The organism is Paracoccus limosus, from assembly GCF_009711185.1.
GTDB lineage: Bacteria > Pseudomonadota > Alphaproteobacteria > Rhodobacterales > Rhodobacteraceae > Paracoccus > Paracoccus limosus.
The window spans coordinates 1-55,949 of record NZ_WMIF01000013.1 but is presented as its reverse complement, the minus strand read 5'-3'; the positions used below and the strand labels follow the sequence as shown (position 1 = coordinate 55,949).

53 protein-coding genes (1 of these 53 running past the window's edge) are annotated in these 55,949 nt (G+C 67.1%); 33 read left to right on the top strand and 20 right to left on the bottom strand.

All coding sequences use genetic code 11. The annotated features are described in order from the left end of the window. Together GL279_RS10755 and GL279_RS10750 are read right to left on the bottom strand one after the other, a co-directional pair. Positions 1-1,325 carry the 5' portion of an ATP-dependent DNA helicase gene (locus GL279_RS10755; protein WP_155064636.1) on the bottom strand. Its footprint begins 211 nt before the window's first position, so 1,325 of the gene's 1,536 nt are visible here — the first part of the coding sequence; it begins with the start codon at positions 1,323-1,325; its stop codon lies beyond the left edge, outside the window. Between the two features lie 76 nt (positions 1,326-1,401). Continuing rightward, positions 1,402-1,878, bottom strand: a complete 477-nt coding sequence (locus GL279_RS10750; RefSeq protein WP_155064635.1) for an Lrp/AsnC family transcriptional regulator — start codon at positions 1,876-1,878, stop codon at positions 1,402-1,404. Positions 1,879-1,945: 67 nt separating this feature from the next. Between GL279_RS10750 and GL279_RS10745 the strand changes: the two genes are divergently transcribed. Further along, positions 1,946-2,539, top strand: a complete 594-nt coding sequence (locus GL279_RS10745) for a LysE family translocator (RefSeq protein ID WP_155064634.1) — start codon at positions 1,946-1,948, stop codon at positions 2,537-2,539. On the opposite strand, the gene GL279_RS10740 is transcribed toward GL279_RS10745, so the two are convergent. Together GL279_RS10740 and hemE are read right to left on the bottom strand one after the other, a co-directional pair. Further along, positions 2,526-3,401: a DMT family transporter gene (locus GL279_RS10740; RefSeq protein ID WP_155064633.1), complete on the bottom strand. Its 876-nt coding sequence runs from the start codon at positions 3,399-3,401 to the stop codon at positions 2,526-2,528. The genes GL279_RS10745 and GL279_RS10740 overlap by 14 nt on opposite strands. Positions 3,402-3,405: 4 nt before the next feature. Further along, complete coding sequence (gene hemE, locus GL279_RS10735) at positions 3,406-4,434, bottom strand: uroporphyrinogen decarboxylase (protein ID WP_155064632.1); 1,029 nt, start codon at positions 4,432-4,434, stop codon at positions 3,406-3,408. Between the two features lie 76 nt (positions 4,435-4,510). Here hemE and hemC point away from each other — a divergent pair, with 76 nt between their 5' ends. Continuing rightward, positions 4,511-5,446, top strand: coding sequence for a hydroxymethylbilane synthase (gene hemC / locus GL279_RS10730; protein ID WP_155064631.1), 936 nt, complete (start codon positions 4,511-4,513; stop codon positions 5,444-5,446). On the opposite strand, the gene cbiB is transcribed toward hemC, so the two are convergent. Together cbiB and GL279_RS10720 are read right to left on the bottom strand one after the other, a co-directional pair. Then, a complete protein-coding gene (gene cbiB / locus GL279_RS10725) occupies positions 5,443-6,396 on the bottom strand; it encodes an adenosylcobinamide-phosphate synthase CbiB (RefSeq protein ID WP_155064630.1) in 954 nt (317 codons plus the stop codon). The two genes, hemC and cbiB, sit on opposite strands and share 4 nt — an antisense overlap. After that, positions 6,393-6,956, bottom strand: a complete 564-nt coding sequence (locus GL279_RS10720; protein ID WP_155064629.1) for a histidine phosphatase family protein — start codon at positions 6,954-6,956, stop codon at positions 6,393-6,395. The genes cbiB and GL279_RS10720 overlap by 4 nt, the downstream gene beginning before the upstream one ends. 133 nt (positions 6,957-7,089) lie before the next feature. Here GL279_RS10720 and GL279_RS10715 point away from each other — a divergent pair, with 133 nt between their 5' ends. The 3 genes from GL279_RS10715 to GL279_RS10705 are packed head-to-tail and all read left to right on the top strand — an operon-like array spanning position 7,090 to position 9,244. Then, positions 7,090-8,250 carry an acyl-CoA dehydrogenase family protein gene (locus GL279_RS10715; protein WP_155064628.1) on the top strand — a complete coding sequence of 387 codons (1,161 nt, stop codon included), beginning with the start codon at positions 7,090-7,092 and terminating at the stop codon, positions 8,248-8,250. Continuing rightward, on the top strand, positions 8,250-8,765 hold the full coding sequence (locus tag GL279_RS10710) for a lysozyme inhibitor LprI family protein (RefSeq protein WP_155064627.1): 516 nt from the start codon (positions 8,250-8,252) through the stop codon (positions 8,763-8,765). The genes GL279_RS10715 and GL279_RS10710 overlap by 1 nt, the downstream gene beginning before the upstream one ends. Further along, a complete protein-coding gene (locus GL279_RS10705; RefSeq protein WP_155064626.1) occupies positions 8,762-9,244 on the top strand; it encodes a lysozyme inhibitor LprI family protein in 483 nt (160 codons plus the stop codon). The genes GL279_RS10710 and GL279_RS10705 overlap by 4 nt, the downstream gene beginning before the upstream one ends. 113 nt (positions 9,245-9,357) lie before the next feature. Here GL279_RS10705 and GL279_RS10700 read toward each other — a convergent pair whose 3' ends face one another. Beyond that, positions 9,358-9,969, bottom strand: coding sequence for an OmpW/AlkL family protein (locus GL279_RS10700; protein ID WP_155064682.1), 612 nt, complete (start codon positions 9,967-9,969; stop codon positions 9,358-9,360). A gap of 137 nt (positions 9,970-10,106) precedes the next feature. On the opposite strand from GL279_RS10700, the gene GL279_RS10695 reads away from it, so the two are divergent. The 5 genes from GL279_RS10695 to GL279_RS10675 all read left to right on the top strand — a co-directional run bounded on the left by GL279_RS10695 (position 10,107) and on the right by GL279_RS10675 (position 16,013). Then, entirely contained in the window at positions 10,107-11,711 is a 1,605-nt protein-coding gene (locus GL279_RS10695) for a carboxyl transferase domain-containing protein (protein WP_155064625.1), read from the top strand. A gap of 103 nt (positions 11,712-11,814) precedes the next feature. Next, positions 11,815-13,740 (top strand): ATP-binding protein, encoded by a 1,926-nt coding sequence (locus GL279_RS10690; protein WP_155064624.1) that lies wholly within the window; start codon positions 11,815-11,817, stop codon positions 13,738-13,740. Then, positions 13,737-14,384 carry a glutathione S-transferase family protein gene (locus GL279_RS10685; RefSeq protein ID WP_155064623.1) on the top strand — a complete coding sequence of 216 codons (648 nt, stop codon included), beginning with the start codon at positions 13,737-13,739 and terminating at the stop codon, positions 14,382-14,384. Before GL279_RS10690 ends, GL279_RS10685 begins: the two co-directional genes overlap by 4 nt. After that, positions 14,377-15,231 carry a hydroxymethylglutaryl-CoA lyase gene (locus tag GL279_RS10680; RefSeq protein ID WP_155064622.1) on the top strand — a complete coding sequence of 285 codons (855 nt, stop codon included), beginning with the start codon at positions 14,377-14,379 and terminating at the stop codon, positions 15,229-15,231. Before GL279_RS10685 ends, GL279_RS10680 begins: the two co-directional genes overlap by 8 nt. Then, positions 15,228-16,013 (top strand): crotonase/enoyl-CoA hydratase family protein, encoded by a 786-nt coding sequence (locus GL279_RS10675; protein WP_155064621.1) that lies wholly within the window; start codon positions 15,228-15,230, stop codon positions 16,011-16,013. The genes GL279_RS10680 and GL279_RS10675 overlap by 4 nt, the downstream gene beginning before the upstream one ends. A gap of 155 nt (positions 16,014-16,168) precedes the next feature. On the opposite strand, the gene GL279_RS10670 is transcribed toward GL279_RS10675, so the two are convergent. Beyond that, entirely contained in the window at positions 16,169-16,942 is a 774-nt protein-coding gene (locus GL279_RS10670; protein WP_155064620.1) for an SDR family oxidoreductase, read from the bottom strand. A gap of 93 nt (positions 16,943-17,035) precedes the next feature. Between GL279_RS10670 and GL279_RS10665 the strand changes: the two genes are divergently transcribed. Together GL279_RS10665 and GL279_RS10660 are read left to right on the top strand one after the other, a co-directional pair. Continuing rightward, positions 17,036-17,938: a LysR family transcriptional regulator gene (locus GL279_RS10665; protein WP_155064619.1), complete on the top strand. Its 903-nt coding sequence runs from the start codon at positions 17,036-17,038 to the stop codon at positions 17,936-17,938. A gap of 385 nt (positions 17,939-18,323) precedes the next feature. Then, positions 18,324-19,535, top strand: coding sequence for an MFS transporter (locus GL279_RS10660; RefSeq protein ID WP_155064618.1), 1,212 nt, complete (start codon positions 18,324-18,326; stop codon positions 19,533-19,535). Here the strand turns inward: GL279_RS10660 and GL279_RS10655 are convergent. Next, positions 19,497-20,198, bottom strand: a complete 702-nt coding sequence (locus GL279_RS10655; protein WP_155064617.1) for a DUF599 domain-containing protein — start codon at positions 20,196-20,198, stop codon at positions 19,497-19,499. The genes GL279_RS10660 and GL279_RS10655 overlap by 39 nt on opposite strands. 95 nt (positions 20,199-20,293) lie before the next feature. Between GL279_RS10655 and GL279_RS10650 the strand changes: the two genes are divergently transcribed. From GL279_RS10650 to GL279_RS10630, 5 genes are all read left to right on the top strand, one after another. Next, the gene (locus GL279_RS10650) at positions 20,294-20,533 is read left to right on the top strand and encodes an HP1242/YdcH family protein (RefSeq protein WP_155064616.1); all 240 of its coding nucleotides are present in this window, start codon (positions 20,294-20,296) and stop codon (positions 20,531-20,533) included. Then, positions 20,533-21,978 (top strand): FAD-linked oxidase C-terminal domain-containing protein, encoded by a 1,446-nt coding sequence (locus tag GL279_RS10645; protein WP_155064615.1) that lies wholly within the window; start codon positions 20,533-20,535, stop codon positions 21,976-21,978. The genes GL279_RS10650 and GL279_RS10645 overlap by 1 nt, the downstream gene beginning before the upstream one ends. Then, a complete protein-coding gene (locus tag GL279_RS10640; protein WP_155064614.1) occupies positions 21,968-23,041 on the top strand; it encodes an FAD-binding protein in 1,074 nt (357 codons plus the stop codon). The genes GL279_RS10645 and GL279_RS10640 overlap by 11 nt, the downstream gene beginning before the upstream one ends. After that, positions 23,011-24,393, top strand: a complete 1,383-nt coding sequence (locus GL279_RS10635; protein ID WP_155064613.1) for a heterodisulfide reductase-related iron-sulfur binding cluster — start codon at positions 23,011-23,013, stop codon at positions 24,391-24,393. The genes GL279_RS10640 and GL279_RS10635 overlap by 31 nt, the downstream gene beginning before the upstream one ends. Positions 24,394-24,572: 179 nt before the next feature. Next, positions 24,573-25,019 (top strand): Hsp20 family protein, encoded by a 447-nt coding sequence (locus tag GL279_RS10630; protein WP_155064612.1) that lies wholly within the window; start codon positions 24,573-24,575, stop codon positions 25,017-25,019. A 105-nt stretch (positions 25,020-25,124) separates the two neighbouring features. On the opposite strand, the gene recR is transcribed toward GL279_RS10630, so the two are convergent. The 4 genes from recR to GL279_RS10610 are packed head-to-tail and all read right to left on the bottom strand — an operon-like array spanning position 25,125 to position 28,195. Continuing rightward, a complete protein-coding gene (gene recR, locus GL279_RS10625; RefSeq protein ID WP_155064611.1) occupies positions 25,125-25,724 on the bottom strand; it encodes a recombination mediator RecR in 600 nt (199 codons plus the stop codon). Between the two features lies 1 nt (position 25,725). After that, entirely contained in the window at positions 25,726-26,067 is a 342-nt protein-coding gene (locus GL279_RS10620) for a YbaB/EbfC family nucleoid-associated protein (RefSeq protein WP_155064610.1), read from the bottom strand. 3 nt (positions 26,068-26,070) lie between these two features. Then, positions 26,071-27,843 (bottom strand): DNA polymerase III subunit gamma/tau, encoded by a 1,773-nt coding sequence (locus tag GL279_RS10615; protein WP_155064609.1) that lies wholly within the window; start codon positions 27,841-27,843, stop codon positions 26,071-26,073. Positions 27,844-27,901: 58 nt separating this feature from the next. Beyond that, the gene (locus GL279_RS10610) at positions 27,902-28,195 is read right to left on the bottom strand and encodes a DUF2218 domain-containing protein (RefSeq protein WP_155064608.1); all 294 of its coding nucleotides are present in this window, start codon (positions 28,193-28,195) and stop codon (positions 27,902-27,904) included. A gap of 118 nt (positions 28,196-28,313) precedes the next feature. Between GL279_RS10610 and GL279_RS10605 the strand changes: the two genes are divergently transcribed. Then, positions 28,314-30,131, top strand: coding sequence for an ABC-F family ATP-binding cassette domain-containing protein (locus GL279_RS10605; protein ID WP_155064607.1), 1,818 nt, complete (start codon positions 28,314-28,316; stop codon positions 30,129-30,131). A gap of 165 nt (positions 30,132-30,296) precedes the next feature. Further along, on the top strand, positions 30,297-31,841 hold the full coding sequence (locus GL279_RS10600) for a DegQ family serine endoprotease (protein WP_155064606.1): 1,545 nt from the start codon (positions 30,297-30,299) through the stop codon (positions 31,839-31,841). A 148-nt stretch (positions 31,842-31,989) separates the two neighbouring features. Here GL279_RS10600 and GL279_RS10595 read toward each other — a convergent pair whose 3' ends face one another. Next, on the bottom strand, positions 31,990-32,733 hold the full coding sequence (locus tag GL279_RS10595; RefSeq protein ID WP_155064605.1) for an invasion associated locus B family protein: 744 nt from the start codon (positions 32,731-32,733) through the stop codon (positions 31,990-31,992). Positions 32,734-33,286: 553 nt separating this feature from the next. Here GL279_RS10595 and GL279_RS10590 point away from each other — a divergent pair. After that, positions 33,287-34,873, top strand: a complete 1,587-nt coding sequence (locus GL279_RS10590; protein WP_155064604.1) for a helicase HerA-like domain-containing protein — start codon at positions 33,287-33,289, stop codon at positions 34,871-34,873. Here GL279_RS10590 and GL279_RS10585 read toward each other — a convergent pair. Beyond that, positions 34,836-35,237, bottom strand: a complete 402-nt coding sequence (locus GL279_RS10585; protein ID WP_211371293.1) for a DUF6477 family protein — start codon at positions 35,235-35,237, stop codon at positions 34,836-34,838. The genes GL279_RS10590 and GL279_RS10585 overlap by 38 nt on opposite strands. A gap of 215 nt (positions 35,238-35,452) precedes the next feature. Here GL279_RS10585 and GL279_RS10580 point away from each other — a divergent pair, with 215 nt between their 5' ends. After that, entirely contained in the window at positions 35,453-36,736 is a 1,284-nt protein-coding gene (locus tag GL279_RS10580; protein WP_155064603.1) for a DUF6456 domain-containing protein, read from the top strand. Between the two features lie 107 nt (positions 36,737-36,843). On the opposite strand, the gene GL279_RS10575 is transcribed toward GL279_RS10580, so the two are convergent. Then, positions 36,844-38,229, bottom strand: coding sequence for a M20/M25/M40 family metallo-hydrolase (locus GL279_RS10575; RefSeq protein ID WP_155064602.1), 1,386 nt, complete (start codon positions 38,227-38,229; stop codon positions 36,844-36,846). A 167-nt stretch (positions 38,230-38,396) separates the two neighbouring features. On the opposite strand from GL279_RS10575, the gene hemA reads away from it, so the two are divergent. The 3 genes from hemA (at position 38,397) to ispG (ending at position 42,211) form a co-directional block, all read left to right on the top strand. Further along, positions 38,397-39,626 carry a 5-aminolevulinate synthase gene (hemA, locus tag GL279_RS10570; RefSeq protein ID WP_155064601.1) on the top strand — a complete coding sequence of 410 codons (1,230 nt, stop codon included), beginning with the start codon at positions 38,397-38,399 and terminating at the stop codon, positions 39,624-39,626. A 107-nt stretch (positions 39,627-39,733) separates the two neighbouring features. Further along, entirely contained in the window at positions 39,734-40,978 is a 1,245-nt protein-coding gene (locus GL279_RS10565) for a helix-turn-helix domain-containing protein (protein WP_155064600.1), read from the top strand. A gap of 108 nt (positions 40,979-41,086) precedes the next feature. Next, a complete protein-coding gene (gene ispG / locus GL279_RS10560) occupies positions 41,087-42,211 on the top strand; it encodes a flavodoxin-dependent (E)-4-hydroxy-3-methylbut-2-enyl-diphosphate synthase (RefSeq protein ID WP_155064599.1) in 1,125 nt (374 codons plus the stop codon). A 106-nt stretch (positions 42,212-42,317) separates the two neighbouring features. Here the strand turns inward: ispG and GL279_RS10555 are convergent, their stop codons facing one another. Then, on the bottom strand, positions 42,318-43,061 hold the full coding sequence (locus tag GL279_RS10555; protein WP_155064598.1) for a DsbA family protein: 744 nt from the start codon (positions 43,059-43,061) through the stop codon (positions 42,318-42,320). 159 nt (positions 43,062-43,220) lie between these two features. Here GL279_RS10555 and GL279_RS10550 point away from each other — a divergent pair, with 159 nt between their 5' ends. The 5 genes from GL279_RS10550 (at position 43,221) to GL279_RS10530 (ending at position 50,686) form a co-directional block, all read left to right on the top strand. Then, on the top strand, positions 43,221-44,378 hold the full coding sequence (locus GL279_RS10550; RefSeq protein WP_155064597.1) for a pyridoxal phosphate-dependent aminotransferase: 1,158 nt from the start codon (positions 43,221-43,223) through the stop codon (positions 44,376-44,378). Continuing rightward, positions 44,375-45,604, top strand: a complete 1,230-nt coding sequence (locus tag GL279_RS10545) for an N-acetylmuramoyl-L-alanine amidase (RefSeq protein ID WP_155064596.1) — start codon at positions 44,375-44,377, stop codon at positions 45,602-45,604. Before GL279_RS10550 ends, GL279_RS10545 begins: the two co-directional genes overlap by 4 nt. 95 nt (positions 45,605-45,699) lie before the next feature. Continuing rightward, a complete protein-coding gene (locus GL279_RS10540; RefSeq protein ID WP_155064595.1) occupies positions 45,700-48,234 on the top strand; it encodes a penicillin-binding protein 1A in 2,535 nt (844 codons plus the stop codon). A gap of 159 nt (positions 48,235-48,393) precedes the next feature. Next, positions 48,394-49,521 (top strand): peptide chain release factor 2, encoded by a 1,128-nt coding sequence (gene prfB, locus GL279_RS10535; protein ID WP_155064594.1) that lies wholly within the window; start codon positions 48,394-48,396, stop codon positions 49,519-49,521. A gap of 115 nt (positions 49,522-49,636) precedes the next feature. After that, a complete protein-coding gene (locus tag GL279_RS10530; protein ID WP_155064593.1) occupies positions 49,637-50,686 on the top strand; it encodes a patatin-like phospholipase family protein in 1,050 nt (349 codons plus the stop codon). Between the two features lie 21 nt (positions 50,687-50,707). Here the strand turns inward: GL279_RS10530 and GL279_RS10525 are convergent, their stop codons facing one another. Next, positions 50,708-51,625, bottom strand: coding sequence for a pseudouridine-5'-phosphate glycosidase (locus GL279_RS10525; protein ID WP_155064592.1), 918 nt, complete (start codon positions 51,623-51,625; stop codon positions 50,708-50,710). Positions 51,626-51,637: 12 nt separating this feature from the next. After that, positions 51,638-52,549 (bottom strand): PfkB family carbohydrate kinase, encoded by a 912-nt coding sequence (locus GL279_RS10520; protein WP_155064591.1) that lies wholly within the window; start codon positions 52,547-52,549, stop codon positions 51,638-51,640. 141 nt (positions 52,550-52,690) lie between these two features. Here GL279_RS10520 and GL279_RS10515 point away from each other — a divergent pair, with 141 nt between their 5' ends. Continuing rightward, positions 52,691-53,077, top strand: a complete 387-nt coding sequence (locus tag GL279_RS10515) for a translation initiation factor 2 (RefSeq protein WP_155064590.1) — start codon at positions 52,691-52,693, stop codon at positions 53,075-53,077. A gap of 75 nt (positions 53,078-53,152) precedes the next feature. Here GL279_RS10515 and ilvC read toward each other — a convergent pair whose 3' ends face one another. After that, complete coding sequence (gene ilvC, locus GL279_RS10510) at positions 53,153-54,175, bottom strand: ketol-acid reductoisomerase (RefSeq protein WP_155064589.1); 1,023 nt, start codon at positions 54,173-54,175, stop codon at positions 53,153-53,155. A gap of 127 nt (positions 54,176-54,302) precedes the next feature. Between ilvC and GL279_RS10505 the strand changes: the two genes are divergently transcribed. From GL279_RS10505 to GL279_RS10495, 3 genes are all read left to right on the top strand, one after another. After that, positions 54,303-54,758, top strand: a complete 456-nt coding sequence (locus GL279_RS10505) for an Lrp/AsnC family transcriptional regulator (RefSeq protein WP_155064588.1) — start codon at positions 54,303-54,305, stop codon at positions 54,756-54,758. Next, positions 54,755-55,207: an Lrp/AsnC family transcriptional regulator gene (locus GL279_RS10500; protein ID WP_343039778.1), complete on the top strand. Its 453-nt coding sequence runs from the start codon at positions 54,755-54,757 to the stop codon at positions 55,205-55,207. Before GL279_RS10505 ends, GL279_RS10500 begins: the two co-directional genes overlap by 4 nt. Before the next feature lie 76 nt (positions 55,208-55,283). Beyond that, positions 55,284-55,853 (top strand): hypothetical protein, encoded by a 570-nt coding sequence (locus GL279_RS10495; RefSeq protein ID WP_155064587.1) that lies wholly within the window; start codon positions 55,284-55,286, stop codon positions 55,851-55,853. Positions 55,854-55,949 lie beyond the last annotated feature (96 nt).

The following is a 55,949-nucleotide window of genomic DNA, read 5'->3' as shown; positions in this document are numbered from 1 at the left end:
CCAAAGACCTGCACATCGGGCCATTGGCTGCCCTGCGCCTTGTGGATCGTCACCGCCGCGCCATGCAAAAAGGTCGCGCCCATGCGCGCGGCATAGGGGATGAAGGGTTCCTCGACATCGGGCATCTCGATCTTGACGATGCTGGCGGCGGACAGGCGCGGCTCTTCGGCGCCCACCACATGCAGCCGCGAAAAGCCGGGCTTACGCCCCGGACCCAGATAGATCACCTGCGCCCCCTTGATCAGCCCGCGCGCCTCAAGGTCGATGCGCTTCTTGCGATGCTTCAGCGGCAGTTCCAGCCCGTCGCAGATCAAGGGCTCGCCCGGCAGCAGCGCGTCGCCCGGCGCGCCATATGCGGTGCGAAAGGCCTGGATCAGCTTGATGCGGGTGATGTTGCGCCAGACCAGCACCGGGCTTTGCGCCATCAGATCGGACTCAACGCGCTCGGCCCACAGCACGCGCTCGTCGCGGCGGGCGGCATCCTGCACCATGCGCTCGAAGGCCGGGAAATCCAGCGCCGGATCGGCCAGCGCATGGGCCAGATCAAGAATCGGACTGTCGCCGGACTGGCGGTGGATGCGGTTCAGGATCAGCTTTTGCGGCGCGGCCAGCCGGTCAAAGACCATCTCGCCCGATTGCCCGACCGGGGCCAGCTGCGCCGGATCGCCGAACAGGATCAGGACGGGAAAGATCTCGCGCAGGTCCTCGAACTGGCGCTCGTCCAGCATCGAGGCCTCGTCGACCAGCCCCACGTCCAGCCCATCCTCGCGCCGCTTCCAGCCGCGAATGAAATCCGAGCCGCGCAGCCCCGCCGCTGCCAGCGCCCCGGGGATCGAGGCATGCTGATCGTAAAACGCCTTGGCCCGGTCCAGCGCGGCATCCGTCAGCCCCTCGATCACGCCCTCGACCACAGGCCGGTCGCCGGCGCCGGTCAGCCAGTCGGCGATGCGTTCGTAATCGGGGTCATAGACCGGGGTGTAAAGGATGCGGTGAATGGTGGTCGCCGGCACGCCGCGCATGCGCAGCACAAAGGCCGCCTTGTTCGTGGGCGCAAGGATCGCAACCGTGCGCCGGTCCTTGCGCTTCTTGCCCTCGTAATCGCCCGAGACCAGATCGACCCCCGCCGCCTTCAGCGCCTTGGTCAGTTCGGCCAGCAGCAGCGTCTTGCCCGAGCCGGCCTTGCCGATCACCGCCATCACCCGGCCCTTGCCCTCGACGGGCGGCGAGGTCTCTTCGGACACGAGGTCGATCCCGGCCGTTTCCAGGGCCGAGGCAATGGCATCCCAGGCTTCGGCCTGATCGGGGGAAAGGGCGGGCAGGGTCATGCCGCCTTGCTAACGCGCGCGGCGCCGGTCCGAAAGCGCATTCGCGCCCGATCCGGCCCGATCGCCGCCGGCACGATCAGCCGCGCTCGTCCTTGGCCGAATCCATCACGACATGCGTGGTGATGGTCGAGATATGCGGAAAGGCGCCCAGCACATCGGTGTGAAAGCGGCGATAGCTTTCCAGATCCGGCACCTCGACCCGCAGCAGGTATTCGACGGCGCCGGTGATGTTGTGGCATTCGCGCACCTGCGGCGCGGCGATGCAGGCGCGTTCAAAGGCGCGCTGCGCCTCGTTCGAATGGCGCGACAGGCCGATGGTGACATAGGCGGTAAAGCCCGCCGCCCGCGCCGAGGGTGCGATGACAGCGCGATAGCCCAGAATGGCGCCGCGCCGCTCCAGCTCTTGCACCCGGCGCAGGCAGGCCGAGGGTGACAGCCCGACCATGGCCGCCAGCTGTTGATTCGGGATCCGCCCCTGTTGGGACAGGATTCGCAAGATTCGCGCGCTGATCTGATCCGTGATGAAATCAGGTTGTGTAGATTCAGATTCCATGCCGCCATCTGCCGTGAAATTGCGCCTGCCCGGCAATATGATTGCGCAGGAAACACGGGACGGGTCAATGTCGCAACAGGTTCTTTTGGCGCTCATGGCGTTTGCCTTTGTCACCTCGGTCACGCCGGGGCCCAACAACCTGATGCTGATGGCATCGGGCGCCAATTTCGGGCTGCGCCGCACCTTGCCGCATATGCTGGGCGTGGCGCTGGGGTTCGGGGTCATGGTGCTGGTGCTGGGCCTTGGCGTCGGGCGAATCCTTGATGCCGCGCCAGGCCTTGCCTTGGCGATGAAGGCGCTGAGCCTTGGCTATATGCTGTGGCTGGCATGGAAGATCGCCCATGCAGCCGCGCCTGAAAGCACAGCCGGCGCCACGGGCCGGCCGATGCGGTTTCTGGCCGCCTGCGCCTTTCAATGGGTCAATCCCAAAGCGTGGATGATGGGGCTGGGCGCGCTTTCGGCCTATTCCGGCGGCGCGGGCGGCACGCTGATGGTGGCGCTGGTCTTTGTGGCAGTGAACCTGCCCAGCGTCGCGATCTGGGCGGCGATGGGGCAGGGCTTGCGCGGCGCCCTGCAGGATCCGGCGCGGCTGCGGCTGTTCAACCGGACGATGGCGGTGCTGCTGGTCGCCTCGATGCTGCCGGTGCTCAGCGGGCACTGACCGCGATCAGCACGGCCACGCCCAGCACGATCAGCGCCATGCCCAGCATCTGGCGCGGCGGCGTGGTTTCGCGAAACATCCGCCCCGAGACCAGCTGCGCCATCACCACCTCGACCAGCGCCAGCGTGCGGACATTCGCGGCCGAAGTCAGCGCAAAGCCCATAAACCAGAAAAGCGAGGCCAAGGCCCCCAGCGCCCCGGCCCGCAGCGATCCGCGCCAATGCCGGGCGACCCCGGCCAGCGCCGGGCGGTCGGCGAGCCCCAGCCAGACCAGCATCAGCGCCGATTGCAGCGCAAGGCTTAACGCCAGCACCACGGCCGAGCGGGTGACATAGCCGCCGCTTTCCAGCGCCAGCAGCGCGCCGCGAAAGCCGATGGCCGACAGGCCGAACAGCCCGCCCGACAGCACCCCCAGCCCGGCCGCGCGCCAGTCGCCCTGCCGCCAGTCGGTGCCCGACATCACCAGAACGCCCGCCGTCGCAACGGCAATGGCCAGCATCCGCGCCGGGCCCAGCGGCTCGGCCAGAAGCAGCGCGCCGATGATGGCCAGCGTCACCGGCTCGGTCTTGATCAGCGCCGTGGTGACACCAAAGCCGCGCCGCTGCATCGTCACCAGCATCAGCCCGGTCGCGCCGATCTGCGCCAGCGCCCCCAGCGCCGCCCAGCCCAGCACGCGCGCGTCGGGCAGCGGCAGCGCGGCGAAGCTGCCCCAGACCAGCAGGAACAGCGCCGCAAAGGGCAGGCCGAACAGGAAGCGCACGGCGGTGGCGCCCAGCGTGCCGACCTCGGCCGTCAGCCCGCGTTGCGCGGCATTGCGCCCCGTCTGCGCGGCGGCGGCGATCAGCGTAGCAAGAATCCACATGGCCTTATCCGCGGATAGCCTCGATCATGCGGCTGACATTGTCGGGATCGGCATCGGGGGTGATGCCATGGCCAAGGTTGAAGATATGCGGCCCGCCGGCAAAGGCCTGCACGATCCGCCGCGTCTCGGCCACCAGCTCGGCGCCGCCGCTGACCATCAGGCGTGGGTCCAGATTGCCCTGCACGCAGCCGTCCTTTTGCACCTCGGCCGCCGCCCAGTCAGCGCTGACCGAATTGTCCAGAGCCACGGCGTCGGCCCCGGTCGCACGGGCAAAGCCCGAATAGCGCGGCCCGGCCTCGCGCGGGAAGGCGATGACCGGGATGCCGGGGTGGCGCGCCTTCAGCGCGGCGATGATCCGCTGCGCCGGCGCGACCGCGAAATCGTCGAAATCCGCGCCCTTCAGCGAGCCGGCCCAGCTGTCGAACAGCTTGACCACCTCGGCCCCGGCCTCGATCTGGGCCGAGAGATATTCGATCGTGCCCTCGGTGATGCGGTCGATCAGTGCGCTGAACGCAGCGCGGTCGGCGTCCTTGAAGGCATGGGCCGGGCCTTGATCGGGCGTGCCGCGCCCGGCGACCATATAGGTCGCCACGGTCCAAGGCGCGCCGGCAAAGCCGATCAGCGTGGTTTCGCGCGGCAATTCGCGGGCAAGAATGCGCACCGTCTCATAGACCGGGGCCAGCGTCTCGTGGATCGCCGCGACCGGCTTCAGCGCGGCCACGCCTGCGGCATCGGTGATGGTCGACAGGCGCGGGCCTTCGCCGGTCACGAACCACAGATCCGCCCCCAGCGCCTGCGGCAGCAGCAGGATATCGGCAAACAGGATCGCGGCGTCGAATCCATAGCGCCGGATCGGCTGCAGGGTCACCTCGGCCGCCAGATCGGGCGTATAGCACAGCGACAGAAAGTCGCCGGCCTGCGCGCGGGTGGCGCGATATTCGGGCAGGTAGCGCCCGGCCTGGCGCATCATCCACACGGGCGGAACGGGCAAACGCTCGCCCTTCAGGGCGCGCAGGATGGTTTTTTCGGACATGGCTCACCTCTTGGCCCCCTTCATGGCCTGCCAGTCCCCGTTGTCAAGGGCGCGAGGGAGCGCTAAGCCCTTGCGCATGACCCAGATGCCCGATCCCCAGAACCCCCTTCGCATCGGCACGCGCGGCTCGGCGCTGGCGCTGGCGCAGGCCCATGAAACCCGCGACCGGCTGATGGCGGCGCATGGCCTGCCCGAGGCCGCGTTCCAGATCGTGGTCATCAAGACCACCGGCGACCGTGTGCTGGACCGCGCGCTGAAGGATATCGGCGGCAAGGGCCTGTTCACCCGCGAGATCGAGGATGCGCTGCTGGCCGGCGACATCGACATCGCCGTGCATTCGATGAAGGACATGCCGACGCTGCAGCCCGAGGGGCTGGTGATCGACTGCTACCTGCCGCGCGAAGACGTGCGCGATGCTTTCGTCTCGACGCTTTACGCCGGAATTTCCGAGCTGCCCCAAGGCGCTGTCGTCGGTTCCTCAAGCTTGCGGCGCCGGGCGCAGCTGGCCGCACGCCGCCCCGATCTGCACCTGGTCGAGTTTCGAGGAAACGTCCAGACCCGCCTGAAAAAACTGGAAGAAGGCGTCGCAGTTGCCACGTTCCTTGCCATGGCGGGCTTGTCGCGGCTGGGTATGTCGCAGATCGTGCGTCAGGCGATTTCCCCCGACGAGATGCTGCCAGCCGTGGCGCAGGGCTGCATCGGCGTCGAGCGGCGCGCGGAGGATGCCAGTGCCGCCGCGCTGCTGGCGCCGATCGCCGATTCCGAAAGCGGGCTGCGGGTTGTGGCCGAGCGTGCCTTTCTGGCGCGGCTGGACGGCTCGTGCCAGACGCCGATCGCGGGGCTTGCGCTGCTGCAGGGTGACCGGCTGATCCTGCGCGGTGAAATCCTGCGCCCGGATGGCAGCGAGGTCATCGCCAGCCTCCGCGAAGGGCTGGCCCGCGACGGTGCGGCCATGGGTCTGGACCTTGCCAATGAGCTGCGCGGCCGGGCGCCGGCGGATTTCTTCGCCTAGAACCGCGCCGGCACCCACAGCAGCGCCGCCAGAAACAGCCCCAACATCAGCATGGCGCGGACATATAGCCGCAGCCCCAGCCGCAGCGCGCGGGCATCGGGGTCGCGGCCATCGGCATTCAGCCAGGGCTCATTGCTTTGCACGCCATGATAGCTGCGCGGCCCCGACAGCCGCACCTTCAGCGCGCCGGCCATGGCGGCCTCGGGCCAGCCGGCATTGGGCGACCGATGCCGACCGGCATCGCGCCAGACCACGCCGAGCGCCCGGCCCCGGTCGGGCGGCGCCGCCAGCAGAAACAGCGCCGCCGTCAACCGCGAGGCGGGCAGGTTCACCAGATCGTCCAGCCGCGCCGCGACGCGCCCGAACAAGGCATGGCGCGGGCTCATATGGCCGATCATCGAATCAAGCGTATTGATCGCCTTATAGGCGGCGATGCCGGGCAAGCCGGCGATGGCCGCCCATAGCACCGGCGCCACCACCCCGTCCGAGGTGTTCTCGGCCAGACTTTCCAGCGCGGCGCGGGCGATGGGGGCGGGATCGTCGGTCAGGTCGCGGCCGACGATCATCGCCACCGCCCGCCGGGCCGCCGCAACATCCCCGGCTGCCAGCGGCAGGGCGACGGCGGCAACATGGTCGTGCAGCGAGCGCGTCGCGACCAGCGGCCATGCCAGCACCCCAAGAATCACTGGCCCGCCATCCAGCGGCATCAGCCAGCAGCTCAGCGCCAGCGCCGGCAGCACCGCCGCCAGCACCACCACCAGCACCGCCAGCGCCCCGCGCAGGATGCGGTGCCCGCCCCGGTTCCAGCGCCGGTCCAGAGCCGCGATCAGCCCGCCGATCCATGTCACCGGATGGCCGATGCGGCGATAAAGCCAACCCGGCCAGCCCAGGACCGCATCCACTGCCAGCGCCACCAGCGCCACGGTCAGCGTCGCCTGCGACAAGATCATGATACGCTCCGATTGACGGCCTCGACCGCCCAGATGCCGGCATGGCGGGTCAGGATGGTCAGCGACAGCGGTGCGATGGCAAAGGACAGCGCCGCCGGCCCGACGACCAGCGCCAGCGCGGCGCGGGCGGTGCCGGCATGGGCGACAATGGCTGTGACGCCCTGCGCCGCCTGCAACAACGGCTGCACGCGCGCGGCCATGTCCAGAAAGCTTTCGCCCCCCGGCGGGCGGTGGCGGGCGAGCGCCTCGGGTGGTCGCGGGCCAAGGTCGGGCAGGGTGGCGCCCGGCTCTTCCCATGCGCCGAAGTCCTGCTCCCACAGGGCCGGGCGATAGTCGGCTTGCAGGCCCATGGCGGCGCAGGTCTGCCGGCAGCGCAGCGCGGGGCTGGCCCAGACCTGCGCGGCCCCGCCCAGCCAAAGCGCCGCCCGCGCCAGCGCCGCCGCATCGCTGCAATCGGCGGCCACGTCGCGCCGTCCGGCCAGCCCCGGCTGCGCCAGCGGCGCATGGCGCAGGATCAGCAGGCGGGCGGGGTTGGGTGCGGGATCAGGATCGGGGGGCATCGGCCATCCTTGGAAACTGCCGCAGCAATGGCGCGGCCCCGCAACCTTGTCAACGAAGCGGGGCTTGACGCGCCCCGCCCCCGGCTGGCATAACCGGATTAAATGAACACTCGTTCAATAAAGGAGAAGCCGGATGTTCACCACCGGGATGCGCTTCGACCTTGGCGAGGATGTGAACGCGCTGCGCGACATGGTGCATCGCTGGGCGCAGGACCGGGTCAAGCCGCTGGCCGCGCGCATCGACCGCGAGAATGCCTTTCCCAATGAGCTCTGGCCCGAGATGGGCGATCTTGGCCTGCTAGGCATCACCGTTCCCGAAGCGTTCGGCGGCGCCGGCATGGGCTATCTGGCGCATGTGGTCGCGACCGAGGAAATCGCCCTCACCTCGGCCTCGGTCGGCCTGTCCTATGGCGCGCATTCCAACCTTTGCGTGAACCAGATCCGGCTGAACGGCAGCGCGGCACAACGGCGGCGCTATCTGCCCGATCTGTGCAGCGGCAAGGCCGTCGGGGCGCTGGCCATGTCCGAGACCGGGGCGGGCAGCGATGTCGTCGCGATGACGCTGCGGGCCGAGCGGCGCGGCGATATCTATGTGCTGAACGGCCGCAAATACTGGATCACCAACGCCCCCGATGCCGACACGCTGGTCGTCTATGCCAAGACCGACCCGCAGGCCGGCAGCCGCGGCATCACCGCCTTTATTATCGAGCGCGGCATGCAGGGCTTCTCGACCGGGCCGCATTTCGACAAGCTCGGCATGCGCGGCTCGAACACGGGTGAGCTGATCTTTGACGATTGCGAGGTGCCGGTGCAGAATGTGCTGGTCACCGAGGGCGCAGGCGTGCGCGTGCTGATGTCGGGCTTGGATTACGAACGCGTGGTCCTGTCGGGCATCGGCACCGGCATCATGGCCGCCTGTCTGGACGAGGTGCTGCCCTATCTGCGCGACCGTCACCAGTTCGGCCAGCCCATCGGCTCGTTCCAGCTGATGCAGGGCAAGATCGCCGACATGTATGTCGCGCTGAACACCGCCCGCGCCTATGTCTATGAGGTGGCGCGCGCCTGCGATGCCGGTCGGGTGACGCGGCAGGATGCGGCGGGCGCGGTGCTTTATGCCAGCGAACAGGCGATGGTGCAGGCGCATCAGTCCGTGCAGGCGCTGGGGGGCGCGGGCTTTCTGGCCGATTCGGTCGTCAGCCGGTTGTTCCGTGACGCCAAATTGATGGAGATCGGGGCAGGAACTTCTGAAATCCGGCGTATGCTGATCGGGCGTCAACTGATGGAGATTGCCTGATGAATCGATTTTTGATCACCCTCGCGCTGGCCGGCTCCGGGCTTGCTGCGCCTGCTTTCGCCGAAACGGCGCCGGGCTATGACGACACGCTGCTGCCTGCCTGCCTTGACCAGTCCAAGGCCAAGGGCACGGATGCCGATATCTGCATCGGCGGGGCCTCGACCAAATGCATGGAGCTGCCCGGTGGCGACAGCACTGCCGGCATGGTCAGCTGTCTCAGCACCGAGGCGGCGCAATGGGACGGGCTGATGAACGGCTGGTATGGCAAGGCGATGACACAGGCCGAGGCGGCCGATGCCGACCTGAAATCGCTGGGCTCGGCGGCGGCACCGGCGGCGCCCTTGCTCAAAACCTCGCAACGCAACTGGATCACCTTTCGCGATGCCAGCTGCGCCTTTCAGGGGGCGCGGTTTCAGGGCGGCACCGGCGGCGGCCCGGCTGCGGCGGCCTGTCTGATGGAACTGACCGGGACGCAGGCCCTGCGCCTGCGCGACCTGCTGGAGGATGACCAATGATCGCGCGCCTTGCCCTGATCGCCGCGCTGACCGCAGGGCCGGCGCTGGCGGGCGATGCCTCGGGCTTTGATCCGGCCGGCATCGACCAATGCCTTGCGGCGGCGCCGACGCAGGGCGCGCGGGCCGATTGCGCGGGCATCGGCATGGATGCCTGTCTGGCCTATGCCAAGAGGAAATATACCGGCGATGATGCCGATTTCCCGATGGCGAACTGCCTCGACGCCTCGCATCAGGCATGGGAGGCCAAGCTGGGCTCGACCTATGACGCCCTGCTGGCCACCCAAGGGAAAAAGGGCATCAAGCCGCAAGAGATGCTGCGGCAGGCCGAACGCAGCTGGATCCAGTTTCGCGAGGATCTTTGCCACCAGATGCAGGACAGCGCCGGCGAAACATCCGGCGCGCTGGCGCAGGCCCGCTGCATCCGCGACGAGACCGCGCGGCAGGTGGCGCTGCTGATGTCACTGGGACAACTTGAATGACGACGCCGGCCAAAGCCGGCGCCGCACGGCGCGCCTTGCGGGCGCGCCTTCGCCGGCAATGTGGTGGAATTGTCGGCGTCCGGCCGCGGGGGCCGGAACCGCAAGGGCTGGCTTCAGAACTTCATCACATAGCTGACGCCGACGACGACCGGGTCGACCTCGACCTTGCCGATGCGGGTGCCATTCAGCATCACGTCGCTGTCGATGTCGATCCAGCGCAGGTCGGCGCGGATGGCCGCCTTGTCGCTGATCCAGTAGTCGGTGCCGATATGCGCGGCCAGACCCCAGCTGTTCTTGACCTGCAGATCGGCGCCGTCCAGCGGCCCCTTGGCATTGCCATCCCAGAAGCCGGTAAAGTTCACACCGACGCCGACAAAGGGCTTCAGCTGCGGCGTGGCGTCAAAGTGGTATTGCAGCGACACGACCGGCGGCAGCTGCTTGACGGTGCCGATCTCGGTGCCATTCGACTTGATCGAATGCTTGAAGGGCAGGGCGGCCAGCAGCTCGATGCCGAGGTTGTCGCGGATGAAATATTCGGCGGTGACGGTCGGGCGGGTGCTGTCGCCGATGCTGACCGGGACGGTGCCGCCGGCCAGAGTGCCGTTGTCGGATTTCGGATTCACATTGGCCAGGCCCAGGCCCAGCGTCCATTCGCCCTGGGATTGGGCCAGCACCGGCGAGGCCAGCAGGGCCAGCGCGGCGGCGGTGATCAGGTGACGTTTCATCATGGTCCTCTCGTCTTTCGTTCTGGCGCGACATGGCGCTTTCCGGGCGTCCGGGACATTGATCTGCATCAAGTTTTCGTCATCGCGCCCCGCCTGCGTCAAATTGACCCAGCCCGCCCGCCCGAAAGGAGCCGCGCATGAAGCTTGCCACATCGGTGCAGCCCAGCTCCCGGACCTTTCGCGCCAACCGCGCCGCGCATCTCGCCATGCTGGACGAGATCCGCACGGCCGCGCAGGCGGCGGCGGCTGGCGGCGGGGCGGCAGCGCTGGCGCGGCATGTCGCGCGCGGCAAGATGCCGCCGCGCGAACGGGTGGCGAACCTGCTCGATCCCGGCGCGCCCTTTCTCGAAATCGGCGCCACGGCGGCACATGGCATGTATGAGGGCGCTGCCCCCTGCGCCGGCCTGATCGCCGGCATCGGCCGGGTGCAGGGGCAAGAGGTGATGGTTCTGGCCAATGACGCCACGGTCAAGGGCGGCACCTATTACCCTATGACGGTCAAGAAGCACCTGCGCGCCCAGGAAATCGCCGAGGCCTGCCAGCTGCCCTGCGTCTATCTGGTCGACTCGGGCGGCGCGAACCTGCCCAATCAGGACGAGGTCTTTCCCGACCGCGACCATTTCGGCCGCATCTTCTACAATCAGGCGCAGATGTCGGCCAAGGGCATCGCCCAGATCGCCGTGGTCATGGGCTCGTGCACGGCGGGCGGCGCCTATGTGCCGGCGATGTCGGACGTGACCATCATCGTGCGCGATCAAGGCACGATCTTTCTGGCCGGCCCGCCGCTGGTGCGCGCCGCCACCGGCGAGGTCGTCAGCGCCGAGGATCTGGGCGGCGCCGACGCGCACACCCGCCTTTCCGGCGTCGCCGACTATCTGGCCAAGGATGACGCCCATGCCCTCGCCATCGCCCGCCGCGCCATCGCCAATCTCAACCGCCAGCGGCCCGTGACAGTGGAGTGGCAATCCCCCGAACCGCCCGCACATGACCCCGACGAGATCCTTGGCCTCGTCCCCGCGGACCTGCGCACCCCCTACGACATCCGCGAGGTCATCGCCCGCACGGTGGACGGCTCGCGCTTCGACGAATTCAAGGCCCGCTTCGGCGAGACGCTGGTGACAGGCTTTGCCCATGTGCAGGGCTGCCCGGTGGGCATCATCGCCAATAATGGCGTCCTCTTTTCCGAGGCCGCGCAAAAGGGCGCGCATTTCATCGAGCTTTGCTCGGCGCGCGACATCCCCCTCGTCTTTTTGCAAAACGTCACCGGCTTCATGGTCGGGCGCAAATACGAAAACGAAGGCATCGCGCGCCACGGCGCCAAGATGGTCATGGCGGTCGCCACCACCAATGTCCCAAAGATCACCCTTCTGGTCGGTGGCAGCTTCGGCGCCGGCAATTACGGCATGGCCGGCCGCGCCTTTGGCCCGCGCTTCCTCTGGACATGGCCCAATTCCCGCATTGGCGTGATGGGCGGCGAACAGGCCGCAGGTGTGCTCGCCACCGTTCGGCGCGAGGGCATCGAACGCGGCGGCGGCACATGGTCGCCCGAGGGCGAGGCCAAATTCAAACGCCCCACCATCGAAACCTTCGCCCGCCAGTCCCATCCGCTCTATGCCTCGGCCCGGCTCTGGGACGATGGCATCATCGACCCGCGCCAGACCCGCGACATCCTCGCCCTCAGCCTGCGCGCCAGCCTGAACGCGCCGATCCAGCCGACCCGCTTCGGCCTTTTCCGCATGTAGCCGCCATGACCGCAGCGCCTCTCCGTTCTTTCGTGCCGAAATATCCCACGGGGGTCCGGGGGTGTGAAACCCCCGACGACCCGCCCGCCAGCGGAGCCCGCGCATGTTCGACAAGATCCTGATCGCCAACCGGGGCGAGATCGCCTGCCGCATTATCGACACCGCCCGCCGCCTCGGCATCCGCACGGTCGCGGTGTTCTCCGAAGCCGATCGCGAAGCCCGCCATGTGGCCCTGGCCGATGAGGCGGTGCCGATCGGCGGCCCGGCGCCCGCCGACAGCTACCTGCGCGGCGATGCCCTCATCGCTGCAGCACTGGCCACCGGCGCCCGCGCCATTCATCCCGGCTATGGCTTTCTCAGCGAAAACCCCGATTTCGTCGATGCCGTCACGGCAGCTGGGCTCGTGTTCATCGGCCCCTCGGCCAAGGCCATCCGCCAGATGGGCCTCAAGGATGCGGCCAAGGCGCTGATGGCGCAGGCGGGCGTTCCGGTGGTGCCCGGCCATCACGGCCCCAATCGGGACGGCGCGCATCTGGCAGGCCAGGCCGATGCCCTCGGCTATCCGCTGCTGATCAAACCCGTGGCGGGCGGCGGCGGCAAGGGCATGCGGCTGGTCGAAGGCGCCGCCGATTTCGCCGCAGCCCTCGACGCCGCCCGCGCCGAGGCGGACCGCGCCTTCGGCAATCCCGCCGTCCTTCTCGAAAGGTTCATTCCCCGGCCGCGCCATATCGAGGTGCAGATCTTTGGTGATGGCCAGGACGCGCTGCATCTTTTCGAACGCGACTGTTCGCTGCAACGCCGCCACCAGAAAGTGATCGAGGAAGCCCCGGCACCCGGCATGACGCCCCAGATGCGCGCCGCCATGGGCGAGGCCGCCGTGCGCGCCGCCCGCGCCATCGGCTATGCCGGTGCCGGCACCGTCGAATTCATCGCCGACGCCTCGGAGGGTCTGCGCCCGGACCGCTTCTGGTTCATGGAGATGAACACCCGCCTGCAGGTCGAACATCCTGTTACCGAGGCGATCACCGGCATCGATCTGGTCGAATGGCAGCTGCGCATCTCCAGCGGCGAGCCGCTGCCCGCGCGTCAGGACCAGATCGCAATCCGGGGTCATGCCTTCGAGGCCCGGCTTTACGCCGAGGACGTGCCGGCGGGGTTTCTGCCCGCCACCGGCCGGCTGGCGCATCTGCGCTTTCCCGACCATGCCCGCGTCGAAACCGGCGTGCGCCAGGGCGACCGGATCAGCCCGTGGTATGACCCGATGATCGCCAAGATCATCAGCCATGGCCCGACCCGCGCCACCGCCCTGCGCGCGCTTGACGCGGCGCTGGCCACGACCGAGGTGGCGGGCACGGTTACCAATCTCGACTTCCTGCTGGCGCTCAGCCGGCACGACGGCTTTGCCCGCGGCGAGGTCGACACCGGGCTAATCGCCCGCGACCTCGACCAGCTTCTGGCTGCAACCGCCGATCCCGGTGCCACGGCCCTTGCGGCGCTTGGTCTGGCCGGGCTGCACCGGCTTGATCAGGCGCAGGGCTTTGCGCTGTGGCAACCGCTATGCCACACGATCACCTGGCAGGGCGGCAGCGCCCGGCTGGAGCTGCCCGGCCCGGGCCACGCCCGCGTCACCATCGACAGCACAACGCATGAAATCATCCAGCAGGACGGGCGCTGGTGGCTGGACGGCCGGCAGGTCCCGGCCCGTGTCGTCACCCATGCCGGCGGGACCAGCTGCTTTGGCCTTGGCCCGGCGGTGACGCTGGTGCCGCTTGATCCGCTGGCGCGGGGCGGTGATCCGGGCAGGGGCGGGGGGCTGACGCTCTCGCCCATGCCGGGGCTGGTCAAGGCGGTCTTCGTCGTGCCGGGCCAAGAGGTCGCGGCGGGCGACCGGCTGGCCATCCTTGAGGCGATGAAGATGGAACACAACCTGACCGCCGCCCGCGCCGGCCGCGTGGCCGAGGTTCTGGCCGCCCCCGGCGATCAGGTCGAGGCCGGCGCCGCCCTGATCCGGCTGGAGGAGACGCCATGATCCTGCACCATGTTCCCGGCGCGCGCTCGATGCGCGTCCTGTGGCTGATCGAGGAGCTGGGCCTCGACTGCACCTTGCAGAACTGGTCGCTGACCGATGGCGGCCTGCGCAGCGCCGCGTTTCTGGCGCTGTCGCCCGCCGGCCGCATCCCGGCGCTGGAAATCGACGGGCGCGCGATCTTTGAATCCGGCGCCATCGTGCAATACCTGACCGAGCGGCAGGGCCGGCTGGCCCCGGCCCCCGGCACGCCCGAACGCGCCGATTTCCTTGAATGGCTGCATTTCGCCGAAACCCAGGCGGCGATCCTGCAAAACCTCAATATCCAGCACATCTTTCTGCGCCCGCCCGAGGCGCGCTCGCCGGCCCTGATGCGGCTTGACACGCGGCGGCTGGCGGTGACGGCCCGCGCCATGGACCAGCACCTGCACGGCCGCGAAACGCTGCTTGCGGAATTTTCGGCGGCCGATTGCATGTTCGGCTTCAACATCGAGGCACTGTTCCGCTTTCTGCCGCGCGCCGATCACCCGGCACTTGCCGCCTATTGCGATCGCATGCGCGCCCGCCCCGCCTATCTGCGCGCCGCCGCCCGCGCCGGCGGCGATGCCATCTATGCCCGCGATTTCTACGAGCTGCCCGATGGCTGAGGCCGAGATCTTTGAAATGGGCCCGCGCGACGGCTTGCAGAACGAAGCGCGCCCGATCCCCACCGCCGACAAGATCGCGCTGGTCGATCTGCTGTCGCAGGCCGGGTTTCGCCGCATCGAGGTCACCAGCTTCGTCTCGCCGAAATGGGTGCCGCAGATGGCCGATGCCGCCGAGGTCATGGCCGGTATCACCCGCGCGCCGGGCGTGTGCTATGCGGTGCTGACGCCGAACATGCAGGGCTATCTGGCTGCCCGCGCTGCCGGCGCCTCGGCCGTGGCGGTCTTTGCTTCGGCCTCCGAGGGGTTTTCCCGCGCCAATCTGAATGCCGGCATCGCCGAAAGTCTGGACCGGATGGCGCCGGTGGCGCGGGCGGCACAGGCCGACGGCATCCCGGTGCGGGGCTATGTCTCGATGGTGACGGATTGCCCCTTTGACGGGCCGGTGCCGCCTGCCGCCGTCGCCCGCGTCGCCGCCGCCCTGCGCGACATGGGTTGCCATGAGATCAGTCTGGGCGACACCATCGGGCAGGGCCGGCCCGAAACCATCGACGCCATGCTGGCGGCGGTGCTGGACGAGCTGCCGGCCGAACGGCTGGCCGGGCATTACCACGACACCGCCGGGCGCGCGCTCGACAATATCGACACCAGCCTTGCGCGCGGGCTGCGGGTCTTTGACGCCGCCGTGGGCGGGCTCGGCGGCTGTCCCTATGCCCCCGGCGCGGCGGGCAATGTCGCAACCGAACGCGTCGCGGCGCATCTGGCGGCACGCGGCTTTGCCAACGGTCTTGACCCGGCGATCATCGCCCGCGCCGCCAATCTGGCCCGCGCCATGCGAGGAACAAGATGATGCAGACCATCCGCATCCAGACCGATGCCCGCGGCGTTGCCCATCTGTGGCTGGCGCGGCCCGATCGCCACAATGCGCTGTCGGCGCAGATGATCGCCGAGCTGACCGAGGCGGCGGCGCGCCTTGGCGCCGATCCCGCCATCCGCGTCGTGGTGCTGGCGGCCGAGGGGCACAGCTTTTGCGCTGGCGGCGATCTGGCATGGATGCGCGACCAGATCCATGCCGATGCCGAAACCCGCCGCGCCGCTGCGCGGGCGCTGGCCTTGATGCTGCAGGCGCTGAACACCCTGCCCAAGCCGCTGATCGGCCGGGTGCAGGGCAATGCCTTTGGCGGCGGTGTCGGGCTGATCTCGGTCTGCGATCTGGCGATTGCGGTGCCGCAGGCGCGCCTTGGCCTGACCGAGACCCGGCTGGGGCTGATCCCCGCCACCATCGGCCCCTATGTCATCGCCCGCATGACCGAGACCATGGCCCGCCGCGTCTTCATGTCCGCGCGCCTGTTCGACGCGGCCGAGGCCATGCGGCTGAACCTGTTGGCCGGGCTGGCCGAGCCTGAGCTTCTGGACGCCGCCATCGAGGCCGAGGTCGCGCCCTATCTGGCCTGCGCCCCCGGCGCCGTCGCCCGCGCCAAGCACCTGGCCCGCCGCCTGGGCCCGCCCATCGGCCCCGCCGAGATCGAGGCCAGCATCTCGGCCCTTGTCGAAGCGTGGGAAAGCCCCGAAGCCACCGAAGGCATCGCCGCCTTTTTCGACAAGCGACGGCCGGAGTGGGATCGCGGTTGAACGGGGCAGCGGCGGTAAGAGCCCCGGCAGGCAAAGGTCACAGGACCGGCCGGTTCATATTGCCATGGATCGGCGCTTTGCTCGCATTCATGCGACCACTTCCGGGGCCTCGCCCATTCGTGGGGACCTTTCCTTGCACCAAGGCCGGGGGCCAGTCACTTGGTGGTATAACCGCCGTTGACGAGGATCGTCTGGCCGGTCATCCACCAGCCCTCGGTCACGAGGAACCGGATCCACGGCGCGATGTCCTGAATGTCGGTCAGGCCGGTCTTGCTGAACGGCGACAGCGCGGCGGCCGATTTGTGATAGGCCTGCGCGTCGGCGTTTTCCTGACCATAGAAGAATGGCGTATCCATCGGGCCGGGGCCGATGGCGGTGACTGAAATCCCCCGCTCGCCCAGCTCCTTGGATGCGGCGCGGGTGAAATGCTCGACCGGCGCCTTGGTGCCGGCATAGCTGGAATAGAACGGCGTATAGGCGCCCAGCAGCGAGGTCACCAGCGTGCAGATCGCGCCATTGTCGTTCACGACCTTGCCGGCCTCTTTCATGAAAAAGAACGCGGCCTTGGCGTTCACCGCGCTCATTTCGTCATATTCGGCCTCGGTGATCTCGGACATCGGCTTTTTCAGCACCTTGCCGACGGTGTTGATGGCGATATCGGGGCGACCCACCGCAGCGACCGCATCGGCGAACAGTTTCTCGACCGCGCCCGCAGTGGTCAGATCGGCCTGAAGGGCGACGGCCTGCGCCCCGGTGGCCTTGACCGCCGCGACCGTAGCCTCGGCATCCTTGGCGCTGGCGGCGCTGTTGTAATGGATCACGATGGCCTTGGCGCCCTGCACCGCGAAATCGCGGGCCAACAACCCGCCCAGATTCTTGGCCCCGCCGGCGATCAGCACGGTCTTCCCGGCAATGGTTCTGTTGGTCATGATCAGCTCCTCTTGTCTGAGGGCTTGTTATACGTTCGTGGATAGCGGAATAGATCCAGCCATTCTGACTTCACCTGTCGCAGAAATCGAACAATGGACCAGCTCGACCTCTACCGCATCTTCATCCGCGTCGTTGAGGCCCGCAGCTTCACCCGGGCGGCGGATACCTTGCAGATGCCGCGCTCCAGCGTCTCGACCGCAATTGCGGATCTGGAGGCGCGGTTGGGTGCACGGCTGCTCAACCGTACCACGCGCGTGGTCGTGCCCACCGACGAGGGCGAGGAATTCTATGAACGCTGCAGCGGCTATCTGGCCGAGGGCGAAGAGATGGAGACGATGTTCCGCAACGCCGGCCACGGGATCGAGGGCAGGATCCGCGTGGATCTGCCGGGGCGGATCGGCCGGCTGATCGTGGCGCCGGCCTTGCCTGACTTTCTGGCGCTCTGGCCCGGCATCAGGGTGGAACTCGGCATGACCGACCGCGCCGTGGATCTGCTGGGTGAGCGGGTGGACCTTGCCTTGCGGATCGGACCTCTGCCCGATTCCGGCCTGAAGGCGCGTCGCATCGGCGAGATCGCCCAGATCAATGTGGCGAGCCCGGCCTATCTGCTGCAGCACGGCATCCCGCTTTCGCCCGCCGATCTGGGGGCGCATTGGCAGGTCGCCTATGCCTCCCCCTCGACCGGGCGCGTGGCGGATTGGGAATGGCACGAAAGCGCGCGGACCCGGACCTGTCCAGTGCCCTGGCGGGTCAGCGCCAACAGCGCCGAGGGCTATATCGCCTGCGCTCTGGCCGGGATGGGGCTGATCCAGATCCCGGCCTATGACGTGGCGGACCATCTGGCCCGTGGCGATCTGGTTGAGGTTCTGCCTGACCACCGGGCCGAGCCAATGCCGATGCATCTGCTGTTTCCCGGCAACCCCCGCACCTTGCGCCGCCTGACCGCCTTCGCGGACTGGATGGAGGGGGTGTTGCGAAAGAATATCTCCGGCTGATGCGGCCGCCCGCAAATGGCCGGCGCCATTCGCGGCAAACAGACTGCTCATGCGGTCGCAGGTGGCCCAAGATGCCGCGCCGCGCGACATGAGCGACCTCTTTGCACGAATTGCGGCAGGCACCACACCGCACGCCTTCAGTCGGCTTTCGCCCTGTGAGGCGAACTTGGTGAGGATCGGAGATCGGATTCTGCAAAGCCGCGAACATCCGGCCGCTGCCAGAACCCGGAACCGCCCGCAAGCTCCGGGTTTGGATGGCAGGGTTGCACCCATTGCATGGCAGAGCGTCACCCGCGCGCGCTTGGCTTGGGCCGGGGGCATCTGGTATCGCGGGGCGCAAGTCCCTCCCCCTCAGCCAGCCAGAGCCCGCTCTGCAAAGGACGCCATGTCGCCCCAACCGAACCTGCGCCTCGCCATTCTGGCGCTTGCCCTTGGCTCTTTTGCCATCGGCACCTCCGAATTCGCCGCCATGGGGCTGTTGCCATGGTATGCCAGCGACCTTGGCCTGAACGAGCCGCAGGCCGGGCATGTGATCAGCGCCTATGCGCTTGGCGTGGTGGTGGGGGCGCCGGTGACCTCGATCCTTGGCGCCAAGCTGCCGCGCCGACGCTACCTTGCCGCGCTGATCGCGGTCTATGGCGTGATGAACCTGCTGGCCGCCGTGCTGCCGGGCTATGGCACGCTGGTCAGCATGCGCTTTCTGGCCGGGCTGCCGCATGGCGGCTTTCTGGGCGTGGCCATGCTGTTTGCCGCCGATGCCCTGCCGCGCGATCAGCGCGCCAAGGGCGTGACGCAGGTGCTGCTGGGCCTGACCATCGCCAATATCGCCGGCGTGCCCCTGGCCAGCGCGCTGGGGCAGGGGCTGGGCTGGCGCTGGGGCTTTGCGCTGCCGGGCGTGCTGGCACTGATCTCGGCGGTGCTGATCCTGCGGCTGGCGCCCCGCGTCGGCTCGAACCCCAATGCCCGGCCGCTGGTCGAGCTGCGCGCGCTTGGCAATCCGGCGGTGATGCTGACGCTGCTGGTGGGCGCCATCGGCTTTGGCGGGCTGTTTGCGGTCTATTCCTACCTGTCGGCGGCGATGCTGGCCACGACCACGCCGCCGGCATGGGCGGTGGCGGCGCTGCTGTCGGCCTTTGGCGTCGGCGGCACGCTGGGCAGCATTCAGGCCGCGCGGCTGTCGATCCGGCTGGGCAATTTCCGCGCCGCGCTGGTCCTGATGCTGTTCATGGCACTGACGCAGGCGCTGGCCTCGGCCGCCGTGGGCAGCTGGGTGCTGATGATCGGCTCGTCCTTCCTCTTGGGCCTGGGCTCGGGCATGGTGGTGCCGTTGCAGACCCGGCTGATGGATGTCGCGGGCGAGGCGCAAAGCATGGCCGCCGCGATGAACCACGCCGCCTTCAACGCCGCCAATGCGCTTGGCCCATGGCTTGCGGGCATGGCGCTGGGGGCGGGCTGGGGCTGGCGCAGCTCGGGGATCGTGGGCGTCGGGCTGTCCTTTGCCGGCATCGCCGCGCTGGCTCTGGCTTGGTGGCAGGCCGCCCGCAACGGCCAGCTGGATTCAGGGCATGCGATGCAAAATCGCTCGGCGCGATCCTGAGGCGAATTCGCGCCGCAGCGTCACCGCCAGCACCGCCAGCGTGGTCAGCAACAGGACCAGCGGCCCTGCCAGCCATCCCAGCGCGCCAAGCGCGAAATAGACGCAGCGTAACCCCGAGTTGAAGCTTTTCGCGGCGGTGATATTGATCTCGGCCGCCTGATGCGCGCGCGGATAGGCCAGCGGATCGTCGGGATCATTCGGCACCGCCGCGATCAGGATGGCGCAATAGCCAAACAACCGATGCGCCCAGATAAAGCGCAACAGCGCGTTGGCGACAAAGAACAGCACCACCACGATCTTGATTTCCCAGATCAGCGCCGGGACGTGCTGGATGTCGAATTGCCGCGCCACGCCCGCGATCTGGTCGGTCTTGCCGATCATCGCCAGCCCGCCGCCAATGGCGATCAGACAGGCCGAGGCAAAGAACGCCGTGCCCTCGCGCAGCGAGGCCAGGATATTGGCATCAAAGAGCCTTGGGTTGCGGGTCACGAAATGGCGCATCCATTCGCGCCGGTAGTCGCGCATCAGCACCGAAACCGAAGGCCGGCTGCGCGGCGGATGCTCGACCAGCCAGCCGGCGCCCAGCCAGCTGCCGAACAGCAGGACCAGCGCGAAAAGGTCGAAATAGGAAACGGAGGCGGGCAGGTTGACGACGGAATCCATGATGCAACAGTTCTAGCCAGCCTGCCCGACGGTTGCCAGACCCCGGTGCGGGGGCTATCCAGTAAGACGGCCCCCTTGCCCTTGGAGAAAGTACCATGGCAGCACCGCATGCAATCCACGAAGAATTCCCCAATGACGCGCAGCGCATCCACGAGCTGAAGCTCTCGGACGCGCATTTCGCCCGGCTTCTGGGGGAATATGACGCGATCAATGATCAGGTGGCGGGGGCCGAAAGCCGCCAGACGCCCATGTCCGACGAGGCCGAGGCCGCGCTGCGCAAGCAACGCGCCGCGCTCAAGGATGAAATCGCCCGCATTCTCGCCAAGGTGGCCTGATGCAGATGCCCGCACCCGATGCCGGCGTGCTGGCGCGCCGCGCGGCGATCACCGCCCGGCTGCGCGAGGCCGTGCCGGGTGCGGTCATCGACGACCCGGCCGAGACGCGCGCCTATGAATGCGACGCGCTCTCGGCCTATCGCTGCCCGCCCTTGGCGGTGGTGCTGCCGCGCACGACCGAAGAGGTCGCGGCCGTCCTGCGCATCTGCCACGCCGAACGCGTGCCCGTGGTGCCGCGCGGCGCCGGCACCAGCCTTGCCGGCGGCTCGATGCCCACCGCCGATGCGGTGGTGGTCGGGCTTGCGCGCATGAATGCCGTGCTGGAAACCAATCTCGACGACCGCTTCATCCGCGTGCAGGCAGGCCGCACCAACCTGTCGGTTTCGGGTGCGGTGGATGGGGCAGGGTTCTTTTACGCCCCCGATCCCTCCAGCCAGCTTGCCTGCGCGATCGGCGGCAATGTCGGCATGAATTCGGGCGGGGCGCATTGCCTGAAATACGGCGTCACCACCAACAACCTGCTGGGCGTCACGCTGGTCACCATGGCCGGTGAGGTGGTCGAACTGGGCGGCCCGATGGGCGAGGCGGCGGGGCTGGATCTGTTGGGCGTCGTCTGCGGCTCCGAGGGGCAACTGGGCATCGTGACCGAGGCCAGCTTGCGCATCCTGCCCAAGCCTGCGGGCGCGCGCCCGGTGCTGGTGGGCTTTGACGCCTCGGAAACCGCGGGCGCCTGTGTGGCCGCCATCATCCGCGCCGGCATCCTGCCCGTCGCCATCGAATTCATGGACCGGCCCTGCATCCGCGCGACCGAGGCGTTTGCCGGCGCGGGCTATCCCGATTGCGAGGCCCTGCTGATTATCGAGGTCGAGGGCACGCCGCCCGAGATCGACGAGCAATTGCGCCTGATCCGCGCCATCGCCGAGGGCTTCGCCCCGGTCGAGTTCCGCGAAAGCCGCTCCGAGGACGAATCGCGCCGCATCTGGCTGGGCCGGAAATCGGCTTTCGGCGCCATGGGCCAGATCAACGATTACATGTGTCTGGACGGCACGATCCCGGTGTCGGCGCTGCCGCAGGTGCTGGCCGGGATCGCGCGGCTTTCGGGCGAATACGGGCTGGACGTGGCCAATGTCTTTCACGCGGGCGACGGCAACATGCATCCGCTGATCCTCTACAATGCCAACAAGCCCGGCGATCTGGAGCGCTGCGAGGCGCTGGGGGCCGAGATCCTGCGCCTGTGCGTCGCGGCCGGCGGCTGCCTGACCGGCGAGCATGGCGTGGGCGTGGAAAAGCGCGAGCTGATGCTGGCGCAATTCACGCCGACCGATCTTGATGCGCAGATGCGGGTCAAGGATGTGTTCGATCCGCAATGGCTGCTCAACGCGGCCAAGGTGTTCCCGCTGGCCGTCTCGGCCCCGCGCCGCGAGGGGATGCGCAATGCAGCCTGAAACCGAGGCCGAGCTGGCGGACATGATCCGCGCCGCCCGCGAACCCCTGTCGCCCCTCGGCGGCGGCAGCCGGTTGCACCCGGGCGAGGGGCAGGGGCTGCGGCTGGATCTCTCGGCCCTGACCGGGGTGGTGCTTTACGAACCCGCCGCGCTGACGCTGGTGGTGCGCGCGGGCACGCCCTTGGCCGAAATCCAGACGCTGCTGGCGGCCGAGGGGCAGATGCTGGCCTTTGAACCCGACGCCCGTCCCGGTTCGACCATCGGCGGGGTGGCTTCGGCCAATGCCAGCGGCGCGCGCCGGGTGCAGGCCGGGGCCTGCCGCGACGCCATGCTGGGCCTGCGCTTTGTCACCGGACAGGGTGAGGTGATCGCCAATGGCGGTCGGGTAATGAAGAACGTGACCGGCTATGATCTGGTCAAGCTGCTGGCCGGCGCGCGCGGCAGGCTGGGCGTGCTGACCGAGGTGGCGCTGAAGACCGCGCCGCGCCCGCAGACCCGCGCGGTGCTGGCGCTGCCGGGGCTGGGTGCGGCGCAGGCGATCCCGGCGCTGACGGCTGCGCTGACCGGGCCCTATGACGTTTCCGGCGCGGCCTGGCTGCCGGGGCAGGGCGCACTGATCCGGGTCGAGGGGTTGGCGGGTTCCGTCGCCATCCGCCGCGCTGCGCTGACCCAGCGGCTGGCGGGCTTTGGCCCAGTCGATGAGGTCGCGGACTGGCCGCAAACCGTGCCGCAGCCGGGTCCGGTGCCGGATGCGCGCGGCGATCTGTGGCGCATCATCTGCCGCCCCTCCGAGGCGCCGGCCCTGCTGGCCGCCCTGCCGCCGCCCGAGGCGCTGGATTGGGGCGGCGCGCTGATCTGGCTACGCCTGCCGCCGGGCGAGGCTCCGGCCCTGCCGGTCTGGTCCGGCCATGCCACCCGCGTCAGCGGCGCCCAACCGCTCAGCCTTCCCGCGCCCGACCCGATCGTGGCGCGGATCAATGCCAGCCTGCGCGAACGGTTCGATCCGCGCGCCATCCTAGCCAGCGACGGACCATGCAGACAAATTTCACAGATGAGCAGCTGAAAGACCCGCTGGTCGCGCGCTCGAACAAGATCCTGCGCGCCTGCGTGCATTGCGGCTTTTGCACCGCCACCTGCCCGACCTATCAGGTGCTGGGCGATGAACTCGACAGCCCGCGCGGGCGGATCTACCTGATCAAGGACATGCTGGAAAGCGGCCGCGACGCCGATGAAAAGACGGTCAAGCATCTGGACCGCTGCCTGTCCTGCCTGTCGTGCATGACCACCTGCCCCTCGGGCGTGGACTATATGCATCTGATCGACCACGCCCGCATCCATGTCGAAAAGACCTATCGCCGGCCTTGGCGCGACCGGGCGCTGCGCTGGATGCTGGCGCAGATCCTGCCGCATCACCGGCGGTTCCGGCTGGCCCTGCATGCGGCGCGGCTGGCACGGCCCTTTGCCCGGTTGCTGCCCGACCCCCGGTTGCGCGCCATGCTTGACATGGCGCCGCAGCACATCCCGCCCGCCAGCCCCTCGGACCGCGGACATATCTTTGCCCCCCATGGGCACAGACGCGCGCGGGTGGCCCTGATGCCCGGCTGCGCGCAACGGGCGCTGAACACTGACATCAACGACGCCACCATCCGCCTCTTGCGCCGCGCCGGCTGCGAGGTGGTGATCCCGCAAGGCTTTGGCTGCTGCGGCGCGCTGACCCATCACATGGGGCGCGAGGAACAGGCCCTGCATTCCGCCCGCGCCACCATCCGCCAGTTTCAGGACATCGACGCCCGGACGCCGCTGGACGCGATCATCGTCAATACCTCGGGCTGCGGCACCACGCTCAAGGATTATGGCAAGATCTTTGCCGGCGACCCGATGCAGCCGCAGGCCGAACGGATCGCCCGCCTTGCCCGCGACGTGACCGTATTTCTGGAAACCCATGGCCTGCCCACCGGGCGAGAGCCGGGCGCGCTGCGCGACGAAGCCCCGCATTTCCCCGACCTCGGCCACGCGGCCGCGCCCCCAACCTCCGGCCTGCGCCCCGCGCGCGAAGGCGGACAGGGCCTGCGCGTCGCCTATCATTCGGCCTGCTCGCTGCAACACGGCCAACAGATCCGCTCGGCGCCCAAGACCCTGCTGATACAGGCCGGTTTCCACATCGTGGAACCAGAGAACCCGCATCTTTGCTGCGGCTCGGCCGGCACCTACAACCTGCTGCAACCAGAACTCTCGGGCGAACTCCGCAGACGCAAGGTCGCCACGCTGGAGGCCACCACGCCCGAAGTCATCGCCGCCGGCAATATCGGCTGTATGATGCAGATCGGCGCGGGCACCGGCCTGCCGGTGGTCCATACTGTGGAACTGCTCGACTGGGCGACCGGAGGCCCGAAACCCCGCGCACTCACGGCCTGAGCACCTTCACCATTTTCCAAATACCCATGCCAAGCCCGCCAGCAGCGCGCCGGCCGGGGCCTTGAAAAGCCCCGCATCACATCCCAGCTAATCCCTGTCGGACGGCCCAAGGGCGCCGACGGACCTGCCCGCCCCAATGGGGGGCAAGCCTTTGTATCGCTTGGATGAAGGATGCGAAAATGCGCAATTTTGACCTTACCCCGCTTTATCGTGCCTCGGTCGGTTTCGATCGCATGGCCGATGTGATGGACCGTGCCCTCTCGGCCGACATCGCCAGCTACCCGCCCTATAATATCGAAAAGACCGGCGAGAATGCCTATCGCATCGCCATCGCCGTTGCAGGCTTTGGCGCCGATGACCTGACCGTCGAGGTCAAGGATGGCGCCGTCATCGTCTCGGGCCGCAAACCCGGCGAGGATGAGGGCCGCACCTTCCTGCATCGTGGCATCGCCACCCGTGCCTTTGAACGCCGCTTTACTCTGGCCGATCACGTTCGGGTCGAGGGGGCGAGCCATGTCGACGGGATGCTGAACATCGAACTGGTGCGTGAGATCCCCGAGGCGCTGAAGCCGCGCCGGATCGAGATCGCGAAGCCGATGAAAGCCGTCGAGAAACTGGACGCCTGAGAGCATTGGCCGCGGGGGCGCTGCCCCCGCACCCCCGGGATATTTTCCCACGAAAGAAATGAGATATGACTTGGGGCGTGGCTTGGGGCCGCGCCCTTTGGCGTTTCAGAACTTGCGCCGGGCGCGCAGGGCAGCGGTGATGGTGCCGTCGTCAAGATAATCAAGCTCGCCGCCGATCGGCACGCCTTGCGCGAGGCCGGTGACGGTGACGCCGGTCTCGGCCAGCGCCTCGGCGATGTAATGCGCGGTGGTCTGGCCCTCGACCGTGGCGGAAAGCGCGAGGATCACCTCGCGGATGTTTTCCTCGGCAATGCGTTCGACCAGCTGCGGGATGCGCAGATCCTCGGGGCCGATCTCGTCCAGCGCCGAGAGATTGCCATCCAGCACATGATAGCGCCCTCCAAAGGCGCGACCGCGTTCCATGGCCCAGAGGTCGGCGACATCGGTCACGACGCAGATCTCTCCGCTGGCGCGGGCGGGGTTTTCACAGATCGGGCATATGTCGGACTGGCTGACATTGCCGCAGACCAGACATTCGCGGGCGTTTTCGGCGACGCTGGCCATCAGCGCCGCCAGTTGCGCCATCTGGCCCGCGCGCTTGCGGATCAGTTGCAGCACGATCCGGCGTGCCGAACGCGGGCCGAGCCCCGGCAGGCGGGCCATGGCGGCGATCAGCGTCTCGATCTCATCGCCGCCAGCGGCCATGTCAGAACGGCATCTTCATGTCGGCGGGCAGGCCCAGTTCGCTGGTCAGACGCGCCATTTCTTCGGCGGCCTTGTCTTGCGCACGGCGCTGCGCGTCCTTGATCGCGGCGAGGATCAGGTCCTCGACCACTTCCTTGTCCTCGGCCTTGAAGATCGAAGGGGCGATGTCGAGCCCGGTCAGCTCGCCCTTGGCGCTGGCGGTGGCCTTGACCAGACCACCGCCGGATTCGCCGGTGACCGACAGGCGGCTCAGCCCGTCCTGCATTTCGGTCATCTTGCTTTGCATGTTCTGCGCGGCTTCCATCATCTTGGACAGATCCATATCGCCAAGTCCCTTGAACATTGCCTACTCCTCGTCCTCGAAAGGGTCCCATTCCTCGACCTCGGCCACCGGGCCTTCGGTCAGCTCATGCGGGGATGTATCCTCGCCCGCGGGTTTTTCAACCGCGACCGGCTGCGGTGCCGGGCGGATGCGGGTGATCCTGGCCTGCGGGAAGGCGGCAAAGATTGCCTGCACGGCCGGGTTTTCCATGGCGCGAGCGCGGGCTTCAAGCTCGCGCGCGGCGCGCTGTTCGCTGATCGTCGGCTGTCCCGGTTCCGAGACCACGACCACGGCCCAGCGTTGCCCGCCGGTCCAGCCGCGCAGCCGTTCGGCCAGACGCTGGGCAAAGTCGCGCGGAGCATTGTCGGTCGGGTTGAAGTCGATCCGGCCCGGCGCGTAGCGCACCAGCCGCAGGTGGTCTTCGACGTCCAGCAGCAGCTTCATGTCGCGCATGCGCCGGATCAGTTCGATGACGCTTTCGAAATCGGGAAAGCCCGCTAAGGCATCGGGTGACACGGCCACGGCTGCGGCGCTGCCATCGGGGCGGGCGGCGATGGGCGCGAGGGGGGCGATTGCGCGCGGCGCCTCGTTGCGGTGGGCGGGGGGCGCGGCGCTGCGGTTGAATTCGCCCGCCGCCGCGCTGGCCTGGACCTTGCGGATCAGCGCCTCGGGGTCGGGAAGGTCGGCGACATGGGTCAGGCGGATGATCGCCATTTCCGCCGCCATCATCGCGTTCGGCGCGGCGCCGACCTCTTCCAGAGCTTTCAGCAGCATCTGCCACAGCCGGGTCAGGGCGCGCATCGGGATCTTTTCGGCGATCTGGGCGCCACGGGCGCGCTCGTCCGGTCCGATGGTCGGGTCCTCGATCGCCTCGGGCGTGATCTTCACGATCGACACCCAATGCGTGATCTCGGCCAGATCGCGCAGCACGGCCATCGGATCGGCGCCATCGGCATATTGCGCCTGCAATTCGGCCAAAGCCTCGGCGGCGGCGCCGCGCAGGATCATGTCGAAGAGGTCGAGCACCCGGCCCCGGTCGGCCAGACCCAGCATGGCGCGGACCTGCGGCGCGGTGGTTTCGCCCGCACCATGGCTGATCGCCTGATCCAGCAGACTGGTTGCATCGCGCGCACTGCCTTCGGCGGCGCGGGTGATCAGGGCTAGCGCGTCCTCGGTGATCTGGGCACCTTCGCGGGTGGCGATTTTCTGCAGCAGGGCGATCATCACCTCGGGCTCGATCCGGCGCAGGTCGAAGCGCTGGCAGCGCGAAAGCACCGTGACCGGCACCTTGCGGATTTCCGTGGTGGCAAAGATGAATTTCACATGCGGCGGCGGCTCTTCCAGCGTCTTTAGCAGCGCGTTGAATGCGCTTGTCGACAGCATGTGGACTTCGTCGATGATATAGATCTTGTAGCGCGCCGAGGCGGCTCGGTAGTGGACGGATTCGATGATCTCGCGGATGTCGCCGACGCCAGTGCGCGAGGCGGCGTCCATCTCCATCACGTCGACATGACGGCCTTCGCTGATTGCGACGCAATGTTCGCAGACCCCGCAAGGCTCGGTCGTCGGGCCGCCGGTGCCGTCCGGGCCGATGCAGTTCAGGCCCTTGGCGATGATACGGGCGGTGGTGGTTTTGCCGGTGCCGCGTATCCCCGTCATGATGAAGGCCTGCGCGATGCGGTCGGCGGCAAAGGCGTTCTTCAGCGTGCGCACCATCGCATCCTGACCGACCAGATCGGCGAATGTCTCGGGGCGGTATTTCCGCGCCAATACCTGATAGTGCTGTTCTTCGCTCATCCACCGGCCTTTCGTGACCGGCAGAGATTAGCCGGGCCGCGCGGGAGCGGCAACCGGATCACGGCTGCCAGTCGAAGACCAGCTCCTCGCGGAAGGCAAAGCGGGCGATATGGCTGTCAACGATGCCGCGCATATGGGCGGTCACATCGTCTGGGGCGTCCAGTGCGATCTGCAGCGTCGCAGGAGTCGCGGTCAGGGTGACCACGCGATCCTCTGGCATGGCGATGCGGCCTTGGGTGGCGTCGAAGCTGACCTCGAACTTGTGCGCCCAATGCTTGCAGAGCTGCTGCAGATAACGGCTGCCGTGTTCGGTGGGCACAGAGCAGGTGGAATGGGTGATGTTTTTTGTCATGAACCGGATGTAGGCGCGCGGCACCGCCTGCGCAAGCATCGTCGCGCGCGGGCAGGGGGTGCGGCACGGGCCCCGCAATCCCGTTGACCCGGCCAGCGCCGCGCCCTATCTGGCGGACATGGCACGCGCACCCCTTTTGCAACTCACCGATATCTCTTTGACCTTTGGCGGCAACCCCGTCTTTGACGGGCTGAGCATGACCGTCCAGCAGGGCGACCGGCTGGCGCTGGTCGGCCGCAACGGCTCGGGCAAGTCCACGCTGATGAAGGTCATGGCCGGGCTGGTCGAACCCGACAGCGGCGAGGTTATCACCCCGGCTGGCACCAAGGTCGGCTATATGGAGCAGGATCCCGACCTGTCGGCCTATGCCACTTTGGGCGATTTCGCCCGCGCCGGTCTGGACGATGCCGAGGGCTACCGCGTCGAGATGGCGGCCGAGGGGCTGAAATTCGATCCCGACCGCGCCGTCGCCACCGCCTCGGGCGGGGAGCGCCGCCGCGCGGCCTTGGCGCGGCTGTTGGCCGAGGCGCCCGAGCTGATGCTGCTGGACGAACCGACGAACCATCTGGATATCGAGGCCATCGGCTGGCTGGAAGAGCAGCTTTCGACCACGCGCGCCGGTTTCGTGCTGATCAGCCACGACCGTGCCTTTCTGCGCGCACTGACCCGCGCCACGCTGTGGATCGACCGGGGCGAGGTGCGCCGGCAGGATCGCGGGTTTGAACATTTCGAGGATTGGCGCGAGACGCTGTGGGCCGCCGAGGATGAGGCCCGTCACAAGCTGGACCGCAAGATCAAGGCCGAGGCGCGTTGGGCGGTCGAGGGGATTTCGGCGCGGCGCAAGCGCAATCAGGGCCGCGTGCGCGCGCTGGCCGCACTGCGCGAGGAACGCGCCGGTCAGATCCGCCGGCAGGGCACGGCGGCGATGGAGCTGGATGCCGGCCAGCAATCGGGCAAGCGGGTGATCGACGCCAAGGGCATCTCGAAGACCTTTGGCGAGCGCACCATCCTGCGGCCCTTCGACCTGCGCGTCTTGCGCGGCGACCGCGTGGCCTTTGTCGGCCCGAATGGCGCGGGCAAGACCACGCTGATCAAGATGCTGACCGGCGAGCTGCCCCCCGACAGCGGCGAGATCAAGCTGGGCACCAACCTTGAAATCGCGATCTTCGATCAGGCGCGCTCGGCCATCGACGAAACCGTCAGCCTGTGGGATGCGCTGGCGGGCGATCCCGAGATGCGCGTCTCGGGCCGGGCCGATCAGGTGATGGTGCGCGGCAATCCGCGCCATGTCGTCGCCTATCTGAAAGATTTCCTGTTCGATGAGGCGCAGGCGCGTGCGCCGGTGGGCAGCCTTTCGGGCGGGGAAAAGGCGCGGCTTTTGCTGGCGCGGATCATGGCGAGGCCGTCGAATCTGTTGGTGCTGGACGAACCGACCAACGATCTGGACGTGGAAACGCTGGACCTGCTGCAGGATCTGTTGGGCGAATATGACGGCACCGTGCTGCTGGTCAGCCACGACCGCGATTTCATCGACCGCGTCGCCACCACCACCGTGGCGATGGAGGGCGACGGCCGCGCCACCATCTATCCCGGCGGCTGGTCGGATTACCGCGCGCAGCGCCCGCAGGACCTGCCCGAACCCGTCGAGGTGCCGTCCCGCGCCCCGGCGCAGCCGCGCCCGGATGCGGCCCCGGCTGCTACGGCCCGCTCGGGTCTAAGCTTTACCGAGAAAAAGCGGCTCGAATCATTGCCGGGCATCATGGAGCGGCTGGAGGCCGAGATCGGCAAGCTGACCGAATTTCTGGCCCAGCCCGACCTGTTCCAGACCGCGCCGGCGAAATTTGCCAAGGCAAGCGAGGGCTTGTCGGAACGTCAGACGGCGCTGGCCGCCGCCGAAGAGGAATGGCTGGATCTGGCGGACCGCGATCAGGGCTAGGGGCTGAACTGCGGCGTTTTGGCCCTTGACCCCGGCGCGCGGCGCAAGTCACGATCAGTTCATTCCCTGCGAGCGTGGTTCATTTGCAACGGGCTTGGAAATCCCCTTGAACTTGAGCAGATTGCCCAGCGGCCACGGCCTCTGCGGCACCCAAGGAGACGCCACATGAAGAACCTATCCGCCCGCCATTACCTGACCGCCTCGGGTCTGGCCCTGCTGATGGCAGTGTCGCCCGCTGTCGCGCAGCAGTCCGCGACCACCGCGCCGGCCAATGCCAACCAGCCGCTGGCCGCCCCCGACAGCGCCGCGCGCAGCCAGCAGGTGATGCCCGAAAGCTTTGCCGATCTGGTCGAACAGGTCAGCCCCGCCGTGGTGAACATCACCACGACCTCGACCGTCGCCTCGCCGCTGGCCGGCGGGCCGCAACTGCCCGAGGGCAGCCCGTTCAGCGACCTGTTCCGCGACTTCGGCTTTCCGGGCATGCCCCCGCAGGATGACGAGGGCGACAGCCCGCGTCCCTTTGGCCGTGGTGCCCCCGAGCAGCGCTCGAACGCACTGGGATCGGGCTTTGTCGTGTCGCCCGACGGGCTGATCGTGACCAACAACCACGTCATCGACGGCGCCGATCAGATCGAGATCGAGTTCTTTTCGGGCAAGACCCTGCCGGCCAAGGTGGTGGGCAAGGACGACAAGACCGATATCGCCGTGCTGAAGGTCGACAGCAAGGATCCGCTGCCGTTTGTCAAATTCGGTGACAGCGACAAGTCGCGCGTCGGCGACTGGGTGCTGGCGCTGGGGAACCCGCTGGGGCAGGGCTTCTCGGCCACGACCGGGATCGTCTCGGCGCGCAACCGTGCGCTTTCGGGCACCTATGACGATTTCATCCAGACCGATGCCGCGATCAACCGGGGCAATTCGGGCGGGCCGCTTTTCAACATGGATGGCGAGGTGATCGGCGTGAACACCGCGATCCTGTCGCCCAACGGTGGCTCGATCGGCATCGGTTTCTCGATGGCCTCGAATGTGGTTTCCAAGGTGGTCGATCAGCTTGAGGCATATGGCGAGACCCGGCGCGGCTGGCTGGGCGTCAAGATCCAGCCGGTGACGCAGGACATCGCCGATTCGCTGGGTCTGGCCGATGCCAAGGGCGCGATGGTGACCGATGTTCCGACCGGACCGGCGGCGGATGCCGGCATGAAGGCGGGCGATGTCATCACCAGCTTTGCCGGCGGAGACGTCAAGGACCCGCGCGATCTGGTGCGCCGCGTGGCCGATGCCCCGGTGGGCGAGGCCGTGGATGTCGTGGTGCAACGCGAGGGCAAGCCGGTCGATCTGAAGATCACGCTGGGTCGGCGCGAGCTGGCCGAAGGCACCGGCACCAATCCGGCCGGCAATGACAGCGGCGCGCAATCGACCAGCCAGCTGATGGGCATGACCGTGGCGCCGCTGACCCCCGATGTCGCCGCCGAGATCGGCGTCTCGCGCGAGATGCAGGGGCTGGTGGTGCAAGAGGTCGATCCCGAAGGCGCTGCCGCTGACAAGGGGCTGCAACCGGGCGATGTCATTACCGAGGCCGGGCAACAGCCGGTGACCAGTCTTGCCGATCTGGAAGCGCGCATCGCCGAGGCCCGCAAGGGCGGGCGCAAGTCCGTCCTGATGCTGGTGCGCCGCGCCGGCGAGCCGCGTTTCGTGGCGCTGCCGATCGACTAGGCGCCCCAAGCCAGCCGGGGCTTAGGACATGCGACAAGGCCGGGTGCACGCCCGGCCTTTTTCCTTGGCTGCCGCCTTGCCGGTTGTGGTGCGGGCATGAAAAAGGCCGGGGTCTCCCCGGCCTTGGCATTGCGGTCCGTCCAGGCGATCAGGGCTTGGGCGCGGGAACCGGGCTCGGCGCGGCGGCAGCGCCGGCCTGCGGCAGGTCCTTGTTGGCCTGCACCAGCGCATCCATGCCCGAGGTGAAGCCCTTGAGCGACAGGTTCAGGCCGACCATTTGTTCCTTTTGTGCGCCAAAGGGCAGCAGGGTCACGGTCGCGGTATTGCCTTTCTTCAGCGGCGCCAGCTCGGCATCGGTCAGGCCGATGCGCGAGATGCAGCCCACCGGGGCGCACAGCATGAAGGGATAGCGGCTGGCCTTGCCCGAATCGATCTGCAGGCCCAGCCCGGCCTGAAGGTCGGTTTCCAGCGGCGCGACAAAGGTGATCACCGCCGAGACCTTGCCGCCCATCGGCAGGACCGAGGCTTCGGCCACCGAGGCGCCGTCCTTGTCCTTCAGCAGCTGGTAAAGCTCGCAGGGATCCTGACCGTTCTGCGTCTTCATGCAGCGCAGCGTCCAGTCGCCTTGCGTCGATTTGGCATAGGTCTGGCCAACCTGCGGCTCGCCATTTGCGGCAGCAGCCGGAGCAGCCTCGGCCGGGGCGGCCGCCGCTTCGGGCGCGGCAGGGGCAGCGGCGGCCGGAGCTTCGGCAGCAGGCGCCGGAGTGGTCGCGGGCGCCTCGGCCGCCGGGGCGGCGGGGGCAGGGGTCTCGGAGGTTTGCGCCATCACGCCGGCCGAGCTGGCGATGGTGAAGATGGCGGCGAGCAGAGCCGCGGACGTCCTGTTGGCCATGGTTCTCTTCCTTTGGTCCAAGTTGTCGCCCGCTGGTAGCATGTGCGCCGGGGAATGTCAGGGCCGATTGCCGTGCTGGACGTCACCTTTGCGTTTTCTTCCCGTGTGATAGCCGGAGCGCGAAGAGGGATTTTCCTCGGATGGCGCCGGCGGAACCGCCTGCCTGAGGGTGTGGGCAAACATGAAACCCGGGGTGCCGCCATTGCGCGCACGACCCCGGGTTTCACAGCCTTACCTTCCCTGCCGGACTGGCCGGTCATCATTGCTGCGAAAGCTAGAATGAGCGGTTGCAAGCGTCAACTGTCCTATTCGTCAGCTTGTGACGGATTGTGACAAAGGGTGCAGTGGCTGAGGAAAAAACGGGCTTTGCGCAGGGGATTCAGCACCATGCCGCCCAAAAAAAGACCGCGCCCGAAGGCGCGGCAGTCCAACAGGGAGGAAACCGGGCAGGCATGAAGCCCTGCCCGACAGGACAAGAGTGGCACAAAACCTTTAAGGTTGTATTGTCCTTTTGTCTTGCCCTGCGCATTTTTGCCAATTCCAAGGAGAGATCATGGCCGAAATCGTCGATCTGGATGCCGGAACCGTCTTCGTCGGTGGCGGCGGAGCGGGTTACGGCACGCCGCAGGTGCTGTTGCTGAAATATGCCAACCGCCACGGGTTGATCGCGGGCGCCACCGGCACCGGCAAGACGGTGACCTTGCAGACACTGGCCGAATCATTTTCCCGCGCCGGGGTGCCGGTGTTCATGGCCGATGTGAAAGGCGATCTGGCCGGCATCGCCAAGCCCGGCGGCGGGGACGCGAAACTGGCCGAGAGCTTTGCCAAGCGCGCCGAACAGATCGGCGTGACGCTGGATTACCAGGGCTTTCCCGTCACCTTCTGGGACATCTGGGGCGAACGCGGCCATCCCGTGCGCACCACCCCGGCGGAAATGGGCCCCTTGCTGCTGTCGCGGCTGATGGGGCTGAGCGATGCGCAAGAGGGCGTTCTGAACATCGCCTTTCGCGTTGCCGACGAAGAGGGGCTGGCGCTTCTGGACATGAAGGACCTGCAGGCGATGCTGGTCTGGGTCGGGCAGAACGCCAAGGATCTGTCGCTGAAATACGGCAATGTCTCGACCGCCTCGGTGGGGGCGATCCAGCGCGCGCTGATGGTCTTGCAAAACGAGGGCGGCGATCTGTTGTTTGGCGAGCCGGCGCTGGAGCTTGCCGACATGATGCGGCTGGATGCCTCGGGCAAGGGCATGGTCAATATCCTGTCGGCCGAAAAGCTGATGAACGCGCCCCGGCTTTACGCGACCTTCCTGCTGTGGCTGATGAGCGAGCTCTTCGAGCAGCTGCCCGAGGTGGGCGATCCCGACAAGCCGCGCATGGCGTTCTTTTTCGACGAGGCGCATCTGCTGTTCAACGACGCGCCGCCGGCATTGGTGGACAAGATCGAACAGGTGGCGCGGCTGATCCGGTCCAAAGGCGTCAGCCTGTGGTTCATCACCCAGAACCCGGCCGACCTGCCGGAATCGGTGCTGGGGCAATTGGGCAACCGGCTGCAACATGCCTTGCGTGCCTTTACCGCCAAGGATCAGAAGGCGCTGAAACTGGCGGCGCAGAACTATCGCCCGAACCCCGATTTCGACACCGCCGAGGCGATTCAGGCTGTCGGCACCGGCGAGGCGGTGACCTCGCTGCTGGAGGCCAAGGGCGTGCCGGGCATCGTGCAGCGCACGCTGATCCGGCCGCCGCTGGCGCAGCTGGGTCCGATCCCGGATGCCGAGCGGGCGCAGCTGATCGCGCAGAACCCGATGGGGCTGAAATACGCCAAGACGCTGGACCGCGAGTCGGCGGCCGAACTGCTGGCCAAGCGCGCCGAGACGGCGGCTGCCGAGGCCGAAGCACCGGCCAAGGCAGGTGATGACGATCTGTGGCAGATGCAGCCCAAGGCCGGGCGCGGCCGGCGCTATGATCCCTCGATCCAGATCCCGGCCGAAAAGCCGCGCGCCGCTCCGGCAGCGCGCAGCCGGGCCAGCGCCAGCGACAGCATCGCCATCACCTTCGGCAAAAGCCTTGCCCGGCAACTGGGCACCAAGACGGGGCAGGCGCTGGTCAGGGGCGTGCTCGGATCGCTGTTCCGGGGAAAGTGACCGGCGCGGCGCTCGGTCCGTTGCGGCGCGCGACGGGCTGCGGCAGCGCCAGAATGGATTCGGCCATGATCGCGATCAGCAACAGGACATGGCGCTCGACATCGTAATCGGCCTCGGCTTCGCGCCGGGACTGGTCCAGCCTGTCCTCTTCGGCCAAGAGCCGGCGCAGGGCCGCGCCCGGCTGCGGGATTTCCTCGCCGCGCAGGATGCGGCGCAGATCGCGCTTGCGGCGATAGTTCGGCAGACCGGCCCGCGCCGCCTCGACCAGCAGGCGCGGGCGGCGGACCTGTGCCGGCCGCCAGGCCCGGCCGGCCGGGCTGGAGAGATGCGGCTGAAACTGGACGACATTGGGCATCATGGTCATCGGCGGTGCTCCTGCTGGCTGGTTTGGTGAACCGATTATTGACAACCTATGGGTGTGTTGCGTTCCGACCTTCTGCTGCGCGCGCTGCGGCAAGGAATCTTTAGGAGTTGTTAGGAATTATTGCCCCATCTCGGTGGTGACCCGAGCTTTTGGGCAGGGGCAAACCAACAACCCATGGGTGAGCGACTGCCCGCTTGCCTCAGGAAAACGAAGGAATGGACATGACGATTCAGACGGGAGATTTCGCCCTGGGCGCCTTTCCGGCCGGGCTGCAATCCGGGCTGGAGGCCGCGGGCTGCAATCGGCCCGACGAGCAGGCATCGCCCCGGCCTGCGATTGCCGCGCCGGGCGATCACCCCCCGGCCCTGTCGGGCGCGCCCGGACTGCCCGAAGACGGCGATCTGGGCCTGTATCTGCGCCATGTCGAGGGCGGCGAGACCATCCGCGCGCTGGCCCGCGAACTGGGCTGCCATGCCTCGACCATCCTGCGCCGCATCCGCCGTTTCGAGGCGCGGCGCGACGATCCGCTGGTCGATCAGGCGGTCGAGCGTGCCGCAACCCGCGCGCCGGGCAACGTTGCAGGCCCGGGGTCCGATCCGGCGCCAGGTCCGGCCGCAGCCCAGCCCGCCGCGCTGACGCCCGGCCGCACCGGGCTGAAGCAGATCTCGCGCATCCTGCGCCGTCTGGCCGAGCCGGGCGCGCAGATGGTGGTGGCCGAGGGCATGGACAAGGCCATCGTCGTGCGCGACGAGATCCGCACCGCCATCCTTGACCGCGAGCTGGCCGAGCATATGGCGATCCGCGCCTGGGTGCAGATGACCGGGCAGGGCCGGGTCAGCCGCTATGTCATCTCGGCCCAGGGGCGCGAGGTGTTGCGCAGCCTGATCGCCGCGCGGCGCGGCGGTGCCCTGCCGCAGCGCGAGGATTTCATTCTGGCCGCCCCGGTCATGGCCGAGGGCTGCGCCGAAGAGGCGGCGGGCTTTGCCCATGCCGAACATCACCGCAGCTATGAGGATCGCGAGATCACCGACCCCGAGGATGGCCGCCGCCGCCGCGCCCGGGTCAATATCGCCGAAAGCCCGCTGATGATGCTGGCGCGCCGGCGCGAGGCGGATGGCACACCCTTTCTGGCGCCTGAAATGGTGGCGGCGGGCGAGCGGCTGCGCGAGGATTTCGAGCTGGCGCAGATGGGCCCGCGCGTCACCCAGAACTGGGACCGCTTCCTGACCTCTGGCATCGACGTGTCACGCGTGTCGGTGGGCTATGGCGGCGGCGCGGAAAGCGCGCGCAACCGCGTCGCCGCCGCTCTGCGCGAGCTGGGCCCGGGCATGGGCGATCTGTGCCTGCGCGTGTGCTGCTTCCTCGAAGGGATCGAGCTGACCGAGCGGCGGCTGGGCTGGTCGGCGCGTTCGGGCAAGATCGTGCTGCGCCTCGCGCTGATGCGGCTGGACCGCCATTACCGCGAGACCTATGGCGCCGGCGCGCCGCTGGTCGGCTAGCGATCCGGGACCAATCTCGGGCAGGGGAACGGGCCGTCCGGTGCAGCGCATCGGACGGCCGGTGCATTTTCACGCCCTGATCCGGGCAGCCCGATCAGGGTGCAGGATCAGGCCAGCGCGGCCAGAATCCGCGCCCAGCTGCGCGCGCCCTTGGCAAAGCTTTCCAGATTGTATTTCTCGTTCGGGGAATGGATACGGTCGTCGTCGCGGCCAAAACCGATCAACAGCGAATCCATGCCAAGGATTTCCTTGAAATCGCCCGCCACCGGGATCGAGCCGCCGGCACCGATATAGGCGGCCTCGCGCCCCCACTCCTGCGACAGCGCCTGTTTGGCCGCAGCAAAGGCCGGGTCCGAGGTATCCATGCGGCTGGCGCGGCTGGCGCCATGGCCGTGGAACTCGACCGTGCAATCATCGGGGATCGCGGCGCGGACATGGGCGCGAAACGCCACGCGGATCGCCTCGGGGTTCTGGGTTCCGGTCAGGCGAAAACTGACCTTGGCGCGAGCTTCGGCCGGCAGCACGGTCTTGAACCCGTCGCCGGTATAGCCGCCGGTGATGCCGTTGATCTCGAATGTCGGGCGGTTCCAGACCATTTCCAGCCCGGTGCGGCCGGTTTCGCCGACCGGATGTTTCAGGCCGACGCGCGCCAGAAACTCGGCGGCGTCAAAGCCCAGATCCTGCCAGTCGGCGCGCAGCTCGTCGCTGAGTTCCTCGACGCCATCGTAAAAGCCGGGCAGGGTGACGTGGCCGCCGGCATCCTTGACCGTGGCCAGCGCATTCACCAGAATCTGGATCGGGTTGGCGGCCAGACCGCCGAAACTGCCCGAATGCAGGTCGCGATCGGCGCCGCGCACGACGATTTCCTCGCCCAACAGCCCGCGCAACTGCGTCGTCATCGCCGGGCGGCCATCGGAATACAGCCCGGTGTCGCAGATCATCGCCAGATCGGCACGCAGCTCTTCGGCATTTTCACGCAGGAACGGTTGCAGGCTGGGCGAGCCCGATTCCTCTTCGCCCTCGAACAGCAGCACCAGATCGGTCGGCAGCGCGCCATGCACGGTCTTCCACGCCCGGAACGCCTCGACAAAGGTCATCAGCTGGCCCTTGTCATCGGCCGCGCCGCGCCCCCGGATCACCGGGCCGTCAGCCGTCTCCTCGATCATCGGCTCGAAGGGCGGGCGGTCCCACAGCGCCAGCGGATCGACCGGCTGCACATCGTAATGCCCGTAAAACAGCAGCGGCCGGCGATTGCCCTTGGGCGAATGCGCCACCACCATCGGATGGCCCGGCGTCGGCCGGACCGAGGCCAGAAACCCCAGCCCCTGCAGCTCGGCGCAAAGCCACTCTGCCGCCGCACGGACATCGCCCGCATGGGCCGGATCGGTCGAGACCGACGGGATGCGCAGGAATTCCTTCAGCCGCTCCAAGGCTTCGGGCAATTGCGCCTCCAGCGTCGAAACCACGTCTTCAATTCGGCTGTCGTCCTGCATCTCATGCCTTTCCAGACTGCTTTTTGGGGGCAAACAGATGCTCCCATGGTCGTAATGCGACAATTTGGCCCTATATTTTCACCGGATTGATCCGTATCAAGTCAGAACCCGCGGGATCGGACCATGATCCCCCAAGCGAGCAAGTTCAAGCAAGGTAAGGGATGAAGATGGACTATTCTGCCGCTCTCGATCAGGCCATCGGCAAATTGCATGACGAGGGGCGCTATCGCACCTTCATCGATATCGAGCGCCGCAAGGGGGCTTATCCCAAGGCCATCTGGACGCGCCCCGACGGGTCCGAGACCGAGATCACCGTCTGGTGCGGCAACGACTATCTGGGCATGGGCCAGCATCCGGTGGTGCTGAACGCCATGCACGAGGCGCTGGATTCGACCGGCGCCGGTTCAGGCGGCACGCGCAACATCTCGGGCACCACGGTCTATCACAAGCAGCTGGAAGCCGAGCTGGCCGATCTGCATGGCAAAGAGGCCTCGCTGGTCTTCTCCAGCGCCTATACCGCCAATGACGCCACGCTTTCGACGCTGCGCAAGCTGTTCCCGGGCCTGATCATCTATTCGGACGCGCTGAACCACGCATCGATGATCGAGGGCATCAAGCGTTTCGACGGCGCCAAGCGCATCTTCCGCCACAATGATGTCGAACATCTGCGCGAATTGCTGGCCGCCGACGATCCCGAGGCGCCCAAGCTCATCGCCTTTGAATCGATCTACTCGATGGATGGCGATTTCGGCCCCATCGCCGCGATCTGCGATCTGGCGGATGAGTTCAACGCGCTGACCTATCTCGACGAGGTCCATGCCGTCGGCATGTATGGTCCGCGCGGCGGCGGCGTCGCCGAACGCGACGGGCTGATGCATCGCATCGACATGTTCAACGGCACGCTGGCCAAGGCCTTTGGCGTTTTCGGCGGCTATATCGCCGGCACGGCCAAGATGATGGACGCGATCCGCTCCTATGCGCCGGGCTTCATCTTCACCACCTCGCTGCCGCCGGCGGTTGCGGCGGGGGCTGCGGCCTCGATCGCCTTCCTCAAGACGGCCGAGGGGCAGGTGCTGCGCGACCAGCAACAGCTGAACGCCCGCATCCTGAAGATGCGTCTGCGCGGCCTTGGCATGCCGATCATGGACCATGGCAGCCATATCGTGCCGGTGCATGTCGGCCATCCGGTGCATTGCAAAGCGCTGTCGGACATGCTGCTGGCCGATTTCGGCATCTATGTGCAGCCGATCAACTTCCCGACTGTGCCGCGCGGCACCGAGCGGCTGCGCCTTACCCCGTCGCCCGTGCATGATCCGCGCGAAATCGACGGTCTGGTCAAGGCGATGGATGCGCTGTGGTCTATGTGCAAGCTCAACCGTTCGGCGAGTGTGGCCTGACGGATGACTGGTGATATGCTCTCGCGCCCGTGATAACCTTCCTCTAATGAACCTGTGAGATTCTCCTGATTCGAGGAGATGCAGCAGCAAAAAACGAGGCACGGGCGATGAATGGGCTGAGGGGAACCCCCCCGTTGCAGCATGAACTGCCGGATTTTCCGCATGGGGCGGATGATCCGGATTTCCGGCTGGGCGATCTGATGCGGGGCGAACGCGCCACGCTGGGCAAATCGCTGCTGGATGTGCAGCGCGAATTGCGCATCCGCGCGTCCTATGTCGCCGCAATCGAGAATTGCGATGTCTCGGCCTTCGACGCGCCAAGCTTCGTGGCGGGCTACGTGCGGTCCTATGCCCGGTATCTGGGGCTGGCCCCGGAATGGACCTATCGCCGCTTCTGCCAGGAATCGGGCTTCCAGCCGACGCATGGCATGGCCCCCGTCGCCGCCGGTCCCAAGCCGCAGCGCCGCGCCTCGGACCCGGCCGAGGCATTGGCCAACCCGCATCCGATCTTTCTGCCCAAACCCGAAAGCATGTGGTCCTCGGTCGAGCCGCGCGCCATCGGCTCGGTTCTGGTGATGGTGCTGCTGGCCTGCGGCCTTGGCTATGGCGGCTGGTCGGTGCTGCGCGAGGTGCAAAAGGTCAACCTGACCCCCGGTGAGCAATCGCCCGGCGTGGTCGCGGCGCTCGATCCCGTGCAAGAGGCTGCTGCCCCCGAAACCGTCGATTCGGCCGAGGTGAACCTGCCGCGCCCCGAAGGCATCGACCGCACCTATCGCCCGCAGGCGCTTGAAGTGCCGGTTCTGGTCGCCCGCGACGGCCCCATCGCCGCCATCGACCCCGGCCTGAACCCGGCGGTGCTGCCCGCCGCCAGCAATATCGCCCAGTCCGCCGTCGTCACGCCCGAAACCGCCGCCCCGCTTGATGCGCAGCAAAGCGCGCAGGCCGCCGGCCCGGTGCCGCCCGCGACCACGGTTGCCGTGCAGGCGGTTGCCCCCGGCGCCTCCGCAGTCGAGGTGCTGGCCGCGCGCCCGGCATGGGTGCGCGTGACCTCGGCCGATGGCACCGTGCTTCTGGAAAAGACCATGGACGCCGGCGAACGGTTCATCCTGCCCAAGCTCGACGGCACGCCGATCCTGCGCACCGGCAATTCCGGCGCCATCTATTTCGCCGTCAACGGCCGCACCTATGGCCCGGCCGCGCCCGGCGCCAAGGTCGTCAAGAATGTCGAGCTTTCGGCCGAGGCGCTGACCGCGAAATTCGCCTATGCCGATCCGGCCAAGGATCCCGAACTGGCGCAGATGATCTCGCTGGCCTCGGCCGATCCGGCCCGTGCGGGCGAACAGCAGGAATAGCCGTCACGACTTCTTCACACCCCTGCGGCGCCCGGCGGCTTGCCGGCAGCGCCGCATCGGCCTATCTCTGACCGGGAATAGCCGCTTTCGCTGCAAAGGCCCCCGATCATGTCGCATAACCCGATCCGCCCTTGGCGCAATATCGACCGCCGCAAGTCGCGCCAGATCATGGTCGGCAAGGTCCCGGTCGGCGGCGACGCGCCGATCAGCGTGCAGACCATGACCAATACCGACACCAGCGACGTGCGCGCGACGCTGGATCAGATCATCCGCTCGGCCGATGTCGGCGCTGATATCGTCCGCGTCTCGACCCCGGACGAATCCTCGACCCGCGCCCTGCGCGAGATCTGCCGCGAAAGCCCGGTGCCGATCGTCGCGGACATCCATTTCCACTACAAACGCGCCATCGAGGCCGCCGAGGCCGGTGCCGCCTGCCTGCGCATCAACCCCGGCAATATCGGCGACGCGACGCGCGTCCGCGAGGTGATCAACGCCGCCCGCGACCACGGCTGCTCGATCCGCATCGGCGTCAATGCCGGCAGCCTCGAAAAGCATCTGCTGGAAAAATACGGCGAGCCCTGCCCGGATGCGATGGTGGAATCCGGCCTCGATCACATCAAGATCCTGCAGGACAACGACTTCCACGAATTCAAGATCAGCGTGAAGGCCAGCGACGTGTTCCTCGCCGCCGCCGCCTATCAGCAGCTGGCCGAGGCGACCGACGCCCCGATTCACCTCGGCATCACCGAGGCCGGCGGTTTCGTCGGCGGCACGGTCAAATCCGCCATCGGCCTTGGCAATCTGCTGTGGTCGGGCATCGGCGACACGATCCGCGTCAGCCTCTCCGCCGATCCGGTCGAAGAGGTCAAGGTCGGCTTCGAGATCCTGAAATCGCTCGGCCTGCGCACCCGCGGCGTGCAGATCATTTCCTGCCCCAGCTGCGCGCGTCAGGGCTTCGACGTGATCAAGACCGTGGAAACGCTGGAAAAACGCCTCGAACACATCAAGACCCCGATCAGCCTGTCGATCATCGGCTGCGTCGTCAACGGCCCCGGCGAGGCGCTGATGACCGACATCGGCTTCACCGGCGGCGGTGCCGGCTCGGGCATGGTCTATCTGGCCGGCAAGCACGATCACAAGATGTCGAACGACCAGATGGTCGATCACATCGTCTCGCTGGTCGAGGAACGCGCCGCCGCCATCGAGGCGGCCGAGGCGCAGGCCGCCGAATAGGCGCATATCAAAACAAAGGCGGGGCCGCAGCACAGCGCCCCCGCCTTCACCATTTTCCAAATACCCATCCGCAACCGCGCCACCAGCCGGGCGCGGGGGATCGGGCTCAGCCCTCGTTGCGCACGCCCTGCACGGCGCTTTCCAGCCCGGCCCCCGGCACGCCGCGAATCATCTCGCCATTGATGATAAAGGTGGGCGTGCCCATGATGCTCATCTTCTCGGCCAGTTGCTTGTTGGCGCGCAGCACCGCCATGACCTCTTCGCCGTTCATCCGGTCCAGCACCGCCTTGCGGTCCAGTCCCTGATCGTCGGCGAGCTTGCCCAAGGTCTCCAGATTGACCGGACCGCGATTGGCCATCAGCGCGTCATGCACCTTCTTGTAGGCATCCGCCCCCGAGACCTGCTGCACCGCCACCGCGAATTTCGCCGCCAGCTCGCTCTCGGCAGTCAGGATCGGGAATTCCTTCAGGATGACCTTCACATTGCCATCCGACTGCATCAGCTGTTCCAGCTGCGGATTGACCTGTTTGCAGTAACCGCAGCGATAGTCAAAGAACTCGACCAGCGTGACATCGCCATTGGGATTGCCGCCGACCCAGCTATGGCCGTCGTCAAGAATCTCGGCCTTGTTGTTTTCCACCAACAGCTTGTCATTTTTGGATTCGTCGGCAACCCGGCGCTCTTCCAGCACGTTGATCGCCTCGACCAGAACCGAGGGGTTGGCCATCAGATATTCGCGCACGGCATCGCCAAAGGCGGCCTTTTCGACATCGTTCATCTTGGCGGGATCGAAGGCTGCGGCGGGCAGGGCGGTCGCGGCCAGCAGCGCGGCGGTCAACAGGGCTTTCATCGGGTGTCCTTTCCGTGTCGCGCAAAGCTTGGCGCGCCCGACCGGCGGTTGCAAGCCGCCAGCACCCGGCGGCGGCGGTGCTTCACGCGGGCTTGACCGCCGGCGCTTGACCGCAAGCCGGCAAGTTGTGATACCCGGACGAAAACCATCGAGGCAAAGATGAGACAGTCGCACCGGGGCCAGGTGGACCCCTTCATCGTCATGGACGTGATGGAAGCCGCCCGCAAGGCCGAGGCCGCCGGGCGCCACATCATCCATATGGAGGTCGGCCAACCCTCGACCCCGGCCCCCGCTGCGGCGCGCGCCGCATTGGCGCAGGCGCTGGACCAGCCACTGGGCTATACGGTCGCGCTGGGTCTGCCCGAATTGCGCCGGGGCATCGCCGGGCTTTACAAGCGCTGGTATGGGCTGGATCTGGACCCGGCCCGCGTCATCGTGACGCCGGGCTCGTCGGGGGCCTTCATCCTTGCCTTTGCCGCGCTTTTCGATGCCGGCGACCGCGTGGCTCTGGGCGAGCCGGGCTATCCCAGCTATCGCCAGATCCTGCGCGCCATGTCGCTCGAACCCGTGGGCATCCAGACCCGCGCCGAAAGCCGCTATCAACCGCAGCCGCAGGATCTGCCGGCCGATGTGCAGGGGCTGATCCTTGCCTCGCCCGGCAATCCCTCGGGCACGGTGCTGCGCCGCGACGAGCTGGCGGCGCTGACCTCGCGCGCAGCCGAACTGAACATCAGCATCGTCTCGGACGAGATCTATCACGGGCTCGACTATGGCGCCGGTTTCCACTCCGCGCTGGAGGTCACCGACGAGGTCGTCGTCATCAACAGCTTTTCCAAATATTTCAGCATGACCGGCTGGCGCATCGGTTGGATGGTCGTCCCCGAGACGATGATCCGCACCGTCGAACGCATCGCGCAGAACATGTTCATCTGCCCGCCCCATGCCAGTCAGGTCGCGGCCCTCGCCGCGCTCGACTGCATCGAGGAAGCCGAGGCAAACCTTTCCGTTTACGCCGAAAATCGTCGTATGATGCTGGAACGCCTGCCCGCAATGGGGTTCGACCGCATCGCGCCCCCCGAAGGTGCCTTCTACATTTATGCCGATGTCTCCGAACTGACCGACGACAGTCTCAGCTTTTGCGCGCAAGTGCTTGAAGAGGCGGGTGTCGCCATCACCCCCGGCCTCGATTTCGACCCGCGGCGTGGCGCGCGCACGCTGCGCTTCAGCTATGCCCGCTCGTCCGCCGAGATTGCCGAAGGGCTGGACCGGCTGGAACGCTTCATGGCCGGGCGGACCGCAGCACGGGCGGCGCGATGAGGCGGCTGATCGCCGTCCTGATGCTGCTGGCGCTGCCGGCGCTGGCGCAGGAGCCCGCGAAATCGGCTCTGGCGCAGCTTGATCCGGCGCAATCGGCAATCACCGCCGAAGGCCGCGACCGGGGCAAGCCGCGCCCGCTGAATCTGCAACTCGCGCTCAGCCAGCCGGTGCCTTACCGGGTCTATTTCCTCGACAGCCCGCCCCGGCTGGTGGTGGATTTCCGCGAGCTGGATTTTTCCCGCATCACCCCTGATGCCATTCCCGGCCGCGACCTCGTACCCGCGATCCGCTGGGGCCGTTTTCGCCCCGGCTGGTCGCGCATGGTGGTGGAATTGCCCGGCCCCTATGCGCTGCGCAGCGCCGTCCAGACGCAGGGCGCAGCAGGGGCGGGCGCGCGGCTGAACCTTGCGATCGCCCCGGTCGAGGCCAAGGATTTCGTCACCCGTGGCAATGCGCTTTCGGCACTCTGGGATCTGCCGCAGCCGGCCGCCCTGCCGCCGCCGCAACCGCATCGCCACACCGGGCGCAGCCTGCGCGTGGCCATCGACCCCGGCCACGGCGGCCATGACCCGGGCGCGCAGGTCGGCGCCATCAGCGAGGCGGCGGTGATGCTGGGCTTTGCCCGCGAACTTTCCGACATGCTGACCCGCGCCGGCTTCGAGGTGGTGCCCACCCGCACCGACGACAGTTTCGTGCCGCTGGAACGGCGCATGACCATCGCCCGCGCCGGACAGGCCGATCTGTTCATCGCGCTGCATGCCGATGCGCTGCCGGCGGGCGAGGCGGCGGGCCTGTCGATCTATACCTGGAACCAGGAGGCCGACGACCGCGCCAGCCGCGAACTGGCCATGCGCCACGACCGCGCCGACCTTCTGTCGGGCGTCGACCTTGCCGGCGCCGATGACGAGGTGGCGGGCGCGCTGATGGATCTGGCGCGGCTGGAAACCCATCCCCGATCCGAGGCTTTCGCGAAATTCGCCGTCTCCGAACTGAACAAGTCGGGCATCGGCATGCACCGCACGCCCATTCGCGGCGCCAGCTTTTCGGTGCTGAAATCGCCCGACATTCCCTCGGTGCTGGTCGAGCTAGGCTTCCTGACCGATCCCGGCGACCGCCACAACCTCTTTGACCCGGCGTGGCGCGCCGCCACCGCCCAGGCCCTGACCCGCGCAATCGGCGCATGGGCGCAGGATGACGCCATCCGCGCCGGCCTCGCGCGGCATTGACGCCGCGACCGGATCTCCGCCACAGGCAGGTTGTGTTTTGACCTTGGCCCGGTCGCCGACTATAGAGTCCAAAGCTTACCCCCAGAGGCCCGCAGTTGTTCCGATTTATCCTTTCGTTTTTCGGTGCGATCTTTTCCTGGATCGTCACCGGCGCCGTTTTCATCGCCCTGGTTCTGGGAGCGGTCTTCTGGATGTATTCGCGCGACCTGCCCAGCCATGAGCAGCTGGCGCAGTATTCGCCCAAAACCATCAGCCGGATCTATTCCGGCGAGGGCAAGCTGATCGACGAATTCGCCGAGGAGCGCCGGATCTTCGTGCCCATCGACGAGATCCCGCAGCTGGTGAAAGAGGCCTTCATCAGCGCCGAGGACAAGAACTTCTATCACCACCACGGCTTCGACCCGCGCGGCATGATCGGGGCGATGGTGCAGGCGGTGCAGACGCGTGGCCAGAACGTGCGTGGCGCCTCGACCATCACCCAGCAGGTGATGAAGAACTTCCTGCTGTCCAGCGACCGCAGCATCCAGCGCAAGGTCAAGGAACTGATCCTCGCCACCCGGCTGGAACAGTCGCTGAGCAAGGACCAGATCCTTGAGCTTTACCTGAACGAGATCTTTCTGGGCCAGAACAGCTCGGGCGTGGCGGCGGCGGCGCAGACCTATTTCAACAAGTCGCTGACCGATCTGACCCCACATGAGGCGGCGACGCTGGCCGCCATGCCGCAGGCCCCCTCGCGCAGCATGGTGCGCGACAAGGAGCGCATCACCGAACGGCGCAACTACGTCCTGCGCGAGATGTGGCAGAACGGCTATATCGACGAGGCGACCTATAAATTCGAGTCGGCGCTGCCGCTGCGCACCGTGCAGAACGGCGATTTCCCGTCCTGGCGCAGCACCATGCCGCCGCGCGACTATTTCACCGACGAGATCCGGCGCCAGCTTTCGGCGCAGTTCGGTCAGGATGAATTCTTCACCGGCGGCTTGCAGATCCGCGCCACGGTCGAACCCGACCTGCAGCGCGTCGCGGCCCATGCCCTGCAACAGGCGCTGGAGCAATATGACCGCGGTCGCGGCGTCTGGCGCGGCACCCGCATCCGCATCCCCGAAGACAAGCTGGCCAGCGAACAGGACTGGCGCACAGCCCTTGCCGCAGCCCAGGTGCCGCGCGACATCGAGGGCTGGTCTCCCGCCGTCGTGCTGGCGCTTGGCGCCACGGATGCCACCATCGGCATCGAGGGCCAGCAGGGCACCGCCGACATTCCGGCCAAGGACGTGCAATGGGCGCGCAAACGGCTTTCGGACGGCAAGCTCGGCCCTAAGGCCAAGGTGGCCTCTGACCTCCTGGATCTGGGCGATGTGGTGCTGGTGCGCCAGATGACCGATGACAAGACCGGCGCGCTGATCCGCTGGACCCTGCGTCAGGTGCCCGAGATCGAGGGCGGCTTCATGGCCATGGACGTGAACACCGGCCGCGTCATGGCGATGCAGGGCGGCTTCAGCTATCAAAGCTCGGTCTTCAACCGCGCGACGCAGGCGCAGCGCCAGCCGGGCTCCAGCTTCAAGCCCTTCGTCTATGCCGCCGCACTGGATTCGGGCTTCAACCCCGCGACCATCGTGGTGGATGAGCCGATCACCGTGAACACGCCGCAGGGCCTCTGGACGCCCAAGAACTCGACCGGGAAATATTACGGCCCGACGCCGATGCGCATCGGGATCGAGCAGTCGCGCAACCTGATGACCATCCGCATCGCGCAAGACATCGGCATGGATACCGTGGCGAAATATGCCGAGAAATTCGGCGTCTATGACCATTTCAGCCAGTTCCTCGCCAATGCGCTCGGCTCGCAGGAAACCACGCTCTTCAAGATGGTCGCGGCCTATGCGATGTTTGCCAATGGCGGCGAGCGGGTCGAACCCACGCTGGTCGACCGCGTGCAGGACCGGCGCGGCCGCACCATCTATCGCCACGACCAGCAGCAATGCGTGACCTGCAATCAGCCGACGCTGCCCGCCGGCGCCGCCCCCGAACTGCGCACCACGCGCGAACGGGTGCTGGATGCGATCACCGCCTATCAGGTCACCTCGATGATGGAGGGCGTGGTCAAGCGCGGCTCGGGTCGCGGCGTCAAGCTGCCGGTGCCGGTGGCGGGCAAGACCGGGACCACCAATGACGCCAAGGACGTGTGGTTCATCGGCTTTACCTCGAACATCGTCGCCGGCTGCTATCTGGGCTATGACACGCCGCGCAGCCTGGGCGACAATGCCTATGGCGGCACACTTTGCGTTCCGGTGTTTCAGGAATTCATGCGTCAGGCGATCAAGGAATATGGCGGCTCGGCCTTCAAGGTGCCGCCGGGCGGGCATTTCGTGAACGTCGACCGCTTCACCGGCGCCATCCTCGGCCCGGATGCCAAGGGCGACAATGTCATCGCCGAATATTTCCGCGACGGTCAGGATCTCAGCGGCATCGGCATGGTCGATGGCGGCTTTGGCCGCGCCGATCCGGCGACGCTGCCGCTCTACACCTCCGCGCGCGACGGCGGGCAGGCGGTGACGACCTCGACCGGCAAGAAAAAGGTCATCCCGAAAAAGGCCGATTTCGGCACGCTCTCCTCGGGCGGTCTCTACTGACCGCCCGTCCGCCCGGCCATTCACCGTTTTCCAAATACCCAAAACACCACGCACGCAGCCGGCGCCACGCCCGGCCTTTGCGCGCCTCCCTTGCCCGCAGCGCCCGCGCAGGCTATCTGTCTGCGGTTAACTGCCCGCCCCTGCGAAAGAGACCGAACCATGCGCGCCGAAACCCTTGCCACCATCGAAGCGATCCGCAAATCGCTGAAGCTTCTGGCGCAGCGCATGGATTGGGAAACCGCCCCGCACCGGCTCGAAGAGCTGAACGCGATGATCGAGGCCGGCGATATCTGGTCCGACCCGGCCCGCGCGCAAAAGCTGATGCGTGACCGGCAGATGCTGTCGGATGCCGTGGAAACCTATCGCCGCATCGAAAAGGAATTGCAGGACAACGCCGATCTGATCGAACTTGGCGAGGCCGAGGGCGACGCCGAGATCGTCGCCGATGCCGAAGCCTCGCTGAAGGCACTGGCCGAGCTCTCCGCGCAGAAGGAACTCGAGGCACTTCTGAACGGCGAGGCCGACGGCAACGACACCTTCCTCGAGGTGAATGCCGGCGCCGGCGGCACCGAAAGCTGCGACTGGGCCTCGATGCTCTCCCGCATGTATGTCCGCTGGGCCGAGAAAAAGGGCTATAACGTCGAACTGCTCTCCGAGACCGGCGGCGACGAGGCGGGCATCCGCTCGGCCGCCTACAAGATCTCGGGCCCGAACGCCTATGGCTGGCTGAAATCGGAATCGGGCGTGCATCGTCTGGTCCGCATCTCGCCCTACGATTCGGCGGCGCGGCGGCACACGTCCTTCAGCTCGGTCTGGGTCTATCCGGTGGTCGACGACAATATCGAGATCGACATCCCCGACAAGGATATCCGCATCGACACCTATCGCTCGTCGGGTGCGGGCGGCCAGCACGTCAATACCACCGACTCGGCGGTGCGGATCACCCACTTGCCGACGAATATCGTGGTGACCAGCTCGGAAAAATCGCAGCACCAGAACCGCGCGAACGCCATGGCGGCGCTGAAGGCGCGGCTTTACCAGCTGGAACTCGACAAGCGTAACGCCGCGATCAACGCCCAGCACGAGGCCAAGGGCGACGCCGGCTGGGGCAACCAGATCCGCTCCTACGTCCTGCACCCCTATCAGATGGTCAAGGATCTGCGCACCTCGCATGAAACCTCGGACACGCAGGGCGTGCTCGACGGCGATCTCGACGCCTTCATGGCTGCCACGCTGGCCCTTGATGTCGCCGGTAAATCCCGCGCCGAGGCACAGGCCGAGGACTGATCCCGGCCCGCGCCTGATCGCGCCACTGTCACGGGAAAATGCTGGCGCCAGCAAACGTCAGACTTTCGCGCTGCGCCGCAGCAAGTTATGCTGCAACCGCAAAGCGAGGTGACGCATGTCGGTCAGAAAGATCAATCTCGCCCTGCAGGGCGGCGGCGCCCATGGCGCTTTTTCCTGGGGCGCCATCACGCGCCTGCTGCGCGAGGACAGCATCGAGATCGCGGCCATCAGCGGCGCGTCGGCCGGGGCGCTGAACGGCGCGGCGCTGGCCGCAGGCCTCAGCAGCGCCAAGGGCCAGCGCGGCCGCGATGCGGCGATCCAGAACCTTGATTACATCTGGTCGCAGGTCAGCCAGATCAGCGACAATACCGTGGTGCGCTGGCTGCATTCGATGTTTCCCACCCCGCGCGGCTGGCAGCGCCTGACCGAGCTGTTTTCGCCCATCGCCTGGATGGAGGGGCTGACCCGCATCTTCAGCCCCTATGATTCCGGCCCCTTCTACAGCAATCCGCTGGCCGCCATCCTGCGCGAGATGCCGCATCCGGCACTGGGTCTGCCCAGCGGCCCGCAGTTCTTCGTCAGCGCCACCAATGTCCGCACCGGCCGCATCCGCGTCTTCGAGGGGGCCGAGGTCACGGTGGACGCGGTGCTCGCCTCGGCCTGCCTGCCGTCGATCTTTCGCGCGGTGGAAATCGACGACCCGCGCACCGGCCGGCGCGAGGCCTATTGGGACGGCGGCTATTCCGGCAATCCGGCACTGTTCCCGCTTTATGCCCGCGACCTGCCGCGCGACATCGTCATCGTCAACATTAACCCGATGCTGCGCGACGTGCTGCCGAAATCCCCGGTCGAAATTCAGGATCGCATCAACGAGGTCAGCTTTAACGCAGCCCTCCTCAGCGAGCTGCGCGCCATCAACTTCGTCAAGAAACTGCATGGCGAGGGCCGCCTGACCGGGCGCGAGATGAAGAACCCGCTGATCCATATGGTCATGGACGATTTCCTGATGAACAAGCTGACCGCCGGCACCAAGCTGGTGCCCGAGCCCGGGCTCCTGCCGGTGCTGCGTAATGCCGGCTATGCCGCGGCCGAGCGGTTCCTGCAATATCACGCCAAGAACCTTGGCGAGCGCGACTCGATCGATCTGGCGGCGCTGTTTTCGTAAAGCGCCGCCAGAGGTTGCGGATCAGCCCGCGCTCAGCGCCGCCGCGATCCGCGCTGCCAGCCGCGCATTGTTCAGCACCAGCGCGATATTGGCCTTCAGCGACTGCCCCTCGGTCAGCTCAAAAATGCGGCTCAGCAGGAAGGGCGTGACCGCCTTGGCGGCAATGCCCTGTTCGGCGGCTTCGGCCAGCGCCTGCTCGACCACCGGGATCATGCGCGCGCGCGGGATCTCGTCGGCCTCGGGGATCGCGTTCACCACCAGTTGCCCGCCCTTCAGGCCCAGCCGGGCGCGCATCTCGGCGGCGGCCGCGATCTCGGCGGGATCGTCCATGCGCAGCGGCGCGGCCAGCCCCGACTCGCGCGACCAAAAGGCCGGCAGCTGGTCCTGACCAAAGGAAATCACCGGCACGCCCAGCGTCTCCAGCACTTCCAGCGTTTTGGGCAGATCAAGGATCGCCTTGGCCCCGGCCGAGACCACCGTGACCGGGCTTTGCCCCAGTTCCTGCAGGTCGGCCGAGATGTCAAAGCTGGTCTCGGCGCCGCGATGCACGCCGCCGATGCCGCCGGTTGCAAAGACCCGGATGCCGGCGAGCGCCGCGCAGATCATGGTCGCGGCCACCGTGGTCGCCCCGGTACGCCCCAGCGCGATGCAGGCGGCCAGATCGGCGCGCGACAGCTTCATCACCTGATCGCCCGGCGTCTGCGCCAAGGCCTCCAGCGCGGCCGCGTCCAGCCCGATGCGGATCTGCCCGCCCATCACCGCGATGGTCGCAGGCACGGCGCCGGCCTCGCGGATCGTGTCCTCGACGGTCCGCGCCATCTCGAGGTTTTGCGGATAAGGCATGCCATGGGTGATGATGGTCGATTCCAGCGCCACGACGGGGCGGCCGGCGGCCAGCGCGGCCTCGACCTCGGGGGTGATCAGCAGGGGCAGGGTCATCGTGTTTCCTTCTCAGATCGCTTCTGCAGGAGCCTCGGCCACATGGGCCGCGGCGGCATTCAAGGCGGCGTCCAGCGCCGCGGCACGGTCGTGACCGGCCAGTTCCGCCATGACATGACCGGCCAGAAAGGCATCGCCCGCACCGGTGACGCGACGCGCCACCACCGGCGGCGGCGCGCGCAACAGCAGCGACGCCCCGGCCAGGCCATCGGCCACAGCACGCGGCCCATCGGTCACCAGCGCGCGATGCACGCCCATGTGCAACAAGGCGCCCGCCGCCTCGGCCGCATCGGCCAGCGGACGACCGGCCAGCGCCTCGGCCTCCAGCCGGTTCAGGTGAAAGATCGCCTGCGGATGGCGCAGCAGCGGCTGCAGGCTCTGCGCCTTGGTCGGGCTTGCCGGCACCAGCCGCAATTGTGCCCCGGCCAGACAGGGGTCCGCCGCCAGCTCGGCAAAGACCGCGGGCGTCAGATTGCCGTCGGCGATCAGCGTGCCGACCCAAGGCCGCGCGGCGCTGCCCAGCCGGCCATCGCGCAGCGGCGCGACCACGGCCGCGCCCGCCGCCTCCAGCCCCTGCGCATCGGCGATGGCGGCCAGCAGCCCCTCGGGCGTCTCGATGGCCATATAGGTATCGGTGGCCCGCCCCGAGTCGCGCCAGATCCATTCGGTGCGCACGCCCAGCCGCGCCGCTTCGGCCAGCAGCGCCTCGCCCGGCGCATCACGCCCGACTGCGGCCAGAATGGCCGGCTGCAACCCCTGCCGCGCCAAGGCCAGCGCCACGTTCAGCGCAACACCGCCAGGACGTTGCACGATGCGGCCCGCCAGATCCTCGCCCGGCGAGACCGCGCGCGCGGCATGGCCGATAATGTCCCACAGCATCGCACCGACGCAAAGGATCCGGGGCAGATGAGGCTGGGAGGGCATGCGGGCTCGATCGGAATTCAGGCCGGCAAGTTGCGGCATATCGCCGAAAAGGGCAAGGGGCCGATAAACTTTGTCCTAGTTGGCGCTTTGTTCTGGTTTGGATCGGACCTATCCTCAGCGGGTGTATTTGATGAGGAACCCATGAAACTCCAATTGATTATGCTGATGGGCGCACTTTCCGTCGCCGGTTGCGCCACGATCACGCGCGGCACCAATGACGTGCTGGTGGTGAATTCGACGCCGGGCGGCGCCGAGGTCAAGTTGAGCAATGGCGAAAGCTGCACCGGCACGCCCTGCACCTTCAAACTGCCCCGCAAATCCGAACTGAACGTGCTGATCCAGAAACCCGGCTGCAAGCCGCAACAGGTCCGCGTCACCAACCGGGTCGCCGGCAGCGGCGGTGCGGCGATGGCGGGCAATATCGTGTTCGGCGGCATCATTGGCGCGGGCGTCGATGCAGGCACCGGCGCCACGCAGGAACTGGTGCCGAACCCGGTCTCGGTCACGCTCGAATGCAAGGGGCGCTGATCGCCCCGCATGAAACTCGGCCCATGAAAAAGGCCCCGCGCTGGCGGGGCCTTCGATCGTTCAGGTCGCGCGCGATCAGTTGCGCTCTTTGTCGACCATCTTGCCTTTCGAGATCCACGGCATCATCGCGCGCAGCTTCTCGCCGACTTTCTCGATCTGATGCTCGTCGTTGATGCGGCGGGTCGCCTTGAAGAAGGGCTGGCCGACGGCGTTTTCCTGCATGAAGTCACGCACGAACTTGCCGTTCTGGATGTCGGTCAGCACGGCTTTCATGCGGGCCTTGGTTTCGTCGTAGGGCAGAACGCGCGGGCCCGAGACATACTCGCCATATTCGGCGGTGTTCGAGATCGAGTAGTTCATGTTGGCGATGCCGCCTTCATAGATCAGGTCGACGATCAGCTTCACTTCGTGCAGGCATTCGAAATAGGCCATTTCCGGCTCGTAGCCAGCCTCGACCAGAGTTTCAAAGCCCATGCGGATCAGCTCGACCAGACCGCCGCACAGAACGGCTTGCTCGCCGAACAGGTCGGTTTCGCATTCCTGACGGAAGTTGGTCTCGATGATGCCCGAACGACCGCCACCGATGGCCGAGCAATAGCTCAGCGCGATGTCTTGCGCGCGGCCGGTCGCGTCATTGTGGACCGCGAACAGGCAGGGCACGCCACCGCCTTTGGTGTATTCGCCGCGCACAGTGTGGCCGGGGCCCTTGGGCGCCATCATGATGATGTCGACGCCGGGCTTCGGCTCGATCAGGCCAAAGTGGATGTTCAGACCGTGGGCAAAGGCAATCGCCGCGCCTTCGCGGATATTGTCATGCACGTATTTCTTGTAGGTCTCGGCCTGCAGTTCGTCGGGCATGGTGAACATGATCAGGTCGGCCCAGGCGGCGGCTTCGGCGATGCCCATGACCTTCAGGCCCTCGGCTTCCGCTTTCTTGGCCGAGGCCGAGCCTTCGCGCAGCGCGACGACGACGTTCTTGGCACCCGAATCGCGCAGGTTCAGCGCATGGGCGTGGCCTTGCGAGCCATAGCCCAGCATGGCGATCTTCTTGTCCTTGATCAGGTTCACATCGCAGTCGCGATCGTAATACACACGCATCAGAGTATCCCTCACTTTTGCTGAGCGTGTTCTAGCAGGGGATTTTCCGCAGATGTGTGCAATTTTCGCACTTCCACCGCATAAATCGAAAGTTTAATGTTGCGATTATCGAAACAATGAAAAAATCATGCCCGACGCCACCGACAAACGCATCCTGCGCCAGCTTCTGGCCGATCCCGACATCGGCAATGCCGAACTGGCCGAGCGGGCAGGGGTCACGCCCGCCAGCCTCTGGCGCCGGCTGGAAAAGCTGCGCGAAACCCGCGTGATCCGCGCGACCGAGACCCGCATCGACTGGCGCAAGCTGGGCTATGAGGTGCAGGTCAGCCTGCGCTTCACCCTCGACAAGACCCATCCGCGCGCCTTTGACGACTTCACCGCCGCCGCCCGCCGCGTCCCCGAGGTCGTCGAGATCCAGACCTTCCTCGGCTCGGTCGATCTGCGGCTGTCGGTGATCGCCCGCGACATGGCGCATTGGCAGCAGATCTACCGCGAAAGCATCCTGACCCTGCCGCATGTCTCGGACAGCGACGCGCTCATGCTGATCTCGACCATCAAGGACCGGCAGGAGCTGCCGCTGTGACGCCTGACGCCACCGACCTCGCCATCCTGCGCCTGCTCTCTGCCGATGCGCTGCTCAGCGCCGCCGAGGTCGGGCGCGAACTCGGCATGACCCAGCCCGCCGCATGGCGCCGCATCAAGCGGCTGACCGACGCGGGCGTGCTGGCGGGCCGCCGCATCGTCACCGACCAGACCGCGCTTGGCTTCGGCGTCACCGTGTTTCTGGGCGTGCGCCTGGCCGCCAAGGGCCGCACCAGCCTTGAAGAATTCGAGCGCGCCGTCACCGCCATCCCCGAGGTGCAGGTGGTCCAGCACGTTTTGGGCCAGTTCGACTACCGGTTGCGCATCACCGCCCGCGACATCGCCGATTTCGAACGCATCCTGCGCCGCCGCATCATGACCCTGCCCGGCGTGGGCCAGGTCGAGGCCAACGTCATGCTGTCGGAAGAACGCCGGCCGGGGCCGTTGTAGGATGGGGCAGTTTGGCTTTTCGGCCTGGGTTGGTATTGGCAATATGGCGTTACCATCAGTCTTCAGGAGCATCGATATGGCAGAGTCGGACGAATCTGTTCGGAAGGAACGCGCGGCACTTATTACCCAGAAGTACAGTGGAATATGCCCCGTCTATGAAGCATTCTACATTCACTCAATTCTCTATGCGGCCGAGCGTTCAGAGGCGGCTTTCCAGAGGTTTGATGAGGCTGTCGCCATTTCTCGTTCGGCCTCAGTAATCTTCGCTTACATTCAGGACGCGCTAACCCACGCCGGGGCGCTATCCCGCTTTTTCTGGCCAATGAAATCAAAGAAGAAGGACGACCAACTTGCAGCCGCCCGTGGTGATCGCCTGCGAGATGCCTTCGCTCTTGATGAAACATCAGCGCTGAAATGCCGGAAGTTACGAAATGCCTTTGAGCATTTCGACGAGGATCTTGATCACTTCCTGCTGGAGGAGCGAGCCGGATTTTTCTTTCCAAACCCGATGGTCGAGGATCAGGCGCTTGCCGACGAATCGATTGGGCATTTGTTTAAGCTGGTCGATCCAAAGAATGGTATCTGCGTACTGCTTGGCCAGAAGTTCGAGTTTCGGCCGAGCCTGTGTAAAAACTCGGTCTTGTGATAGACTTTGGCATGGCGTTGGGGGATCGGCATGTCGGGGTTCATCGAAGGCGTTGCACGCGGGCAGACGGTTCTTTTCCCTGATCGGCTCGAGGAC

Coding starts and splice junctions, on each gene's coding strand:
- GL279_RS10640 (WP_155064614.1), top strand. CDS start 21,968: ATGCAGCCTGAAACCGAGGCCGAGCTGGCGGACATGATCCGCGCCGCC.
- GL279_RS10495 (WP_155064587.1), top strand. CDS start 55,284: ATGGCAGAGTCGGACGAATCTGTTCGGAAGGAACGCGCGGCACTTATT.
- GL279_RS10635 (WP_155064613.1), top strand. CDS start 23,011: ATGCAGACAAATTTCACAGATGAGCAGCTGAAAGACCCGCTGGTCGCG.
- GL279_RS10695 (WP_155064625.1), top strand. CDS start 10,107: ATGAAGCTTGCCACATCGGTGCAGCCCAGCTCCCGGACCTTTCGCGCC.
- GL279_RS10515 (WP_155064590.1), top strand. CDS start 52,691: ATGAAACTCCAATTGATTATGCTGATGGGCGCACTTTCCGTCGCCGGT.
- GL279_RS10690 (WP_155064624.1), top strand. CDS start 11,815: ATGTTCGACAAGATCCTGATCGCCAACCGGGGCGAGATCGCCTGCCGC.
- GL279_RS10685 (WP_155064623.1), top strand. CDS start 13,737: ATGATCCTGCACCATGTTCCCGGCGCGCGCTCGATGCGCGTCCTGTGG.
- GL279_RS10645 (WP_155064615.1), top strand. CDS start 20,533: ATGCAGATGCCCGCACCCGATGCCGGCGTGCTGGCGCGCCGCGCGGCG.
- GL279_RS10745 (WP_155064634.1), top strand. CDS start 1,946: ATGTCGCAACAGGTTCTTTTGGCGCTCATGGCGTTTGCCTTTGTCACC.
- GL279_RS10615 (WP_155064609.1), bottom strand. CDS start 27,843: ATGAGCGAAGAACAGCACTATCAGGTATTGGCGCGGAAATACCGCCCC.
- GL279_RS10545 (WP_155064596.1), top strand. CDS start 44,375: ATGAGGCGGCTGATCGCCGTCCTGATGCTGCTGGCGCTGCCGGCGCTG.
- GL279_RS10680 (WP_155064622.1), top strand. CDS start 14,377: ATGGCTGAGGCCGAGATCTTTGAAATGGGCCCGCGCGACGGCTTGCAG.
- GL279_RS10675 (WP_155064621.1), top strand. CDS start 15,228: ATGATGCAGACCATCCGCATCCAGACCGATGCCCGCGGCGTTGCCCAT.
- GL279_RS10630 (WP_155064612.1), top strand. CDS start 24,573: ATGCGCAATTTTGACCTTACCCCGCTTTATCGTGCCTCGGTCGGTTTC.
- GL279_RS10660 (WP_155064618.1), top strand. CDS start 18,324: ATGTCGCCCCAACCGAACCTGCGCCTCGCCATTCTGGCGCTTGCCCTT.
- GL279_RS10530 (WP_155064593.1), top strand. CDS start 49,637: ATGTCGGTCAGAAAGATCAATCTCGCCCTGCAGGGCGGCGGCGCCCAT.
- GL279_RS10590 (WP_155064604.1), top strand. CDS start 33,287: ATGGCCGAAATCGTCGATCTGGATGCCGGAACCGTCTTCGTCGGTGGC.
- GL279_RS10620 (WP_155064610.1), bottom strand. CDS start 26,067: ATGTTCAAGGGACTTGGCGATATGGATCTGTCCAAGATGATGGAAGCC.
- GL279_RS10710 (WP_155064627.1), top strand. CDS start 8,250: ATGAATCGATTTTTGATCACCCTCGCGCTGGCCGGCTCCGGGCTTGCT.
- GL279_RS10585 (WP_211371293.1), bottom strand. CDS start 35,237: ATGACCATGATGCCCAATGTCGTCCAGTTTCAGCCGCATCTCTCCAGC.
- cbiB (WP_155064630.1), bottom strand. CDS start 6,396: ATGATCTTGTCGCAGGCGACGCTGACCGTGGCGCTGGTGGCGCTGGCA.
- hemE (WP_155064632.1), bottom strand. CDS start 4,434: ATGTCCGAAAAAACCATCCTGCGCGCCCTGAAGGGCGAGCGTTTGCCC.
- recR (WP_155064611.1), bottom strand. CDS start 25,724: ATGGCCGCTGGCGGCGATGAGATCGAGACGCTGATCGCCGCCATGGCC.
- hemA (WP_155064601.1), top strand. CDS start 38,397: ATGGACTATTCTGCCGCTCTCGATCAGGCCATCGGCAAATTGCATGAC.
- GL279_RS10525 (WP_155064592.1), bottom strand. CDS start 51,625: ATGACCCTGCCCCTGCTGATCACCCCCGAGGTCGAGGCCGCGCTGGCC.
- GL279_RS10750 (WP_155064635.1), bottom strand. CDS start 1,878: ATGGAATCTGAATCTACACAACCTGATTTCATCACGGATCAGATCAGC.
- GL279_RS10580 (WP_155064603.1), top strand. CDS start 35,453: ATGGACATGACGATTCAGACGGGAGATTTCGCCCTGGGCGCCTTTCCG.
- GL279_RS10505 (WP_155064588.1), top strand. CDS start 54,303: ATGCCCGACGCCACCGACAAACGCATCCTGCGCCAGCTTCTGGCCGAT.
- GL279_RS10700 (WP_155064682.1), bottom strand. CDS start 9,969: ATGAAACGTCACCTGATCACCGCCGCCGCGCTGGCCCTGCTGGCCTCG.
- prfB (WP_155064594.1), top strand. CDS start 48,394: ATGCGCGCCGAAACCCTTGCCACCATCGAAGCGATCCGCAAATCGCTG.
- GL279_RS10650 (WP_155064616.1), top strand. CDS start 20,294: ATGGCAGCACCGCATGCAATCCACGAAGAATTCCCCAATGACGCGCAG.
- GL279_RS10720 (WP_155064629.1), bottom strand. CDS start 6,956: ATGCCCCCCGATCCTGATCCCGCACCCAACCCCGCCCGCCTGCTGATC.
- hemC (WP_155064631.1), top strand. CDS start 4,511: ATGACCCAGATGCCCGATCCCCAGAACCCCCTTCGCATCGGCACGCGC.
- GL279_RS10595 (WP_155064605.1), bottom strand. CDS start 32,733: ATGGCCAACAGGACGTCCGCGGCTCTGCTCGCCGCCATCTTCACCATC.
- GL279_RS10555 (WP_155064598.1), bottom strand. CDS start 43,061: ATGAAAGCCCTGTTGACCGCCGCGCTGCTGGCCGCGACCGCCCTGCCC.
- GL279_RS10600 (WP_155064606.1), top strand. CDS start 30,297: ATGAAGAACCTATCCGCCCGCCATTACCTGACCGCCTCGGGTCTGGCC.
- GL279_RS10610 (WP_155064608.1), bottom strand. CDS start 28,195: ATGACAAAAAACATCACCCATTCCACCTGCTCTGTGCCCACCGAACAC.
- GL279_RS10605 (WP_155064607.1), top strand. CDS start 28,314: ATGGCACGCGCACCCCTTTTGCAACTCACCGATATCTCTTTGACCTTT.
- GL279_RS10550 (WP_155064597.1), top strand. CDS start 43,221: ATGAGACAGTCGCACCGGGGCCAGGTGGACCCCTTCATCGTCATGGAC.
- GL279_RS10665 (WP_155064619.1), top strand. CDS start 17,036: ATGGACCAGCTCGACCTCTACCGCATCTTCATCCGCGTCGTTGAGGCC.
- GL279_RS10670 (WP_155064620.1), bottom strand. CDS start 16,942: ATGACCAACAGAACCATTGCCGGGAAGACCGTGCTGATCGCCGGCGGG.
- GL279_RS10655 (WP_155064617.1), bottom strand. CDS start 20,198: ATGGATTCCGTCGTCAACCTGCCCGCCTCCGTTTCCTATTTCGACCTT.
- GL279_RS10740 (WP_155064633.1), bottom strand. CDS start 3,401: ATGTGGATTCTTGCTACGCTGATCGCCGCCGCCGCGCAGACGGGGCGC.
- GL279_RS10565 (WP_155064600.1), top strand. CDS start 39,734: ATGAATGGGCTGAGGGGAACCCCCCCGTTGCAGCATGAACTGCCGGAT.
- ispG (WP_155064599.1), top strand. CDS start 41,087: ATGTCGCATAACCCGATCCGCCCTTGGCGCAATATCGACCGCCGCAAG.
- GL279_RS10520 (WP_155064591.1), bottom strand. CDS start 52,549: ATGCCCTCCCAGCCTCATCTGCCCCGGATCCTTTGCGTCGGTGCGATG.
- GL279_RS10715 (WP_155064628.1), top strand. CDS start 7,090: ATGTTCACCACCGGGATGCGCTTCGACCTTGGCGAGGATGTGAACGCG.
- ilvC (WP_155064589.1), bottom strand. CDS start 54,175: ATGCGTGTGTATTACGATCGCGACTGCGATGTGAACCTGATCAAGGAC.
- GL279_RS10705 (WP_155064626.1), top strand. CDS start 8,762: ATGATCGCGCGCCTTGCCCTGATCGCCGCGCTGACCGCAGGGCCGGCG.
- GL279_RS10575 (WP_155064602.1), bottom strand. CDS start 38,229: ATGCAGGACGACAGCCGAATTGAAGACGTGGTTTCGACGCTGGAGGCG.